Annotated in this window: 45 protein-coding genes and 1 pseudogene (1 of these 46 cut by a window edge); 29 read left to right on the forward strand and 17 right to left on the reverse strand. The window is 65.6% G+C overall.

Annotated elements, in window-relative coordinates:
* From RhoFasB10_RS06925 to RhoFasB10_RS06935, 3 genes are all read left to right on the forward strand, one after another.
* Positions 1-621 carry the 3' portion of an EamA family transporter gene (locus RhoFasB10_RS06925; protein ID WP_167675744.1) on the forward strand. The gene continues 312 nt to the left of window position 1, outside the view, so only the last 621 of its 933 coding nucleotides appear in the window; the start codon falls outside the window, past its left edge; the stop codon is at positions 619-621.
* A gap of 111 nt (positions 622-732) precedes the next feature.
* Positions 733-1,998 (forward strand): Mur ligase family protein, encoded by a 1,266-nt coding sequence (locus RhoFasB10_RS06930; protein ID WP_167675746.1) that lies wholly within the window; start codon positions 733-735, stop codon positions 1,996-1,998.
* Positions 1,991-2,698 carry a glutamine amidotransferase gene (locus RhoFasB10_RS06935; protein ID WP_167675748.1) on the forward strand — a complete coding sequence of 236 codons (708 nt, stop codon included), beginning with the start codon at positions 1,991-1,993 and terminating at the stop codon, positions 2,696-2,698. The genes RhoFasB10_RS06930 and RhoFasB10_RS06935 overlap by 8 nt, the downstream gene beginning before the upstream one ends.
* Positions 2,699-2,727: 29 nt before the next feature.
* Here the strand turns inward: RhoFasB10_RS06935 and RhoFasB10_RS06940 are convergent, their stop codons facing one another.
* The 4 genes from RhoFasB10_RS06940 to RhoFasB10_RS06955 form a co-directional block, all read right to left on the reverse strand.
* Positions 2,728-3,750 carry a type IV toxin-antitoxin system AbiEi family antitoxin domain-containing protein gene (locus tag RhoFasB10_RS06940; protein ID WP_167675750.1) on the reverse strand — a complete coding sequence of 341 codons (1,023 nt, stop codon included), beginning with the start codon at positions 3,748-3,750 and terminating at the stop codon, positions 2,728-2,730.
* Positions 3,751-3,881: 131 nt separating this feature from the next.
* Positions 3,882-4,490: a recombination mediator RecR gene (recR, locus tag RhoFasB10_RS06945; RefSeq protein WP_068423503.1), complete on the reverse strand. Its 609-nt coding sequence runs from the start codon at positions 4,488-4,490 to the stop codon at positions 3,882-3,884.
* A 10-nt stretch (positions 4,491-4,500) separates the two neighbouring features.
* Positions 4,501-4,839 carry a YbaB/EbfC family nucleoid-associated protein gene (locus RhoFasB10_RS06950; protein WP_068423505.1) on the reverse strand — a complete coding sequence of 113 codons (339 nt, stop codon included), beginning with the start codon at positions 4,837-4,839 and terminating at the stop codon, positions 4,501-4,503.
* Between the two features lie 71 nt (positions 4,840-4,910).
* The gene (locus RhoFasB10_RS06955) at positions 4,911-5,618 is read right to left on the reverse strand and encodes a siderophore-interacting protein (RefSeq protein WP_068423644.1); all 708 of its coding nucleotides are present in this window, start codon (positions 5,616-5,618) and stop codon (positions 4,911-4,913) included.
* Between the two features lie 89 nt (positions 5,619-5,707).
* Between RhoFasB10_RS06955 and RhoFasB10_RS06960 the strand changes: the two genes are divergently transcribed.
* The gene (locus RhoFasB10_RS06960; protein WP_167675752.1) at positions 5,708-6,355 is read left to right on the forward strand and encodes an HTH domain-containing protein; all 648 of its coding nucleotides are present in this window, start codon (positions 5,708-5,710) and stop codon (positions 6,353-6,355) included.
* Here RhoFasB10_RS06960 and RhoFasB10_RS06965 read toward each other — a convergent pair.
* Positions 6,352-6,786, reverse strand: coding sequence for an SRPBCC family protein (locus tag RhoFasB10_RS06965; RefSeq protein ID WP_068423646.1), 435 nt, complete (start codon positions 6,784-6,786; stop codon positions 6,352-6,354). The genes RhoFasB10_RS06960 and RhoFasB10_RS06965 overlap by 4 nt on opposite strands.
* Positions 6,787-7,070: 284 nt before the next feature.
* On the opposite strand from RhoFasB10_RS06965, the gene RhoFasB10_RS06970 reads away from it, so the two are divergent.
* Positions 7,071-8,498, forward strand: coding sequence for an FAD-binding oxidoreductase (locus tag RhoFasB10_RS06970; protein ID WP_068423508.1), 1,428 nt, complete (start codon positions 7,071-7,073; stop codon positions 8,496-8,498).
* Entirely contained in the window at positions 8,495-9,811 is a 1,317-nt protein-coding gene (locus RhoFasB10_RS06975; protein ID WP_068423510.1) for a class I SAM-dependent methyltransferase, read from the forward strand. The genes RhoFasB10_RS06970 and RhoFasB10_RS06975 overlap by 4 nt, the downstream gene beginning before the upstream one ends.
* 47 nt (positions 9,812-9,858) lie before the next feature.
* On the opposite strand, the gene RhoFasB10_RS06980 is transcribed toward RhoFasB10_RS06975, so the two are convergent.
* Positions 9,859-10,638: an alpha/beta fold hydrolase gene (locus tag RhoFasB10_RS06980; RefSeq protein WP_167675754.1), complete on the reverse strand. Its 780-nt coding sequence runs from the start codon at positions 10,636-10,638 to the stop codon at positions 9,859-9,861.
* Between the two features lie 29 nt (positions 10,639-10,667).
* Positions 10,668-11,606 (reverse strand): oxygenase MpaB family protein, encoded by a 939-nt coding sequence (locus tag RhoFasB10_RS06985; RefSeq protein WP_167675756.1) that lies wholly within the window; start codon positions 11,604-11,606, stop codon positions 10,668-10,670.
* Positions 11,607-11,653: 47 nt separating this feature from the next.
* Between RhoFasB10_RS06985 and RhoFasB10_RS06990 the strand changes: the two genes are divergently transcribed.
* Genes RhoFasB10_RS06990 through RhoFasB10_RS07000 form a run of 3 tightly spaced genes read left to right on the forward strand, consistent with a single transcriptional unit; the run spans position 11,654 to position 14,942 of the window.
* A complete protein-coding gene (locus RhoFasB10_RS06990; RefSeq protein ID WP_206030585.1) occupies positions 11,654-12,235 on the forward strand; it encodes a TetR/AcrR family transcriptional regulator in 582 nt (193 codons plus the stop codon).
* A 34-nt stretch (positions 12,236-12,269) separates the two neighbouring features.
* Positions 12,270-12,530 (forward strand): acyl-CoA-binding protein, encoded by a 261-nt coding sequence (locus tag RhoFasB10_RS06995; protein ID WP_068423517.1) that lies wholly within the window; start codon positions 12,270-12,272, stop codon positions 12,528-12,530.
* Between the two features lie 36 nt (positions 12,531-12,566).
* Positions 12,567-14,942: an FdhF/YdeP family oxidoreductase gene (locus RhoFasB10_RS07000; protein WP_167675760.1), complete on the forward strand. Its 2,376-nt coding sequence runs from the start codon at positions 12,567-12,569 to the stop codon at positions 14,940-14,942.
* A gap of 60 nt (positions 14,943-15,002) precedes the next feature.
* Here RhoFasB10_RS07000 and RhoFasB10_RS07005 read toward each other — a convergent pair whose 3' ends face one another.
* A complete protein-coding gene (locus RhoFasB10_RS07005) occupies positions 15,003-15,821 on the reverse strand; it encodes an oxygenase MpaB family protein (RefSeq protein ID WP_167675763.1) in 819 nt (272 codons plus the stop codon).
* Between the two features lie 83 nt (positions 15,822-15,904).
* On the opposite strand from RhoFasB10_RS07005, the gene RhoFasB10_RS07010 reads away from it, so the two are divergent.
* Positions 15,905-16,516, forward strand: a complete 612-nt coding sequence (locus RhoFasB10_RS07010) for a TetR/AcrR family transcriptional regulator (RefSeq protein ID WP_167675765.1) — start codon at positions 15,905-15,907, stop codon at positions 16,514-16,516.
* Here RhoFasB10_RS07010 and RhoFasB10_RS07015 read toward each other — a convergent pair.
* Positions 16,513-17,181 (reverse strand): GntR family transcriptional regulator, encoded by a 669-nt coding sequence (locus RhoFasB10_RS07015; protein WP_068423522.1) that lies wholly within the window; start codon positions 17,179-17,181, stop codon positions 16,513-16,515. The genes RhoFasB10_RS07010 and RhoFasB10_RS07015 overlap by 4 nt on opposite strands.
* Positions 17,181-18,323, reverse strand: a complete 1,143-nt coding sequence (locus RhoFasB10_RS07020) for an acyl-CoA dehydrogenase family protein (RefSeq protein ID WP_068423523.1) — start codon at positions 18,321-18,323, stop codon at positions 17,181-17,183. Before RhoFasB10_RS07020 ends, RhoFasB10_RS07015 begins: the two co-directional genes overlap by 1 nt.
* A 138-nt stretch (positions 18,324-18,461) precedes the next feature.
* Here RhoFasB10_RS07020 and RhoFasB10_RS07025 point away from each other — a divergent pair, with 138 nt between their 5' ends.
* Both RhoFasB10_RS07025 and RhoFasB10_RS07030 read left to right on the forward strand, forming a co-directional pair.
* The gene (locus tag RhoFasB10_RS07025) at positions 18,462-19,958 is read left to right on the forward strand and encodes an aldehyde dehydrogenase family protein (protein ID WP_068423524.1); all 1,497 of its coding nucleotides are present in this window, start codon (positions 18,462-18,464) and stop codon (positions 19,956-19,958) included.
* 4 nt (positions 19,959-19,962) lie between these two features.
* Positions 19,963-20,889 carry an oxygenase MpaB family protein gene (locus tag RhoFasB10_RS07030; protein WP_068423525.1) on the forward strand — a complete coding sequence of 309 codons (927 nt, stop codon included), beginning with the start codon at positions 19,963-19,965 and terminating at the stop codon, positions 20,887-20,889.
* On the opposite strand, the gene RhoFasB10_RS07035 is transcribed toward RhoFasB10_RS07030, so the two are convergent.
* The gene (locus RhoFasB10_RS07035; protein WP_084423632.1) at positions 20,836-21,900 is read right to left on the reverse strand and encodes an alpha/beta fold hydrolase; all 1,065 of its coding nucleotides are present in this window, start codon (positions 21,898-21,900) and stop codon (positions 20,836-20,838) included. The two genes, RhoFasB10_RS07030 and RhoFasB10_RS07035, sit on opposite strands and share 54 nt — an antisense overlap.
* Before the next feature lie 101 nt (positions 21,901-22,001).
* Here RhoFasB10_RS07035 and RhoFasB10_RS07040 point away from each other — a divergent pair, with 101 nt between their 5' ends.
* Positions 22,002-22,949, forward strand: coding sequence for a DUF808 domain-containing protein (locus RhoFasB10_RS07040; protein WP_068423657.1), 948 nt, complete (start codon positions 22,002-22,004; stop codon positions 22,947-22,949).
* Positions 22,950-22,966: 17 nt separating this feature from the next.
* Here RhoFasB10_RS07040 and RhoFasB10_RS07045 read toward each other — a convergent pair whose 3' ends face one another.
* From RhoFasB10_RS07045 to RhoFasB10_RS07055, 3 genes are read right to left on the reverse strand one after another with little or no spacing between them, the layout of a single operon-like run.
* Positions 22,967-24,058: an NAD(P)-dependent alcohol dehydrogenase gene (locus RhoFasB10_RS07045; RefSeq protein WP_207890797.1), complete on the reverse strand. Its 1,092-nt coding sequence runs from the start codon at positions 24,056-24,058 to the stop codon at positions 22,967-22,969.
* A 2-nt stretch (positions 24,059-24,060) separates the two neighbouring features.
* Positions 24,061-24,510, reverse strand: coding sequence for a DUF4334 domain-containing protein (locus RhoFasB10_RS07050; protein WP_114330415.1), 450 nt, complete (start codon positions 24,508-24,510; stop codon positions 24,061-24,063).
* Positions 24,511-24,513: 3 nt separating this feature from the next.
* A complete protein-coding gene (locus RhoFasB10_RS07055; protein WP_167675767.1) occupies positions 24,514-25,701 on the reverse strand; it encodes a TetR/AcrR family transcriptional regulator in 1,188 nt (395 codons plus the stop codon).
* A 141-nt stretch (positions 25,702-25,842) separates the two neighbouring features.
* Between RhoFasB10_RS07055 and RhoFasB10_RS07060 the strand changes: the two genes are divergently transcribed.
* The 15 genes from RhoFasB10_RS07060 (at position 25,843) to RhoFasB10_RS07130 (ending at position 39,840) form a co-directional block, all read left to right on the forward strand.
* Positions 25,843-26,652, forward strand: a complete 810-nt coding sequence (locus RhoFasB10_RS07060; protein WP_206030587.1) for an enoyl-CoA hydratase — start codon at positions 25,843-25,845, stop codon at positions 26,650-26,652.
* Between the two features lie 103 nt (positions 26,653-26,755).
* Positions 26,756-28,306 carry a fatty-acid--CoA ligase FadD5 gene (fadD5, locus tag RhoFasB10_RS07065; protein WP_167675769.1) on the forward strand — a complete coding sequence of 517 codons (1,551 nt, stop codon included), beginning with the start codon at positions 26,756-26,758 and terminating at the stop codon, positions 28,304-28,306.
* Between the two features lie 3 nt (positions 28,307-28,309).
* Positions 28,310-29,119, forward strand: coding sequence for an ABC transporter permease (locus tag RhoFasB10_RS07070; protein WP_114330412.1), 810 nt, complete (start codon positions 28,310-28,312; stop codon positions 29,117-29,119).
* Entirely contained in the window at positions 29,119-29,967 is an 849-nt protein-coding gene (locus RhoFasB10_RS07075) for an ABC transporter permease (protein ID WP_167675771.1), read from the forward strand. The genes RhoFasB10_RS07070 and RhoFasB10_RS07075 overlap by 1 nt, the downstream gene beginning before the upstream one ends.
* Positions 29,964-31,112: an MCE family protein gene (locus RhoFasB10_RS07080; RefSeq protein WP_346764361.1), complete on the forward strand. Its 1,149-nt coding sequence runs from the start codon at positions 29,964-29,966 to the stop codon at positions 31,110-31,112. Before RhoFasB10_RS07075 ends, RhoFasB10_RS07080 begins: the two co-directional genes overlap by 4 nt.
* Positions 31,109-32,125 (forward strand): MCE family protein, encoded by a 1,017-nt coding sequence (locus tag RhoFasB10_RS07085; protein ID WP_167675773.1) that lies wholly within the window; start codon positions 31,109-31,111, stop codon positions 32,123-32,125. The genes RhoFasB10_RS07080 and RhoFasB10_RS07085 overlap by 4 nt, the downstream gene beginning before the upstream one ends.
* Complete coding sequence (locus RhoFasB10_RS07090) at positions 32,122-33,090, forward strand: MCE family protein (protein WP_167675775.1); 969 nt, start codon at positions 32,122-32,124, stop codon at positions 33,088-33,090. The genes RhoFasB10_RS07085 and RhoFasB10_RS07090 overlap by 4 nt, the downstream gene beginning before the upstream one ends.
* Entirely contained in the window at positions 33,087-34,145 is a 1,059-nt protein-coding gene (locus tag RhoFasB10_RS07095) for an MCE family protein (protein WP_167675777.1), read from the forward strand. Before RhoFasB10_RS07090 ends, RhoFasB10_RS07095 begins: the two co-directional genes overlap by 4 nt.
* A complete protein-coding gene (locus tag RhoFasB10_RS07100) occupies positions 34,142-35,161 on the forward strand; it encodes an MCE family protein (protein ID WP_068423543.1) in 1,020 nt (339 codons plus the stop codon). Before RhoFasB10_RS07095 ends, RhoFasB10_RS07100 begins: the two co-directional genes overlap by 4 nt.
* Positions 35,158-36,363, forward strand: a complete 1,206-nt coding sequence (locus tag RhoFasB10_RS07105) for an MCE family protein (RefSeq protein WP_068423545.1) — start codon at positions 35,158-35,160, stop codon at positions 36,361-36,363. The genes RhoFasB10_RS07100 and RhoFasB10_RS07105 overlap by 4 nt, the downstream gene beginning before the upstream one ends.
* Complete coding sequence (locus RhoFasB10_RS07110) at positions 36,360-36,830, forward strand: hypothetical protein (protein ID WP_167675779.1); 471 nt, start codon at positions 36,360-36,362, stop codon at positions 36,828-36,830. The genes RhoFasB10_RS07105 and RhoFasB10_RS07110 overlap by 4 nt, the downstream gene beginning before the upstream one ends.
* 277 nt (positions 36,831-37,107) lie before the next feature.
* Positions 37,108-37,422, forward strand: a complete 315-nt coding sequence (gene mihF, locus RhoFasB10_RS07115) for an integration host factor, actinobacterial type (protein ID WP_068423548.1) — start codon at positions 37,108-37,110, stop codon at positions 37,420-37,422.
* A 50-nt stretch (positions 37,423-37,472) separates the two neighbouring features.
* Entirely contained in the window at positions 37,473-37,955 is a 483-nt protein-coding gene (locus RhoFasB10_RS07120) for a cation:proton antiporter regulatory subunit (protein WP_114330405.1), read from the forward strand.
* 19 nt (positions 37,956-37,974) lie between these two features.
* The gene (locus tag RhoFasB10_RS07125; protein WP_167675781.1) at positions 37,975-39,147 is read left to right on the forward strand and encodes a cation:proton antiporter; all 1,173 of its coding nucleotides are present in this window, start codon (positions 37,975-37,977) and stop codon (positions 39,145-39,147) included.
* Positions 39,148-39,159: 12 nt separating this feature from the next.
* Complete coding sequence (locus tag RhoFasB10_RS07130; protein WP_068423554.1) at positions 39,160-39,840, forward strand: GntR family transcriptional regulator; 681 nt, start codon at positions 39,160-39,162, stop codon at positions 39,838-39,840.
* A 51-nt stretch (positions 39,841-39,891) separates the two neighbouring features.
* Here RhoFasB10_RS07130 and RhoFasB10_RS07135 read toward each other — a convergent pair whose 3' ends face one another.
* A complete protein-coding gene (locus tag RhoFasB10_RS07135; protein ID WP_068423556.1) occupies positions 39,892-42,030 on the reverse strand; it encodes a 3-hydroxyacyl-CoA dehydrogenase NAD-binding domain-containing protein in 2,139 nt (712 codons plus the stop codon).
* Positions 42,031-42,040: 10 nt separating this feature from the next.
* On the reverse strand, positions 42,041-43,252 hold the full coding sequence (locus tag RhoFasB10_RS07140) for an acetyl-CoA C-acetyltransferase (protein WP_068423558.1): 1,212 nt from the start codon (positions 43,250-43,252) through the stop codon (positions 42,041-42,043).
* Between the two features lie 211 nt (positions 43,253-43,463).
* On the opposite strand from RhoFasB10_RS07140, the gene RhoFasB10_RS07145 reads away from it, so the two are divergent.
* A complete protein-coding gene (locus tag RhoFasB10_RS07145) occupies positions 43,464-43,706 on the forward strand; it encodes a hypothetical protein (RefSeq protein WP_068423559.1) in 243 nt (80 codons plus the stop codon).
* A 158-nt stretch (positions 43,707-43,864) separates the two neighbouring features.
* Here RhoFasB10_RS07145 and RhoFasB10_RS07150 read toward each other — a convergent pair.
* Positions 43,865-44,733 (reverse strand): annotated as a pseudogene (locus RhoFasB10_RS07150) (DNA polymerase III subunit gamma/tau); the annotation flags it as partial.

The following is a 44,733-nucleotide window of genomic DNA, read 5'->3' on the forward strand; positions in this document are numbered from 1 at the left end:
GCCCTTCTCCTGCGCGAACGCATCACCAGGCGCCAGATTCTCGGCATCTCCGTCGCGATAGCGGGGATGGCGCTCATCGGCTACGACCGCGCCCAGGCCGCGACACTGCTTCCCGTCCTGCTGACGCTGCTCGCCGGCCTCAGCTGGGCCTTCGGCAACCTCGGTAACAAGCTGGCTGCCTCGACCTGGTCGGGTCACTCCACCCCCGGGCAAGCGATGCGGCTCATGCTGTGGATGTGCGTTGTACCGCCCGTCCCGATGCTGGCGTTGTCGGCGATCACCGAGGGGCCCACGACGGGCTGGGTCGCGCTTGCGGACGCGTTCAGCCCCGAGGCATGGCAGGCCCTGGCCGGGGTCGGCTACATCGCCGTGTTCGGAACGCTGGCAGGTTCGGGACTGTGGACAATCCTGATCAGCCGCTATCAGGCGGGCGTCGTCGCACCGTTTTCGCTGTTGGTGCCCGTCGTCGGGATCGCGGGTGCCTGGCTGTTCCTGAGCGAGGAACCGAGCCCGTTGTCGTTGATCGGCGGCGCTGTCGTGATCGCCGGATGTCTGGGGGGAATGCAGAAGGCGACACGGCCGGAGGCTCTTCCGACCAGACGCGCGACGGCCTCCACCTGACTGCGATCGTTTATCCCACCGGCGTGATCTTCCCCTCGTCATCGGCCTGATTCCCCGGCCGAGCCACCTTCCGACGAGAGCTGCCGGACAGGTCTGTGCCAGACTCGGCGCATGGTTCGAACGGGTGAGCGCAAGGCCGCGATAGGCGCGCGCGGCCGGCTGGCTTTGAAGGCCGCGGAGGCCGCCACATGGGCGTCGCGCAAGGCAGGCCGCGGCAAAGGGTCGATGATCGGCGGGCTGGTCGCCTTGAAGCTCGATCCCGACATTCTGACGGGGCTCGGCTCCGGGCGTCGCACAGTGGTCGTCACCGGCACGAACGGCAAATCGACGACGACGCGTATGACCGCAGCCGCGCTCTCCACGCTCGGTGAGGTCGCAACGCAGGCCGACGGCGCAAACATGGACGCCGGGATCGTCGCGGCGCTGCACGCGCACATCGACGCGCCGCTCGCGGCTCTCGAGGTCGACGAGCTCCACGTTCCGCACGTGTGCGACGCCGTCTCCCCCGCTGCCGTCGTGCTGCTGAACCTCAGCCGCGACCAGCTCGACCGCGTCGGCGAGATCAACATGATCGAGCGGAAGCTGCGGGCAGGGCTCGCCCGTCATCCGGAGTCCGTCGTGATCGCCAACTGCGACGACGTCCTGGTGACGTCCGCGGCATTCGACGCTCCCAACGTGGTGTGGGTGGCCGCGGGCGGCGGCTGGGCAGGCGACTCGGTCAGTTGCCCGCGCACCGGCGAGCCGATCATCTGGGACGGCGAGCACTGGTACTCGACAGGAAGCGATTTCGCCAGGCCGACTCCCGACTGGTGGCTCGACGACGACAATCTCTACGGGCCCGACGGCCTGAAGATTCCAATGTCGTTGGCACTACCCGGAAAAGCCAACCGAGGCAACGCAGCTCAGGCCGTCGCCGCAGCCGTCACGCTGGGAGCGACTCCGGAGGATGCCGTTCGCGCGGCGTCCACGGTGAACGAAGTTGCCGGACGCTATTCGACGGTGCAGTACGGATCTCATTCCGTCCGAATGCTTCTCGCGAAGAACCCCGCTGGCTGGCAGGAAGCGCTGTCGATGATCGATCCGACGGTCGACGGCCTCGTCATCGCCGTCAACGGGCAGGTACCCGACGGCGAGGACCTGTCGTGGCTGTGGGACGTTCGCTTCGAACATTTCGAGAACGTCGCAGTCGTCGCATCCGGTGAACGGGCCACCGATCTCGGTGTCCGACTGTTGTACGCCGGATCCAAGCACACGACCGTCGCAGATCCGTTGAAGGCCATCGCATCCTGTCCGCCCGGGCGCGTCGAGGTGCTCGCCAATTACACCGCGTTCCGTGATCTCGGGCGCGCACTCGCACGCGAGGTGAACGATGTCTGAGTCCACCGTCCGCATCGGACTCGTACTGCCCGACGTCATGGGCACCTACGGCGACAACGGAAACGCGCTCGTGCTGAAACAACGTTTGCGCATGCGCGACATCGACGCCGAGGTCGTGCACATCACGCTGAACGATCCCGTTCCGGAATCGCTCGACCTGTACACCCTCGGCGGAGCCGAGGATTCGGCGCAACGGCTCGCGACCCGACATCTGACGAAATACCCCGGACTGCAGAACGCAGCGGCGCGCGGCGTTCCGGTACTGGCGATCTGCGCGGCCATCCAGGTCCTGGGTCACTGGTACGAGACGTCCGCAGGCGAACGCGTCGACGGCATCTCGCTGTTCGACGTGACGACGTCGCCGCAGGACGTGCGCTCCATCGGTGAGGTCATCTCCGAGCCGACTCTCGACGGCCTCACCGACAAGCTGACCGGATTCGAGAACCACCGCGGCGGAACGACTTTGGGTCCCGACGCCGGTGCGCTGGCCAAGGTCGTGAGCGGAATCGGCAACGGCGTCGGCGACGGGCGTGAAGGCGTCGTACAGGGGTCGGTGATCGGCACGTACATGCACGGTCCGTTGCTCGCCCGGAATCCGCAGCTGGCGGACTACTTGCTGGAGAAGGCGACGGGGTCGACCTTGGCTCCCCTGGAGCTGGAGGAAGTCACGCAGCTTCGGAGAGAGCGGTTGAGGCGCTGACGCGCACGTGCACGAAAATACAGACCCCGCTATGTATTTTCGTGCACATGAGCGCACCGCTCACAGGGAAACGACGTGTCGTCCCATCCCTCCCTGACCAGCACCGCCCGCACCTCGGAATACACCCCGCACGGATCCTTCGTCACCTCGTCCCACCCGTAGACGAGACGAGGTAGGCCTCCGAGTTCTGCGGCATTGTCGCGTCGTCGATCCCGGAACCGACGCTGCTTCGCCGAATGGAATGCCTGACCGTCCAGCCGGACGATGAGTCCCACCTCCTCGTACAGGACGTCCTCGAAAAGCGTCCGCCCGTCGACGTGATGTGGCGCCTGGCGCGCGCTCGAAGGCAACCCGTGCGCCTGCTCGACGTCGATTACGTATCGGTGCTCCAGAGCAGAATGCACTCCATCGGCCAGCAGCGCCAACGTGTCGAGAAGCGCCTTCCGGTATCGACGGGGACGCCTGAGCTCCACCTTCTTTCGCATCGCATCCACCGAGACTGCACCCGACGACATCGCCGACACCATTCGCACCATTGCATCTCGGGCGCTGGCAGAGTCGACCGCAAGGTCCAGCACCGTGTCCGGCTTGCTCGTCCTCCACGGATCGGTCTCCACCCCGATGTGCGACCACGCGCGCGACCGGTGAATCACGACGCCGGGGTGAATCTCGTTGTTCGACTGCGCCGTGAACCGCAGCTTCGCGTGTCGCAAGACCGCACCCTGACTTGTCGCCGATGTCCCGAACGGGACCGTCACGTGTACAGGTCCGTACCGAGGTCGCAGCATTCCCCATTCTTCGGCCGCCGTGTCATGACTGAGCAGCGCCCGTGGCCCGGCGTACAGGAGAGCCGCCGAACACATCATCGAGCGTGTGAGCGGCCCGTTGGTAGTCGATATGACGCCGCGAAAAACTCGAAGCCATTGGCCGCTTTCCACCGCGTGGCGGATCGACTCACGGTTGACACCCTGTTCGTACAGCTGGGTAGTCGTGAGGATGCCGTTCTGGGCGTCGAGTAGTTCTTGCCATCGACCGCTGGGTTTCGTTACCATGCGCAGCACAATGCGCTGATGCTCCGACAGCGAAAGCCGAAAACCATGAGTTATCCACAGGGTGGGGACAACTCATGTGCATGAAAATACACAGCGGACTATGTATTTCTATGCACATGCGGCGAAGCCGCCTACAACGCTCGACGACCCGTCAAAGCGCGCCCCAAGGTGAGCTCGTCCGCGAACTCCAGATCCCCACCCATCGGCAGCCCCGAGGCCAGACGGGTGATCGCAAGTCCCGGGAAGTCCCGCATCATGCGCACCAGATACGTCGCCGTCGCCTCACCCTCGGTGTTCGGGTCGGTGGCGATGATGACTTCGGCGACGTCGACGCCGTCGTCCTGATTCCCGACGCGCATCAACAACTCTCGAATGCGCAACTGGTCCGGCCCGACGCCGTTCAACGGGTCGAGTGCGCCGCCGAGCACGTGGTATCGACCCTTGAACTCACGTGTACGTTCCACTGCCTGAACGTCTTTCGGCTCCTCTACGACGCAGATGATGCTGCGATCGCGTCGCGGATCGGCACAGATGCGGCACAGTTCCTTGTCGGACACCGTGCCGCAGACCGTGCAGAACTGAACGCCGTCACGTACACGTTGCAGGGCCTTGATGAGCCGCTCCACCTCGGGTGGTTCGACACCCAACAAGTGAAAAGCTATGCGCTGCGCGCTTTTCGGGCCGACGCCCGGCATCTTGCCGAGCTCGTCGATCAGATCCTGAACAGGACCTTCGTACACGTGTCCGTCCTCAGAAGCCGGGAAGGCCGAGCGAACCGCCGCCGAGACCACCCGCGAGAGGGCCGAGCTTCTCCGCCGCAACCGACTGCGCAGCGTTCGACGCGTCGGCCACGGCTCCGATGATCAGATCCTGTAGCGTTTCGACGTCGTCGGGATCGACGACCTTCGGATCGATCGTGAGCCCGACGAGTTCGCCGGTGCCCTTCACGGTCGCCCGCACGAGACCCCCGCCGGCCTGTCCGGACACCTCCGCCTGTGAGATCTCCGCCTGCGCGGCCATCAACTGCTGCTGCATCTGCTGCGCCTGCTGCATGATCGACGCGATGTCTGGCTGCTCACCGGGTTGCACTGAAGAATCCTCTCGTCGCACTGTCGCGTTCAGCCTAGTAGGGATCCGGTCCAGCACACCCGCTGCCGCCCCTAGCCGCGGCGACCACGCCTGTCGTCCGACCAGTACCCGAAGATCCTCGTATCGTCCGCGGACAGCCCCGCGTCCTGGCAGACCGCCCGAATGGCGTCCATCCGTGAACGCTCGCCGGCCGCCCAGACGGTGGTGGTCGAGTCCATGTCGGAGCGCCTGGCTGCGGTCACCAGCGGGTCGAACCCCATACCGACGTGGAAGCTGACGACGCCGACGCCATCGACGACGGGTAGTTCCGCGACAGCGGCGGGGTCGGGCGTGTCCAACCACACCGTTCCGGTGGCCGACGCGGGCCACTGTTGCAGTATCGCGCGCACTGCCGGCACGGACGCCTCGTCGGCGAACAGCAGGACGCGTCGACCACTCTCGAAGTTCGGAAGACCTCTGCCTCTGGGCCCGCCGATGGGCGTCGAGGAACCGACCTCGATCGATCCGAGCCAGCGCTGCATGATCGTGTTCTCGAGGCTGGGGCTGAATTCGATGTCCAGGATGCCGCGGTCGGCGTCGAATTGCCGCACCGTGATGTCGAGGGACGGAACGCCGGGGAACTGCAGCCACTCCGTGATGCTGAGCGCGTCCCAGTCGGCGGCATGACGAGTCGGCGTCACCATCGACGTCATGCGCAGCACCCCTGGCCGCGGCCGACTGACAGCAAGCGTCCGCAGAGCCGGCTCGTAGAAGCCTGGTCCCGATTCTGGAACCGTCATGACCCACCTCCCGGAAGTCATCACTACTTGAGTAAGGCTAAACTTCGGCGACGCCCTCGCACCAGCCGGGTTACTCGTATGCTTTGTGTATGCAGGCCGAGATCCGACCCGCCGCCGGACGCCGACGCCGGGTGACCCCGGAGACGATCACGGCGGCAGGCATCGAACTGACGCTGCCGAAGGTGACCGTCAAGACGCTCGCCGAGAAGCTCGGGGTCAGCATCGTCGCGATCTACAACAACATCGACGGCATCGACGCCGTGAAGGATCTCGTCGCGGAAGAGATCCTGCGGCGGTGGGATTTTCCCGCACCCGCGGACGGCGAATCGCTGCACGACGCTCTGATGCGCCTCGCCATCGATCTACGTCGGCTCGTTCACGGGCATCCCGGTATCGCGCACTACCTGGTGAACATCGGCGCCGGGTCGCACCATGCACTCGCGAAGATCGACGCGGTGCAGCAGCGGTACGCGACCCAGTACGACCTGAGCCCCACGCAGGCGGTGTGGGCGGTCGCGACGGTGGCGGAACACGCCATCGCGCTGGCCGAACTCGTCCACACCCCGGACAGGCGGCAGAACCAGCCTGCGATGGTGGCCAGAGACGACCTGAGCGTGATTCCGCTGGGCGTGGATGCGGAGAGTCGAAGTCTGGACTCGGACTTCGAGTGGTCGATGCGGGCCGCCGTCGTCGGCACGGTCGCTGTGATCGGCGACCCGCGGTTCGACGAGCGTTAGCGGGTTTCCTTCTCCAGGTTGGCCAGCGTCTGCGCCTGGATCTTCTTCAGACCGAGCGGCGCGAACGTCTTCTCGAAGAAGCCGCCGATGCCGCCTGCGCCCTTCCATTCGGTCGTCGTCGTGACCTCGCTGCCCGATCCCGACGGCGCGACGGTCCAGGTGGTCACCATCGACGAGTTCGCGTCGCGCTCGGTGATGGTCGAACCGTCGACGCTGACCGTGGCCTTGACGTTCCGCGAACGCTTCGACGTGGCCTGCAGGGTCCACTGAGCAACCGTGCCTGCGCCCTGACCGCCCTCGAGGACGGTGTAGTCGAGGTACTGCTCGGGCAGAATACGAGGTCGAACCGTCTCGTAGTCGGTGAGCGCTGCCAACACCTGATCGGGCGACTGAGCGAGGGTGATGGAACTGCTGGCGCTTACCTGTGCCACGGGCGAATCTCCTTGTGCGTACCGAGCGAACATGTCCGTTTTCCATCCTGCCTTCAGGAGGGGTCGCTCGGCTACGAACGGATACGGCGATGTGAGATGGTTCACGGCACACTTTCTCAGCGCGACAAAAAAGATGTAGAACGCAACCATTTGTCGCTTTTGCACCGTTATCCAGCGCGAACGGAGCAACATTTCAGTGAAATTTGCCCGCGCGCGCAGCAATCGCGGTGGCTCCGAGCGACCCGTGGCGATAGCGTCTTCCTGTGGCTTCAGCGAGAGGGTTCATGAGACGAAGGCCCGAACCGAGGGAAACCGGTTTCGCGGCACATCGGGCGGGGGTCGAGCAGCTACTCGGAAGCTACCGCGCCATTCCTTCCCATGCGACGGTTCGGCTGGCGAAGAAGACGTCGAACCTCTTCCGTACGCGGGCCGTCGCGAACGCGCCCGGCCTCGACGTGTCCGGCCTTTCGCGCGTCATCTCGGTCAACCCTCAGGACAACACCGCAGATGTCGCGGGCATGTGCACCTACGAGGACCTCGTCGACGCGACGCTTCCCTACGGCCTGGCTCCTCTCGTCGTCCCCCAGCTCAAGACGATCACCCTGGGCGGTGCGGTCACCGGCCTCGGCATCGAGAGCACGTCGTTTCGCAGCGGCCTGCCCCACGAATCCGTCCTCGAGATGGACATCCTGACCGGCAGCGGCGAGATCCTCACTGCAACACCAGAAGGCGAGAACTCCGAGCTGTACTGGGGCTTTCCCAACTCGTACGGCACGCTCGGCTATGCCACCAGACTGAAGATTCGCCTCGAACCCGTCCTGCCGTACGTCGCGCTGAGGCACGTGCGTTTCGACGACCTCGAGACGATGCAGGCCACGATGGACCGCATCGCCACCGAGCGTGAGTACGACGGCATCGCAGTCCACTATCTCGACGGCGTCGTCTTCTCCGCGACCGAGAGCTACCTGACGCTCGGCGTGCAGACTGCCGAACCCGGCCCGGTCAGCGATTACCACGCCGGCTCGAAGATCTACTACCGCTCGATTCAACACACGGGCAGCACGCCCAAGTCCGATCGACTCACCATCCACGACTACCTGTGGCGGTGGGACACCGACTGGTTCTGGTGCTCGCGTGCGTTCGGAACGCAGAATCCGAGGATTCGACGTTTCTGGCCGACGAAGTACCGCCGTTCCAGCTTCTACTGGAAGCTCATCGGACTCGACCAGAAGTACGACATCGCCGACCGCCTCGAGGCACGCAAGGGCAACCCACCGCGCGAACGCGTCGTACAGGACATCGAAGTGCCGATCGAGAACACCGCCGCGTTCGTGCACTGGTTCCTGGACGAAATCCCGATCGAGCCGTTGTGGTTGTGCCCGTTACGACTTCGCGAACCCGCCGCACCCGGCGCCGACGCAGCCCGGCCGTGGCCCCTGTACCCCCTCGAACCGAAGCGGACCTACGTCAACGTCGGCTTCTGGTCCTCGGTTCCGATCGTCCCAGGCGAGCCCGAAGGTGCGGCGAACCGCGCGATCGAGAAGAAGGTGACCGAGTTCGGCGGGCACAAATCTCTCTACTCGGAGGCGTTCTACACCGAGGACGAGTTCGCCGCGCTCTACGGCGGCGCGAAATTCAAGGAACTCAAGAAGCGTTACGACCCCACATCACGTCTGTTGGACATGTATTCGAAGGCGGTGCAAAGAAAATGACGACATTCAAAGAGCCCGGTACCCGCGACGCAGCGAGAGCGCACAAGCTCACCATTTCCGAAATTCTCGAACTTCTTTCCGACGGCAACATCCCTCTCCGGTTCACCGCATACGACGGCAGCGCCGCGGGCCCGGAGGATGCTGCGCTCGGCCTCGACCTGAAGAGCCCGCGAGGAACGACGTATCTCGCGACAGCCCCTGGCGATCTCGGTATGGCTCGCGCCTACGTCTCGGGCGACCTGGAGGCGATCGGCGTACATCCGGGCGACCCGTACGACCTCCTGCGCATGATGGGCGACGAACTGCATTTTCGACGCCCGAGCGCACTGACCCTCGCGTCGATCACTCGCTCTCTCGGCTGGGACCTGTTGCGTCCCATCGCACCTCCCCCGCAGGAAGTCGTACCGCGGTGGCGTCGGATCGCAGAAGGGTTGCGTCACTCCAAGACTCGTGACGCCGATTCCATCTCGCATCACTACGACGTGTCGAACACCTTCTACGAGTACGTGCTCGGGCCCTCCATGACGTACACGTGCGCGGCGTACACCTCCTCCGGCGACAGCCTCGAACAGGCGCAGGAGAACAAGTACCGCCTCGTGTTCGACAAGCTCGGACTGAAGGAGGGCGATCGTCTGCTCGACATCGGTTGCGGCTGGGGCGGAATGGTGCGCTACGCCGCCCGCCGTGGCGTCAAGACGATCGGTGCGACCCTGTCGAAGGAACAGGCCGCGTGGGCGCAGAAGGCGATCGCCGACGAGGGTCTGTCCGACCTCGCCGAGGTGCGCTTCTCCGACTACCGCGACATCCCCGAGACCGAGTTCGACGCGGTGTCGTCGATCGGGCTGACCGAGCACATCGGAGTGCACAACTACCCGTCGTACTTCGAGTCGATCAAGTCCAAGCTTCGCGTCGGTGGCCGGGTGCTCAACCACTGCATCACGCGACCGGACAACCGAAGCCACGCTCGCGCAGGCGCTTTCATCGATCGCTACGTCTTCCCGGACGGCGAGCTCACCGGCTCGGGCCGCATCATCACCGAGATGCAGGACGTCGGCCTCGAGGTGCGGCACGAGGAGAACCTACGTGAGCACTACGCGCTGACGCTGAAGGCGTGGTGCCAGAACCTCGTCGACAACTGGGACGCCTGTGTCGCGGAAGCCGGCGTCGGAACGGCACGCGTGTGGGGCCTGTACATGGCCGGATCGCGACTTGGTTTCGAGCGCAACGTCGTTCAGCTGCACCAGGTTCTGGGCGTCAAGCTCGGCCCGAAGGGCGAGGCGGATGTGCCGCTGCGCCCGTGGTGGGAGGGGTAGGCGACTTCGTCGCATGTGCATAGAAATACATAGAGGGTTACGTATTTCTATGCACATGCCCGAAGTATGAGGGCCGATGTCTGCTCCGGCTGATCCCAGTGCGGGAAATGCCCGCACTTGTCGAACCAGTGCAGCTCGGCGTCGGGGAACCGCTCCATCGCGACCTTCGCCTCGCTGGGCAACGTCACTTTGTCCTGACGCCCCCAGCCGATGACCACCTTGCCCTGCAGCGAACCCCGCGGCGCACCTTCCTGACGTGGCCCGTGAATCAAAGCCTTGCGCGCGGCGGACAGCGAGGGCGACGCCTCGTCGGAGAACCCGCGTAGCTCACGCAGTACGAGCTCCTGCGGCAACTTCCACGGTGCCGCCGAGAACTGCGCCAGCGCAAGCGTTCTCGTCACGGCATTGCCGGTCACGAAAGGCAGCAACGGCTGAATCCGACTGACCAGCGCCACCGACGCGGTGATCGACGCACCGAACACCTTCACCTGCGTGTCGTTCCAGAAACCACCGGAATCCAGCGATACGACGGTGCCGCGGTGGCCGCGTCGGGCAAGCTCGAGCACCATCCGGGCCCCCATGGAACTGCCGACGACATCCGCGTCGGACAGTCCTTCGGCGTCGAGGAATTCACGCAGCGCGTCGGTCAGCGTCGCGATGGTGACCTCGGGCAGCGGCGGCGTCCGACCGAATCCCGGAAGATCGACGGCGATCACCTGCCGTTCCGCACTCAGCGCGGGCACGATCGGGTCCCAGTTTCGAAAACTGGATCCCAGGCCATGGACGAGCACCAAAGGTTTGCCGGATCCTGTTCTCACGTTGTGCATGTGACGTCAGGTACCCGATACCGGGTGAGCTACACCCGCGGGTTGTAATGCTTGGGGTCGTCGCGTTCCGACAGCGGCGGCAGATTGCGAGCAGGCGTTTCCGGCAACGGACTGTCCGACGCCACCCGCCCGGTCGCCCGGTCCCATCCGGCCCGGCCGCGCGGATGCATGCGGTACCGACGCGGCACGAACGCGAACGCCGCGTTCACCGCCTTCCCGACGAGCCGGTGTATCCGCTCGTCACGCTGAGTCCAGCTGTAGCCCAACAGATCTCGCACCGGTTGGTCGTACATCCCGACGGTCAACCAGACGAATCCGCGGGCGATGGGAATGCGCAGCACCGACCACACCGGCCCCGGAATCCACGACGCGAACGGCGGGGGCCCGAGACGCGACAGATCAAGCACGTCACGCGTCGCCTTGTTGTCCTCGAGCACGTCGCAGCACATGTGCTTCCAGTAGACCTGGAAGTCCTCCCACGTCTCGGGCACCGGCCGCATGCTCATTCCGTAGAGGCGATACCACTGGATGTGTTCGGTGAAGAGTTGCCGTTTCTGCTCGTCGCTGACGCCGCCCATGAAGTGATCCGCGGTGATGATCGTGCCCATGAAGAAGGTCGCGTGCGCCCAGTAGAAGGTGTCGGGGTCGAGCGCGTGGTAGCGCCTGCCTTGCGCGTCGACCCCCTTGATCTCGGCGTGGTAGCCGCGCACCTGAAGCGCCGTCCGTTCGGCGCGGTCGCCGTCGAACACCACGCCGCCGATCGGATAGAGCGAGCGGAACAGCCGCTCCCACCGCTCGTCGAAGAAGCTCGAGTGCTGCTCGACGCCCGCGCCCAGCCCGGGATGCATGTTCTGCATCGACCCGGCCCACACGCCTTGCAGCATGCCGCGCCAATCGCCGAAGTACTTCCACGTCAGCGAGTCGGGGCCGAGTGGCACCGGTCGCTCCTCACCGGACTGACTACGCATGTTGTCAGACTAGGATCTGACAACATGCGTAGTCAATGGTCGCGGCGATGAGCATCGACGACCGCCGCCGACACCGATTCACGACGCTTCTCGACGTCGGAACGTCCCTGCTCGGCGCTCCCGAAGGCCCGTCGGTCAGCGTGCGGGCCGTCTGCCGGGCCGCGAAGCTCACCGAGCGGTACTTCTACGAGAGCTTCACCGACCGCGACCAGTTCGTCCGCGCCGTCTACGCCCAGGTGGGCGAACGGGCACGCGCGGCGATCGAATCAGCCGTCGAACACGCGCAGGGCGACGCGCGAGCCGAAGCACCCGTCCGAGCCTTCGTCGAACTCGTGCTGGACGACCCGGCCGTCGGACGTGTCCTGCTCCTGGCCCCACTTTCCGAGCCTGCGCTCGGCGGCAGCGGCGCCGCGCTCGTGCCGGGGTTCGTAGAGCTGGTACGCGCGCAACTCACCGATCGAGACGCCGACGACGCGCAGCTCGTCGCGGTGGGCGTCGTCGGCGCCCTGACGGCGTTGTTCGCGGGCTATCTCGACGGGACCGTCACCGTGCCACGCGAGAAGTTCGTCGCCCACTGTGTGGAACTCGTGTCCGAAGCGGGCCGGAAAACCGGCTCCTTCATGCCATGATCGAGGCCCGCCGACACCCGAGGAGTCACTCACCATGTCCGATCTCGATGCGTCGTTCCAGCAGGCCCAGATCGACGTCAAGACGCTCACGACCAAGCCGAGCAACGACGACCTGCTGAATCTTTATTCGTTGTACAAACAAGGTTCGAACGGCGACGTCACGGGTAAGCGCCCGGGAAGACTGGACATGGTGAACCGCGCCAAGTACGACGCCTGGGCGAAGCTGGAGGGCACCGACCAGGAGTCGGCGAAGCAGTCCTACGTCGACCTGGTCGACCGCCTCCTCGGACGGTAGCTTCTCGGCGCGGATCCCGACTGCGAGAGGATCCACATGCGCGCCGGCAAACACGACGTACGCGACTACGACGAGGCCGATCTCGACATCGAGAAGCCCAAGACCCATGCCGCCGGAGCGACCGCGGTCGCTGTGTCGATGAAACGCGCGCTGGGCCACATGGGCCCGGTGCGCACGGCGAAGACCCTCCTCGACCTCAATCAGGCCGAGGGCTTCGACTGCATGAGCTGCGCATGGCCGGATCCCGACCCCGGCCATCGCCACGTCGCGGAGTTCTGCGAGAACGGCGCGAAGGCGGTCGCCGAGGAAGGGACGACGACACGCGCGACGCCGGATTTCTTCGCCGCGCACAGCATCGCCGATCTCGATTCGCGCAGCGAACACTGGCTCGGCCAGCAGGGTCGCATCACGCACCCGATGGTGAAGCTGCCCGGTGCGCGCTACTACGAACCGATCGAGTGGGACGACGCGTTCCGCCTCATCGGCGACCAGCTGAAGTCTCTCGCCGATCCGACCGAAGCAATCTTCTACACGTCGGGGCGCGCGTCGAACGAGTCGGCGTTCGTGTACCAGCTGTTCGCCCGAGCCTTCGGCACGAACAATCTGCCCGACTGCTCCAACATGTGCCACGAGTCGACGTCCATCGCGTTGCAGGAGTCGATCGGCATCGGCAAGGCGAGCGTGACGCTCGAGGACGTCTACGCGGCCGAGCTGATCGTCATCGCCGGCCAGAACCCCGGCACCAACCACCCGCGTATGCTCTCGGCACTCGAGAAGGCCAAGCAGAACGGCGCGAAGATTCTGTCGATCAATCCGCTTCGCGAGGCGGGACTCGTCAACTTCAAGAATCCACAGACACCACGCGGCATGGTGGGGCCCGGCACCGACATCTCCGACATGCACCTGCCGATCAAGGTCAACGGTGACCTCGCGCTGTTCCAAGCATTCGGCTCACTGCTCGTCGAATGGGACTGCATCGACCGCGACTTCATCGATCGGCACACGAACGGCTACGAGGAATGGAAGGCGCACGTCACCGCCGTCGACTGGGACGTCGTCACGTCGTCGACCGGGTTGACGCGCGAGCAGATCACCGACGCCGCGAAGATGCTGCGTGACTCCAAGGCCACCGTGTTCTGCTGGGCCATGGGCCTGACACAGCACCGCAATGCCGTCGCGACGATCAAGGAAGTCACCAATCTTGCGTTCGCACAGGGCAATATCGGCAAGAAGGGGGCCGGTCTGTTTCCCGTGCGCGGCCATTCCAACGTGCAGGGTGACCGCACGATGGGCATCTGGGAGCGCGTCCCGCAGCACTTCCTGGACTCGATCCAGAAGGAGTTCGGCTTCGACCCACCGCGCGAGCACGGACACGACACCGTCGACTCGATCCGTGCGATGCGCGACGGCAAGGCACAGTTCTTCCTCGGGCTCGGAGGCAACTTCGTGCAGGCGACGCCGGACACCGACGTCACCGCCCAGGCCATGCGCAATCTCGCGATGACCGTTCACATCTCGACCAAGATCAACCGGTCCCATCTCGTCACCGGCGACACCGCGCTGATCCTTCCGACCCTCGGCCGGACCGAGAAAGACGTACAAGCCACTGGGCCGCAATGGATTTCGGTGGAGGACTCGACCTGCTCGGTCCATTCGTCGCGCGGACCGCTGAAGCCCGCGAGCGAGCACCTGCGCTCCGAGGTCGCGATTCTCACCGGCATCGCCGAGGCCGCCATCGGTGATCGGTACGGCATCGACTGGAAAGGCATGCGCGACGACTACCGCCTCATCCGCGAGCACATCTCACGCGTCGTACCCGGGTGTGCGGGGTACGAAGTGAATGTTCGACGCCCGGGCGGTTTCATCCTTCCCCATCCCCCGCGCGATTCGCGGACGTTCGAAACCGAGTCCGGCAAGGGAGAATTCGTCGCGTCGCCGATCGAGGTGCTGCACGTACCCGACGGCCACCTGCTGCTGCAGACACTGCGCAGCCACGACCAGTTCAACACGACGATCTACGGGCTGAGCGACCGGTACCGCGGCATCGAGGGTGGCCGACGCGTCGTCTTCCTGCATCGCGACGACATCGCAGCACTCGGGTTCCAGGACGGCGACTTCGTCGATCTGGTCACGCGCTGGGAGGACGACGACATCGAGCGGTGCGCGTCGAACTTCCGGATCGTCGAGTACGACACCCCGCGCGGATGCGCGGCGGCGTACTACCCGGAGACCAATCCGCTCGTGCCACTGGACTCGACGGCGATGGAAAGCAACTGTCCGACGTCGAAGTCCGTCGTGATCCAGGTCGTTCGGGCGGGAACAGCGTGCGAGCCCGTCGGTCACGGCCACCAGGACGACACGGGGTCCGACTGGTCGCACAAGACGCACCCGCAGCCGCATCATCTGAGTTAGGCGCCGTGCGCGCGAATGTATACCCCTCTATACATTCGCGCGCACGTGGCGCGTAGCGCCCTATACCAACTTCCGCCCCGACCGCATTCGCCGTCGCACGTCCCAGAGCAGGGCGTTGAACGGAAACTGGCGCACGGCGACGGGAGTCATCCGGTTTCCCAGGGCCAGGACTCGCAGCAGGAGCGCGAACCGCCGCTCCTTCACCGGGTCCCACGGCAGCTCCATCTCGTCGCGAAATCGTTGCGGCAGAAAGCCTGTGGTGACGAAACGCATGAACGGTCCGATCAACGGATGCAGCACGGCAGGCTTGACGAAGGTAGCGGACGCGATGCCGTACAGATACCGCCGAACCGTCGCGTCGATGTGCACGTCGTCGAGTGCGGCGTCCCAGTACTTGTCGAACGCGGCACGATCCGCAGGCCACATGTCCTCCGGCATCTGCAGCGTCGATCCCAGAACATGACTGCGGCTGTACATTTCGTCGATGAAGCCCGGCTCGGGCGCGTCGTACAGCGCGAGATAGACGTCCTCGAATCCCCGATACAGGCACGCTGCGACCCACAGCTGGAGCTTCGGATCGAACGCGTTGTATTTCACCGGACTGTCGGCGGTCGACCTCACCGCAGCGTGAGATCTGTCGGTGGCTCTCCGATAGGCCGTCTTCACGTCGTCGTCGGCCATACCGGCAACCGCGAGATACGACAGCGTCGTTCGAGTGCGTTTCATCGGATGCCGGTTGATCTGACCGCTTTCGACGCGGCTCTCGACGACGCCGTAGCCGACGCTGGGATGAGCCAACTGCATGATCACGTTGGCGCCTCCGGCGAGCAGGCCGACGCCCGTCATGGACTTGCGGAGTAGTTCGTTGTCGGCAGTCATCGCTCTCCCCAATGGCGGAATCTGCATACGGGTGTGTTCAGATGACGCTAGGCGCACACGACACGGGGTGTCAAGATGTGCACATGTCCCCGACACCGCGAACCTACGGCGGAGTCGACGGGTCGGCGCGCGTCGCCGAGCGTCGGCGCGTGCTGATCGAGGCGGGCCTCGACCTGCTCGGAACGACCGAGCCCGAACTCAGCGTCCGCGGCGTCTGCCGTACCGCGGGAGTGGCGTCGCGGTACTTCTACGAGAGCTTCGCGGACAAGAACGCCTTGATGGACGCCGTCTACGACCGAGTCGTCGGCGAACTGACGACAGCCACTCTCGCCGCCGTCGCCGCGTCACCGATGTCCGAAGAAGAACGAGTCCATGCGGCCGTGGCGACCGTTGTCCGCATGGTCGCCGAGGATCCCCGACGCGGCCGCCTCCTCTTCTCGGCCACACTGAGCAACGACGTTCTCGCCGCCAAGCGAGCCGAGTCGACTCGCATGTTCGCCGGCCTTCTCGCAGCACAGGCGTCGGAGTTCTACGGCACCACAGGCGATCGAAGCCTGGACCTGACGACGCAGTACGTCGTCGGCGGCTTCGCCCAGGTGCTCACGGCATGGCTCGGCGGTGAACTGGACCTCGACGAGGACGCCGTCGTCGCACAGTGTTCGGACCTGCTGCTCGCGGCGGCACCCGAGCGCTAGCCCCACACCCCCACGCGTTCGAGGTGCGCGATCAGACGCTCTGCGCCATCCACGAACTGTCGACGCATCAGCTCACCGACCGATTCGAGGTCCCGCCGGGTAAATGCCGCGATCAACGCCTCGTGGCTGCGCACCGCTTCCTCACCCCAGGAACGGTCCGACGCGTACAGCCGGGCCGGGGTGTAGCGAATCGCACCGAACAGGAACCACGCGAGCTTCACGCCACCCGCGACCTTGTTGACCGTTCGATGGAACTCGAATTCGCAGCGCTCGACCGACTCCGCGTCGGCACGCCCGACGGCATCTCGCAGACAGCCGTTCAACCCCGTCAGCTGCACTATCTGCTCGGCGGTGATCACCCGCGCCGCACGACGCGCCAGCTTGCTCGCGATCGTGCCCTGCAGCCAGAAGATGTCCTCGATGTCGTCCCGGGACAGCTCGCCGACGCGATAGCCGCGGTGCGGAACCTGCTCGACCAGCCCTTCGCCCCGCAGACACACCAGCGCTTCGCGGACGGGTGTCGCGCTGACGCCCAGTTCGACCGCCGTCTCGTCGATCCGCACGAACGAACCGGGTCGGATGGCTCCGGACATGATCTGCCCCCGGAGGTGGCCGGCAACCTCTTCCGACAGTTGGGGTCTACGTCGCAGAGCGGGTGCGGACATCAGAGCCCGTAGGTCTTTCCGATGATGTCGCGCTGAATTTCGTTGGTACCGCCGTAAATCGACGACACCAGCGTCGTTCGCACGTGCTTCTCCATGTCGAACTCCGTTGCGTAGCCGTACCCGCCCATCATCTGCATGCCCTCGAGCGCAACCTTCTTCGCCGTCTCGGTCAGTTTCAACTTCGCCATCGACGCCTCCCGCGGAAACAGCTTCTGCGGGTTCTCGTCCACGAGTCGAGCGACGTGGTAGACCAGCAGCCGACCGCACTCGATCTCCGTCGCGAGATCCGCAATCCGATGCCGTAGAGCCTGGAACGTGCCGACGGGTCGTCCGAACTGCTTCCGCTGCGTGATGAACTCGAGAGTGTCGTCGAACGCCCGCTGTGCGGTACCGAGCATCATCGCCGCCAGGATCAGACGCTCGATGTTCAGACCTGTCATCAGCTGCGACCACCCCTGGCCCTCGACGCCGACGACCGCGTCCGCGGGCAACGCACAGTCGGTGAAGTACAGATCGTTGACTTCCTTCCCGCCCATCGTCTCGATCCCCACGATGGACAGGCCGTCCGCGTCGGCGGGCACATCGAACATCGTGAGCCCCTCATGCTTCCCGCCTCCACGCCCCGTTCGCGCGACGAGCAGAATCCGATCCGCGAAATGCGCGTTCGAACACCATGTCTTCTGTCCGTCGATCACCCAACCGTCGCCCGTCTTCTCCGCACGACAACTCAGATTCCCGACGTCCGATCCCGCCTCCGGTTCCGACATCGAGATCGAGTAGCTGCGACCCGCCACGATGCCGCCGAGCACGGTCTCCTTCTGCGACGCGGTGCCGAACTTCTCGTACGCGGCGCCGGTGATCAGGGTCGGTCCGATGCCCCCGATCGGGGCCATGGCCTTGGCTGCCTGCTCGAGCAGGATGCACATGTCGACGGTGCTGCCGTCGGCGCCCCCGTACTCTTCCGGGATCGTTGCACCGAGCCAGCCGAGCGCGGCCATCTTCTCGTACAGCGCCTGGTTGTGGGTGTGCTTGCCGTGGTCGGTGAGGGCATCGCGCTGACCTCGCGTCCCTGCCTCCTTGGCGCAGAAATCTGCGACGGCGCGAGCGAACGACTGCTGTTCCTGCGTGAAATCCGTGCTCATCTTGGCTCCTGAAGAAGGACGATTGGGGGTTGTCTCAGGCCGGATACGGCGCATAGTGTGAGCTCGACAACAGTAAATCACATCAAATATATGTGATGTGACAAGCAGATCGCCCCCAGCCCGCGGAGGAAATCGCCCATGACGGACCAGGCCGAACGCACCCCGACTCGTACGTTCGACAGCCTCGACCCACGAACGTCGAACGTCCTCGCCAGCTACCCGGTAGCTGGAGTGAACGAGGTGGACGACGCCGTCGACCGGGCTCGTTCCGCCGCGCGATGGTGGGACGTCCAAGGCTTCACGGGACGCAAGCGTTGGCTTCTCGAATACAAGAAAGCCATCGCCAAGGACGCACAGAGCCTCGCCGACGTCATCGCCGCCGAAACCGGCAAGCCCGACGAGGACTCGCTTCTCGAAGTGATGATGGGCGTCGAACACATCGACTGGGCAGCCCGCAACGCCGAGACGACGTTGAAGCAGCGCAAGGTCTCGTCCGGACTGATCAGTGCGAACCAGCAGGCGTACGTCGGCTACCGACCGTTCGGGGTCGTCGGCGTGATCGGGCCGTGGAACTATCCGCTCTACACCCCGATGGGCTCCATCGCGTACGCCCTCGCCGCAGGCAACGCCGTCGTGTTCAAGCCCAGCGAATTGACGCCGGGTGTCGGCGAATGGCTTGCGCAGAAATGGAATTCGTTGGCCGCGCCGCATCCCGTGTTCCAGACCGTCACCGGCGACGGATCCACCGGCACCGCGCTCTGCCGGTCGGCGGTGAACAAGATCGCGTTCACCGGATCCACCGCCACCGCCAAGAAGGTCATGGCCACCTGCGCCGAATCACTCACCCCTCTCGTCGCCGAGTGCGGCGGCAAGGACGCGATGATCGTCGACGCCGACGCGAACCTCGATGCGGCAGTGGAGTTCGCGACGTTCGGCGCGATGGGCAACGCAGGACAGACGTGCGCGGGCGTCGAACGCATCTACGTCGCGGCGCCCGTCTACGAGAAGTTCGTCGACAAGCTCGCCGCGTCGGTCACCGCGCTGAAACCGGGTGGAGCGTCGACGTCGTCGTACGGTCCGATGACGCTCGGCAAGCAGAGCGACATCGTGCGCGCACAGATCCAGGACGCACTGTCGAAGGGCGGACACGCCGTCGTCGGTGGCCTCGATTCGCTGCACGGGCCGTACATCGATCCGGTCGTTCTCACCGACGTTCCCGAAACGTCCACGGCGATCACCGAAGAGACGTTCGGACCGACTGTCGTCGTCAACAAGGTCCGCGACCTCGACGAGGGCATCGACCGCGCGAACGCGTCGTCCTACGGCCTCGGGGCGTCGGTGTTCACGAAGGACCCCGCCGCCGGCCGTCGGGCAGCCGAGAGGCTCGATTGTGGTGTCGTGACGGTCAATTCGGTCCTCGGCTTCGCCGGAATACCTGCACTTCCCTTCGGAGGAACCGGGGATTCCGGTTTCGGCCGTATTCACGGGGCCGACGGTCTTCGCGAGTTCAGCACCGTGAAATCGCTTGCCGTCCAGAAGTTCGCTGCTCCGCTGAACCTGCTGACCATGCAGCGCAAGGCGCGTGATCTGAAGATCTCGGCGCTCATGCTGAAACTTCGCCACGGACGGGGATGACCCCATGGACCTCACGCCGGCGCGGGGCCGCTACGGCTGGCTTCGACGTATCGAACAACTCGACCCTGTCGACGACTGCCACACCATCCATCGCATCACCGCGGGATACGAATTCCCGTGGGACTACCAACGAGCGCTCGAATTCGCCCTGTTCCGAACGTATTGCGTGCCGACCATCTCCGCGCTGCTCGAGAAGACCGGCGAGTTCGCGAACCGGCCCCAGAAGCGGTACGACGACACCTCGCTGTTGATGGGAGAGATGGTCGAGCACGGGTACGATTCCGCGCGCGGTCGCGAGGCACTGCGCATGGTCAACCGCATGCACGGGCAGTACCACATCGACAACGACGACATGCTGTACGTGCTCACCACCTTCATCTACGAGCCGATCGAATGGATCGACACGTACGGGTGGCGTCGGCTGCATCCCACGGAGCGGCTCGCGACGTTCCACTTCTACCGCAACGTCGGAATGCGCATGGGGATCAAGAACATTCCCGAGTCGTACACCGATTTCGCACGGTTCAAGCTCGACTACGAGGAACGCACCTTCCGTTACACCGACGACAACCACAAGGTCGGCACCTACACACTCGACCTGTTCTGCTCCTGGTTCCCGGCGCTTCTTCGCCCTGCTGTCGAACAGGGCGTCTTCGCGCTGATGGACGACCGGATGGCGAGCGCGTTCGGTTTCCCGGCCGGCTCACCCGTCGTCAAGCGCGCAGCCGTCGCTAGCCTGCGCGCCAAGGCCCGCGCCGAACGCTTCCTCCCGACTCGCAAGAGGCCCCGCACCACCGACGATCCGAAGAACAAGACCTATCCCGGCTACCCGGGGAACTACACCCCGAAGGATCTCGGCGCCATCACGTGTCCCTACTCAAGCGAACGCGCGGTCCACCCACGCGTCGAGAGCGCCGCGGAACTCCGATGACTGCGGCAGCGGTGCGTACATGTCGAAGCCCGTCGTCGGCAACGGACCCAGTTCGGCAAGCATGTGCGAGGCGTTCGTGAAACGCGCGTAGTCGACGTCGGTCCCCTGCAGCGCGTCGAACAGCACGTCCGTCTGCCCGCAGGACACGTTGAGATCCTTGTCCGAGCACGTCAGAAGAACATCGGTGCCCGACGGCAACCTACCGGCCAGCACGGCCGGGTCCAACGCGTCGGCCTCGGTCAGGAACGTGGCGCTCTCCTCGTCGAATCCGATCGGCGCGAGCACCTCGTCGTCCGGGTACGGCAGCGGCTCACCCGCCCGCAACGCCGCGATGGTCTCGTCGAGACGGCCTCGCCACACGTCCGCGTCGGCAGGCGTGGCCTGACCCGACGAGACCGCAAGGTCGAAGTTGCGGTTCAACTGCGCATGCAACAGATCGAAATAGCGAATGGACAGCGGCGCGAGCAGACCGAGCTTGCCGACGGCCACTCCGCGGTCGGCCAGCGCCAACGCCGTCAACCCGCCCTCGCTGTGTCCGAGCACCGCGAAGTCGTCGCCGCTGATTCCGGTGCGCTCGGACAACACTGCGGCCGCTGCCTCGGCCGCGTCGACTTGGTCCGTGAAGCCGGGGGGATCCGCTGGGTCGAGTCCGTCGGTTCCGGTGCGGCCTGCCCCGATCTTGTCGAACCGCAGCGTCGTGATGCCTCGTTGCGCCAACGCGTCGGCAATGTAGGCGATGGTGCTCGGCGAGATGTTCGCGGCCTGCACGTTCCCGTTGCGGTCTATCGGTCCACTACCCGGGAGAAGCAGTGCGGCGCCTCGTGTTTCGCCGACCGAGGGTCGCAGACTGCCGTAGTAGGTGATGCCGTCGGACACGAATTCGACCTCGGTGTCGACGGCAGTGTCGGGCGACCACGGCACGTCGATCGGCGCAGCGGTCGCGGTGGCACCTCCCGCGCAGAGCATCAGAGAAGCGGTCAATCCGACGAGTACACGCGTGGTCACCGACATGGAAGGCATGCTAACAACCTTTCTTGACGAAGTCTTTACCCACAATGTGGGCGGGTATCGTTCGGTGGTATCGCTTCGCACTCTTCACAGGAGGCTCCACGATGGCCGGTGGACTCGTTGCACTGCTGGACGACGTAGCCGCGCTCGCGCGTCTGGCTGCGGCCTCGATCGACGACGTCGGCGCTGCGACCGGACGAGCGACCGCGAAAGCTGCCGGTGTCGTGATCGACGACGCGGCCGTGACGCCCCAGTACGTCCGCGGTCTCGCCGCCGAGCGCGAGTTGCCGATCATCAAGAAGATCGCCATCGGTTCGCTGCGGAACAAGCTGCTGATCATCCTGCCGATCGCGTTGATACTGAGCCAGTTCCTTCCGTGGCTCCTGACGCCGATCCTGATGCTCGGTGGCTGTTACCTCGCCTACGAAGCGGTGCACAAGATCTGGGGTGCACTGTTCGGGCACGGTGACCACCACGCCGAGGACGACGGACCTCGCGACGAGGACAGCGTCGTCTCCGGTGCCGTCCGCACCGACCTCATCCTCTCGGCCGAGATCATGGTCATCGCACTCGACACCATTGCCTCCGAAGGCTTCTGGAGCCGATTGATCATTCTCGCCGTCGTCGCGGTCGTCATCACCGTCGTCGTCTACGGTGTCGTCGGGCTCATCGTGAAGATGGACGACATCGGCTTGCGTCTGGCCGAGAAGTCGTCCGGATTCGTCGAGAAGTTCGGACGCGGCCTCGTCAAGGCCATGCCGAAGGTCATGTCGTTCCTCGGCGTCGTCGGCACCGCGGCCATGCTGTGGGTCGGCGGGCACATCCTGCTCGTCGGGATCGACGAACTCGGCTTCCACCCGCTGTACGAGCTCGTTCATCACGGCGAGGACGCTGTCCACGACATCGCCGGCATCGGACCGGTGCTCGCGTGGATCGTCAACACTCTCGCCTCGGCGCTGCTGGGCCTGATCGTCGGAACGATCGTCGTCGTCGCGCAGCTGGGCGTCTCACGCCTTCTTGCGCGCCGCAGATCCGCCGAGAGCGCGCACTAGGTTCGCACGCGCAGCTCTCACTCCCACAGCAACACGGGCTTGACCGTTTTCCCGTCACGGTGGTCGTCGACGGCTGCGTCGATGTCTCGCCAGTGGTAGGACGACACCAGTCGGTCGACGGGTAGTCGGCCGTCTCGGAGCAGTGCAGTCAGAACCGGAACGAACTGTTCCGGTATCGAGTCCCCTTCGAGGCATCCGCGAACGGTCTTCCCTGTAATGACGGTGTCGAGCAGGTCGAGTCGTACCGTCCCTTTTCCGAGTCCGACGGTCACGAGCGTTCCCCCGATACCCAGTGCGGCGATCGCGTCGGCGACGACGTCGGCCACACCCGTGGTGTCCAACGCGTGTGTGACACCTCCGCCGGTGACGTCACGCAGCGCCTCGACCACGTCGACATCTGCCGGATCGAACACGTGGGTAGCACCGAGGTCGAGGGCCAGTGCACGTCGCGCACCGGATGTCTCGACGACGCAGATCGTCCCGACCCCTGTCGCAACCGCAGCGAGCACCGCTGCCATCCCTACCCCGCCCGCGCCGTGGACGACGAAGGAGTCCGAGGGTTCGGGGCGCAGCACGTTCATCACCGCGCCCGCTCCCGTCTGCACGCTGCAGCCGAGGGGCGCCGCCACGGCAAGGTCGACGTCTCGGTCGACGACGATCGTGTTGTCCTGCGTCGTCAGTGCCATCTCGGCGAACGACGACTGTCCGAAGAATCCGTCGGCAACGGGTCCGCCGCCGCTCGTCACCCGAGGCGAACCGTCTGCCCGCGTACCGAACTGGTTGAGGACGCCGCCGCGGTGGCAGTACGCGGGTCGTCCCTGTGCGCAGTTCGCACACGTGCCGCACCGGCGATACGTGAGAACGACGTGGTCGCCGGGTCGTATCCCTGTCACCCGACTACCGACGGTCTCGACCACTCCCGCACCTTCGTGCCCGAGCAGAACGGGACGCGTGCGCGAACCCGCCGCGCGTGCAACGAGATCGGTGTGGCATATGCCGGTCGCGCGCATTCGAACGAGAATCTCGTCGCTCCGTGGGTCGTCGATCTGCACGCTCTCGATCGAGAACGGCGACAGCGGGTCTCGCGAGACCAACGCCCTGGCAGTCACCATCAGCTGCGCTCGAGCACGAAGTAGAAGTGCTTGCCGCGAGACAGCACGAGGTCGGGCTTGCCGTTCATGATCCCCATCAGGGTGCGGTCGTCGACACGTTTGAAGTGGTCGAACACGGCCTTGCCGTCGTAGACCATCGTCGCGGTGACCTCGCCTCGAAACTCGATGTTCCAGAGCGACGCCTCGCCCGCACCGAGCTCGACGTTCGAGTACAGCGACCCGTCGTCGGCGCGGCAGATGAGAGGTTTCGCGTCGGTCAGCGAATGAAAAGTCTTGCCGTGCCATCTACTTGCGGGCAGCGCGGCACACAGCGCGTGGCCGGTTCGGAAGGCCGCGCCGGTCCACGACCCCAGGATGTCCTCCGCACGCACCGTGTCGAGCGTCGCCCAGACCTCGTCGAGTTCGTCCGTAGAAACGTCGGACTGCTCCAGTAGTTCCCGTACCCTCATCGTTCATTGCCTCCCCATCAGTACCGCCACCATCACCGTGTGCACCCGAGCCACCGTGGCATCCGAGCGATCGAATCGCACCGCGCGACCGACGTCGAACACGACGCCCAGCGCAGCATGCACGAGGAATCGGGACGCGACGACCGACAGCTCCGGCCGCGCATCTCGCAGCAGCTGCGCCCATCGTTCGATATTCTGCCGCTGCACGTTTCGTAGTCCCGAGCGCTGTTCCGCGGGCAGATTGCCGATCTCGGCGAAGTAGACCGCGACGAGTTCGCTCTGCCCGAACGTCAGTTCCGTGTACAACCGGCACAGCGTGGCGATGGCCGTGACCGGATCGGTCGAGCGTGCGAGCGACGTCTGCAGCGTGTCCGTCAACTTTTCGTTGGCGCGATGGAACGCCGCCGCGAGCAGCTCGGCCTTGCTGGGAAAGTATCGGTACACGCTCGATGCGTTGATGCCGACGGCCGCGCCGATGTCCTCGATACTCACGTCGTGGAAACCGTGCTCGTAGAACAGCAGAATCGACTCGTGCAGCAACAGTTCGCGTTTCGAATCCGGCGTCGCCACGTCACGAGACGCGGAGTCCGCCGAGCCCGGAGGCAGATCAGCCTGCAGAACCGACCATGCCGCGTCGAGGATCATCGTCTCGATCTGTTTGGCGGACAACGCAGTACGATGCGCGGTGATACTTGCGACGACACTGATCGCGGCGGTGGCGAGCAACGCCGCGTCGGCGTCGGGCAACTCGGGACGCAGCGTCTTCAACGGATCTTCGACGCGCCCATGCAGCGTGTACAGGGCGTCGCGTAGCGCCACTTTGTCGTCGCCGACGAGGTAGCGGCCTTCCCAGCGATACAACCCACCGGTGCGCCTGTTGTCGATGGTGGTGCGGATGACCGCCGTGAGCACAGCGTTCATGCGCGCTTCCGCGTCGGGTCCGTCGACGACAGTGGGGTCCGTCGCGGCCAGCAACAGGTCCGCGAGCCGCATGACGGTGTGCACGAACAAGGCGTATTTGGTGGGAAAGTGCCGATACAGTGCCGGCCCGGAGATTCCGACCGTCGCGGCGATGTCGTCGATCCCGACGGGATGGTAGCCACGCTCGCTGAACGCCTCCGCCGCAGCCGAGAGAATCTGCGCTTTGCGGTTTCTCGGCCGTCGACGACGCGGCGCCTCGGTGTCCGTCATCCGCTTCCATTCCCGTCCTCGTGTGCTACCCCGGTCGATCCTCATCCTAGTGGTCGATTTCGTCAACCCTTGACAGGCAGCAGAATTAACGCGTTAAGTTAGCGGCAATTCGCACGGCCGACCTCATGGCAGGAGCATTCGATGGCCACTGGTCTGCACTCGGTGTCGGACGCGGGAGTCCTGACTCTGCGCATCGACCGACAGGACCGCATGAACGCACTCGACGGACCCACCGCCGCTGCGCTCGTCGACGCCCTGTCTGCCGTCACCCCCGACGGTGACGTCCGCGTCGTGGTCCTCACGGGCACCGGACACGCATTCAGCACGGGCGCGGACATCGCCGAGATGGCCGCGTCGACTCCGACGTCTCCAGACGACATACGGCGCGCTGCGGAGGACACGATGGCGACGGCGACGGCGCTCGTCCGCGCGGTCATCGACGCCCCTGTTCCGGTGATTGCGCAGGTGAACGGCGTCGCGGCGGGCATCGGAGCATCACTGGCACTCGCGTCGGATCTCGTCTTCGCGGCCGAGGAGGCATCGTTTCTGCTGGCATTCACCACGGTCGCGCTGATGCCCGACGGCGCCGGCAGCCTCCTCGTTCCGGCGGCGATCGGTCGCGTCCGTGCGGCGGCGATGGCGCTGTTGGCGGAGCCGATGACGGCGCCCGACGCAGCCGCGGCGGGACTGATCAACAAGGTCCTGCCCGCGAACGAACTCGAGAACCACGTGCAGAAGATCGCCCGACGCCTGGCCCGCGGGCCACGGCGTGCACTCGAGCTCACCAAGCGCGCCTTGACGGCGTCGACGCTCGCTCTTCTCGACGACGCACTGGAACGCGAACGTGAGGGCCAGATCGAACTGTTGACCGCCCCGGAATTCCGCGAAGGCATCGCTGCCGTGCTCGAGCATCGCCGACCCGATTTCGAACGCGAATCACCGCAAACTTAGAGGCACCGCACGGTGCAGAAATACCGTTGTCAATTTGCCCTCGGCCCATCCCGGCCAGAGGTACGCTCGTCACCACATCCACCCTCGACGGAGAGGAAGCGCGATGGCCGCCCATTCGGACGAACCCCATCGATCCATTCGCATCAACTGGAACAATCAGGTCCGACGCCACGCGCTCATGCAGCCCGACGCCGTCGCACTCCGGTTCCAAGGAGCATCGATCACCTGGTCCACCCTGGGTGACCGCGTCGCTCGGTTCGCTCGGGTGTTGGCCGACAACGACATCGAGTACGGCGATCGCGTCTTGATCCTCATGCTCAACCGCCCCGAGTATCTGGAGACGGTTCTCGCCGTCAATGCTCTGGGCGCTCTCGCGGTGCCGGTCAATTTCCGCATGACACCGCCCGAGGTCGCCTTCCTCGCACAGAACAGCGGCGCGAAGGTTCTCGTCACCGACGACACGTTGTCGCCGCTGGCCGATGCCGTTCTTGCACAAGTCGATTCGCTGAACACGAAGATCACCACGGGCACGGAGTACGAGACGCTGCTGTCCGACGCCACGCCCGCCGAACCCGTCGACGTACCCGACGACGCACCCGCCCTGATCATGTACACCTCGGGTACGACAGGTCGCCCCAAAGGTGCCGTGTTGACCCACTCGAACATGCAGGCACAGGCGCTCACATGTATTCGGGCACTCCGAATGCACGGCGTCGACGAGGTCGGATTCTGCGCGTCACCGATGTTCCACATCGCCGCGCTCGGCAGCCTGGCACCGAGCCTGCAACTCGGTGTTCCGACCGTGATCTATCCCGTGGGCGCGTTCGACCCGTCGGCTCTTCTCGATGTGCTCGCCGCCGAGGGCGTCACGACGCTGTTCCTCGTGCCAGTGCAGTGGCAGGCCATGTGCGCCGAGCAGTCGCGCAACCCCAGATCGCTGAAACTGCGGGTCATTTCGTGGGGAGCCGCGCCTGCATCGGACACGATCCTGAAGGCCATGGCAGCGACCTTCCCCGACGCACTCAACGTGGCGGTGTTCGGGCAGACCGAGATGTCACCCATCACCTGCGTCCTCGACGGCGAGGACGCCTTACGCAAGCTGGGCTCGGTGGGCCGCGTGATCCCGACCATCGCTGCCCGTGTGGTCGACGACGACATGAACGACGTCGAACCAGGGTCCGTCGGCGAAATCGTCTATCGCGGGCCGACGTTGATGCGTGAGTACTGGCAGAACCCCGACGCCACCGCCGACGCGTTTCACGGCGGCTGGTTCCACTCGGGTGATCTCGTGCGTCAGGACGACGAAGGATTCGTGTTCGTCGTCGACCGCAAGAAGGACATGATCATCTCGGGCGGCGAGAACATCTATTGCGCCGAGGTCGAGAACGTTCTGTTCGGCCATCCGCGCATCCTGGAGGCGGCCGTCATCGGACGTCCCGACGACAAGTGGGGTGAGGTGCCGGTCGCGATCGTCGCGCTGAACGACGAAGGCCCCGACCTGGGCCTGGACGAGTTGTCGTCGTGGCTCGGCGACCACCTCGCGCGCTACAAGCATCCGAAGGAGCTCGTGACAGTCGATGCGTTGCCACGCAACGCGAGCGGCAAGGTCGTGAAAGTTGCGCTGCGCAACACGTATTCGCCGACGCCCGCATAACCGGTGAGTTTCGAACTCCCCGTCGCGCGGGGCCCGGGACGCGACCTGGCGAACCAGATCGGCGGCCTCGTCGCGTTCTCGGTCACGGCGATCCAGCGCACGATCACGACCGTCGTTCGAGGACGGCTGTCGCTCGAGGAAACGATTACGCAGGCTCTGTTCGTCGCGCGGGTCTGCACCGTGCCCGCGTTGCTGCTGATGCTGCCCATCGGCGTACTGATCGCGGTATCGGTCGGCTCGTTGGCCGGAAGGCTCGGCGCCGGAGCGTATTCCGGCGCCGTCGTCGCATTCGTCGTGGTCGGTCAAGCAGCAGCGCTGGTCTGCGCGTTGATGCTGGCGGGGGTCGCCGGGTCGGCCATCTGCGCCGACCTCGGATCCCGGACCATCCGCGAGGAGATCGCGGCGATGGAGGTGATGGGTCTCGACGTCGTCGAACGGCTGGTCGTACCGCGGTTGATCGCGTCGGCCGTCGTGTCACTCGCGATCTGCGCCATGGTCACGGCCGTCGGCGTCGGTGCCTGCTTCTTCTATCAGGTGTTCGTCGCCGATCAATCGGCAGGCGCGTTCCTCGCGACGTTCAGCGAGTACGGTCGCGTATCGGATTTCACGATGGCGATGATCAAGTCGGTCTGCTTCGCGGTGACGTCGACCCTCGTCGCGTCGTTCAAGGGTCTGCACGCCAAGGGTGGCCCGAGCGGCGTCGCCGATGCCGTCAACGAGGCCGTCGTGCTCGCGTTCGTCCTCGTCTTCGTCGTCAATACCGTGTTGTCCCAGCTCTATTCGGTCGCGGTTCCGGCAGTGGGGACGTACTGATGCCGTACGACGGTGTGGTCCGACTCCGCCGGCAGGGACATCGCGCCACCGGCGCACTCGTCGTTCTCGGTCAGCACGTCACGTTCTACACCGAGACCGTCGCCGCGATACCGTTCACGCTCCGCCGCTACTACCGACACGTCGCTCAGCACATCGGCGAAGTGAGTTTCGGGTACGCGTCGCTTCTCGCGGGCGGCGGAACGATCGGCATCGTGTTCGCCATGTCCGCCGTCGCGGCGATGATGGTCGGCGTCGAGACGTACCGCGGTCTCGACCTGATCGGCCTGACATCGTTGTCCGGCTTGCTGTCCGCCATCGCGAACACCCGAGAGCTGGCGCCGGTCATCGCCAGTATCGCGCTGGCGGCGAAGGTCGGAACAGGCTTCACCGCTCAGCTGGGTGCCATGCGGATCTCGGACGAGATCGACGCACTCGATTCGATGGCCGTCCGACCGATTCCCTTTCTCGCGACGACGCGCCTGCTCGCGGTCGTCGTGTGCATCGTTCCGATCTATCTGGTCGGGCTCATCGCGACGTTCGTCGCCACGCGCCTTGTCGTCGTGACGTTCGGCAGCAGTTCGGCCGGGACGTACGACTACTACTTCCATCTCGCGATGACGCCCGCCGACATGGTCGGTTCGGTCGTCAAGGCCGTGGTCTTCGCCATCGTGGTCGCACTCGTCCACTGCGCCTATGGTTTCCACGCGTCCGGCGGCCCGGAGGGCGTCGGGCGCGCAGCCGGGCGCGCATTGCGCACCTCCATTCTCGCCATCGGCATCACCGACGTGTTCCTGACGTTCGTGCTGTGGGGAATCGCGCCCACCGTGCCCGGGCTCGGTGTCTCGTGACCGCAGCGCTGCCGAGACGTCTCGGGCCGAGCCGCACCGGGCTTGCGATGCGGGGCGTCGCGGCTGCGGCGGCCCTGACGACCGCGGCGGTCGCGTCCGTCGCGTACGCCGACGGCGCGTTCGAGCGCGCACCGGAGGTCTACGCCGAAGTTCCGGCATCTGCCGGTCTGTTGATCGGAGAGATCGGTGTCGTGTACCGCGGTGTACAGGTCGGCAGAGTCGTCGCCATCGACAGCGGCACCGACCGTTCTCGCGTCACGATGCGCATCGACCCCGACGCGATCGACACAGTCCCGGCATCGGCGCTCGTCCGTATCGCGCCGCGAACCCTGTTCGGTGACGTCTACGTCGATCTCGTCGACACCGGCACGGCGTCACGGCCTCTCACCGGTGGCACGACCCTGAGCGTCGACACATCCGCCGAAGCAGTACAACTCGCCGACGTCTATCGCACCGTCACCAGCTTGCTGAACCGAGTGGAGCCGGCCAGGGCGCAGACTGCCCTCACCGCCATCGGTACGGCTCTCGACGGAAGGGGCCGGAGACTCGGCGAGACGATCGACCGCGTCGCGTCCATCGAGGCGCAGCTTCAGCCGCAGATCGACGCAGCGCTCGATCACACCACGTCGGTTCGGCACGTGGCCGAAGCTCTCGCCGATGCGACACCCGACGTACTGGCGACGATCGACGCAGCCACCGCGTTGTCGCAGACGACGCTGGACCGTGCCGACGGATTCGACGCTCTGTTGACCAATGCCGCCGGCCTGGCCGCGTCGGCCGATGCCGTGGCACGGGACAACACATCCACCACGATCACCGTGGTCCAGCGCGGTGCAACGGTTCTGGAGACGTTGTCGGACAACGCCGATGGGCTCGCGGCGACACTCGACATGCTCGAGCCGTTCGGCGCAGCCGGAGCCCGAATCTTCGCGAGCGGTCGATTCGACATCACCGCGGTGCCCGACTTCTCCGATCCCCTGCCGTACACGGCGGCCGACTGCCCTCGTTATCCCGGACTCGACAGCCGCGCGTGCGCACTCTCCACGGTGCAGGACGCAGCCGTCGGCGCTCCCCTCCCGTTGAACCCTGCCAGCACGATGCTGCTCGCACCGGTCCTGCAGGGCACCGAGGTGACGATTCGATGACCTCCGTTCGCACACCGCTGGTGCAGCTCGCCGCGTTCGCCGTGGCGGGTGTGGTGTCGGCGATCGTCGTCGTCGACACGCTCAGTGTTCCCGTGCCCGGCGACACCGTCTCGTACACAGCCGAATTCAGCGGAGTCGAAGGTCTACGGGACGGCAACGACGTCACACTGGCAGGAGTACGCGTCGGACGGGTCGACGACGTCGATTTCACGACCGCCGCGGACCGCAGCACCGCAGTCGTGCGTTTCTCGGTGCAGAAGGCAGTGGCGGTACCGCAGAACATCACCGCGGCCATTCGATACGGCGACATGCTGGGCGCCCGATATCTCGCACTCGACCCACCTACCGAACCGTCCGGCACCTTGCCGGACGGCGGCACCATCCCTCTCGAACGTACGACGCCCCCGGTGGACCTCACGGCTCTGGTGAACGGATTCGAGCCGTTGTTCGCCGCGGTCGATCCCGCCCAGGTCAACGCGCTGGCGCGTTCGGTCATCGACGCGTTCGAAGGTGAAGCGGGAACGATCGACTCCCTGCTGCGGCATGTCGCGTCGGTCACCCGGGGGTTGGCGAACAACGAGCAGGTACTGACCGACCTGATCACCGATCTGAGTTCCGTTGTCACGACGATGGATTCGCATCGTGACGACATCACCCGCGTGATCGGAGGCCTGACCGACATGAGCAGCACCGTCGCACAGCAGGGAGACCAGCTCGAGACGCTTCTCGACGACGGATCGGACGCAGTGCGGTCGCTGTCGGTCTTGACGACTCACGCTGTCGACCCTCTCGATGCTGCTCTGTCGGACGCGAACGCCACGACCGATTCGTGGATTCCGAACACCGCGAACTTCGACCGCACGATGACCCTGTTGCCGGAACTGGCGTCGGCGATCAATCATCTCGGCGACTACGGCGGCTGGCTCAACCTGTACACCTGCAACTTCATTCTGAAGGCCGGGGACGCCGAGGCGAACATCTTCGGGGAAACACACACGGAGATATGCCGATGACGACGGTGAGACTAGGGGTCACCGGCATCGCACTCGTAGCGCTGTTGTTGATCGCCGCTATCGCGATTCCGCACGGCTGGTACGTCTTTCGCACCACCGGTTACAGCGCTCAGTTCGAGAACGCGGGCGGTCTCACCGAATCGGACCCTGTCTACGTGGCGGGCGTTCCCGCCGGACGCGTCGACAGCGTCGACATCGCAGGTGACCACGTGGAGGTGCACTTCAGGCTCGACCGCGGCCGACCATTGGGTGATCGCACTCAGGCGGCGATCAAGCTGCGCACCATTCTCGGTAAGCGGTATCTCGAGATCATCCCCGACGGAACAGGTTCCATCGACACCATCCCGTTGGCGCGAACCATCGTGCCGTATTCGCTCGACGAGATCGGGACCGCCACCACGAACGCCGCCGACGAACTGGACGTCCCGGCCCTGGAGCAGATGGTGGCGACGCTGCGGGACGTCACCCCGACCGACACGACGATCGTCGCCGACGCGTTGACCGGGGTCAGCACCGCGTCGGCCATGTTGGCCAGGAACGACGAGCAGATCGCAGGGCTTCTCGATGCGTCGCAGTCCCTGTCGACGGCCGTGGCCGCGGAAAGCGATTCGCTCGCAGTGCTTCTCGGAAACGCACAGACCGTTCTCGGCATTCTGTCGGACCGTCGAGCGGCGGTGAGCCAGTTGGTGACGGACCTGCGTACGCTCACCGCGTCGGCCGAGGCGTTCCTGAACGACAACACCGCCGAACTCGACGATGTGCTGATCGACATGCGCTCCGTGACCGACACGCTCGAGCGCAACGGACAGAACATCGACGCCCTCATGTCCACACTGCCCGCGGGTCTCCGTGCGGTCACCGACGCCACCGGCAATGGCAACTGGGTCGACGTGTCCGCCCCCGCCGGCCCGGTACCGGACAATCTGCTGTGTGCGCTGGGTGTGATGACGGGGTGCACCGGATGAGGTACGTGGCTCTGTTCGTGCTCCTGGCCGTCGTGGCCTGCGGCGGCTGGTTCGTGATATCGACGGACGATTCCACCACCGTCACAGCCGATTTCGCCTACATCGACGGAATCTATCCCGGAAGCCCGGTACAGGTGCTCGGCGTTCCCGTCGGGACGGTCGACGCCGTCGAGCCGCAGGGCACGAGTGTGCGGGTCACCATGTCGGTGTCGGGCGTCGACATCCCGGCCGACGCGCGGGCCTACGTCATGAACCCGTCCGTCGTGAGCGACCGCTTCGTCGAACTGGGACCGGCATACCGAGGCGGACCGACGCTGGGCGACACCATCATTCCTGTCGAACGGAGCCACTCGCCCATCAACTGGGATCAGCTGATGGCGAGCGTCACGACACTCGCAGGCGCGCTCGGCCCCGACGGCGGCGACGTCGGGTCCGCGCTCGACATCGTCGCCGACGGAACGGCAGGCCTCGGTCCTGCGATCAACGACGCGATACGCGACATCTCTCAGGCGACCGCGGTCGTCGGAGGAAACAGCGATCAGATCGGTGCGCTCATCGAGAATCTGAACACTCTCGTCACCGCGCTTGCATCACGCGAGGGTGCCCTGACCTCTGTTACCGACTCGCTCGATCTGCTCGGACGCCAGCTCGCGTCCGAGGACATCGACATCGGCACGCCGATTGCCCAGTTGCGCAACATGTTCGACCGACTCGACGTCCTCCTCGCCGACCGCGGACAAGACCTTCGAGCGGTCCTCGCGAACACCCGCGACCTCACCGGCCGGTTCGCGGCGCACGAAGCGCAATTCGCCGAATTCCTCGACCTGCTGCCACTGACGATGCAGAACATCGGCAACACCATCGGCGACGACGAACGCGCCCGCATCCGCCTGAACATTTCCACCGATCTGGACCAGTTCGCCGCGGCGGCGCCGCTCTGCAGAGATCTCGCGTTGCCGATCTGCACCGGCGCCGGACTGACCAATCCGGTTCCGGTGCCCATCAGCACGTCAGATCCGCTCGGCCTCGCCCAGTTGATGACGGGAGGACGATGACGCGCCTCGTACTGCTCTGCTGCACTGCCCTTCTGCTGTCGGGCTGCAGCCTCGGGCTCGGTGAGCTTCCGATCGGCCGCTCCGCCGACGGCGACGACTACCTCGTGACGGCCGAATTCCCTCGCGCCGACCGCATCCGACTCGGGACCGAGGTGCGCGTCGAACAGCATCTCGTCGGACGCGTCCACGACCTGACGACGGACGGGCGCGGCGCCCAGGTCGGACTCAGCCTCGAGGCGTCGACTCCGCTGCCTGCCGACGTCACCGCGTCGCTGGAGCTTCCGTCCGCATTGGGTGAGCCGTACGTCCGCTTGGAGGTGCCTGCCGATCCGTCGTCCACGATCCTGGTCGACGGCGACGTCATCGCGAACACCGGAATCGGCCCGGAGCTCGAGAATTCGCTGGCCACACTGGGATTGGTGCTGAACGGCAGCGGCATCGACCAACTGCAGGGCATCGTGACCGAGATGAACGACGCGTTCGGCGGACGTGGCCCCGAGATCCGCGAACTGATGCACAGCGCCGACGCACTCCTCGCGAAGGCCGATGCGCAGCAAGCCGAATTCGATCGAGTGCTGATCGCTGCCGGTGCGGTGTCCGCCGCGCTCGCCGACAATCGCGCCACCCTCGATGCAGGTCTGGCCGTCGCCGCGCCGACGATGGACCTGCTCGTCCGTCAACGAGACCGGATATCGTCACTGATCGCCACGACGTCGTCGCTCGCGGAGAATGCACGAAAACTGCTCGGCGACAACACCGATCGATTGGCCTCGGGCGTCGACGATCTCGCGGTTCTTCTCGCATCGATCCAAGGATTCAACGACTCGGTCACGCCGACGCTCGACAACATGAACCAGTTCATCGAGGGGTTCGACGGCGCGGTACACGGCGACTACCTCGTTTTCGACGGTGCTCTGGACCTTCCGGAGACGGTCGGCGAACTGATGACGGGCGGACGCGTCGCCGATGTGCCGGCGACGCTCGAACAACTACTCGTTCCGGAGGGTCCTCGATGAGGCGTACGGTGCGAATTCAATTGGTGCTCTTCGCTGTCACCTCGGTCGTAGCGGTACTGGTCGGCACCCACTACGTGGTGGGGTCCCAACTCCTCCGGAGTTCGATCGCGGTGACCGCGACGATGCCCGACGCCATGAACCTCGGTGTCGGAGCGGGCGTGACGTACCGGGGTGTCGCGGTAGGCGAGATCACCGACATCACCGTCACCGACGCCGGCGTCGAGCTCGCGATCGGACTCGATCCGGACACGCGGGTTCCCGTCGGATCGACCGCGAAGGTGACCGACGCCAGTGCACTCGGCATCCGGACCCTCGACATCGTCCCGACGACGGACGCCGGACCGTACCTGGCCGACGGCGGCGCTCTCGTGGTGCGACCCGAGGACCAGCCGAGGGAGCTCGGCGACCTGCTCGTGGAGATGTCGAGTCTCGTCGAATCCATCGATCCCGACTCGATCACGACACTCGGCGAGACGTTCGGCGCCGCGCTCGACGGGACCGGTCCTGCACTGCGTCGACTGCTCGACGACGTCGACACTCTGTCCCGCATGCTCGAGGAACAGGCGCCTGCCCTGGCGAACATCGTGGACGCCGGACTTCCGATGCTCGACGCCGTCGCCTCCCGGGCGGACGGTCTGCCCGGATCCGCCGCGGCCGTGCGGGACATCACCGGACAACTGCGCGCCCAGGAGCCGTCGTTGATCTACCTCCTGGACCGGTCGCCGGACGCGCTGGCCAGGACGCAGGTGCTGCTCGACGACACGAGGGGGACCTTCGGCGCCCTGCTCACGAACCTCGTCTCCGTGACAGGCGTGCTCGCCGATCGCACACCCGCGACGACGGCACTGCTCGACGCGATGCCGACGACGCTCGGCAAGTTGACGTCCATCGTGCACGGCGACCGCGGGGACTTCACGCTCGTCGCCACCCAGGGGCCGGTCTGCTGGTACGACACCCCGCGCCGCAGCGTCGGCGACGAGTCACCACGCGAGCCGAACCTGAACCTCTACTGCCCACCCGGTCCCGACCTTGCGCAACGCGGCTCTGCGAACGCACCCCGACCGAACGACCTCGGCGCAGGCGACGCCACGCAGCCCGGCAACGTCACCGGCCCACCGATGGCCGACGACCCACTGCTGATCCCGACGGGCGTCGAGGCGCTCGACTATTGGAAGAGACTTCTGGAAGGAGTGTCCGAATGACGCTGCGAAGGATCGTCGCCGCGATGATCGCCACGACGCTCGTTGCGGCCGTCGCCGTGCTGGGCTACCTCGTCGTGCAGAACCGCACGATGGACGAGCTGCGGTCGACGGCCGTGGCGTCGGCGACGCAGTACACCGAGCAACTCGCCACGTACCACTACACGGATCCGACGGCGAATCTGGACGCGGTGACGTCGTCGTCGACCGCCGATTTCGCCAGTTCCTACCGGAACGTGTCCGACAAACTGACGGGGTTGCTCAGCCAAGGCCAAGGACAGGCCACAGGGCATGTGACCAGCGCTGGAGTCGTCGAACTGAGTTCCGAGCACGCCGTCGTCGCCCTCTTTCTCGACCAGTCGGTGCGCAATCTCACCGCGCCCGACGGCCGCACCGATTCGTCACGCATGCTGGTGAGGCTCGAGCGTGACGGAGACCGATGGCTGTTGGCCTCCGCGGAACCGCGATGACATGATGGCAGGCCCATCGGGCCGTGCACCCGGGTCGTGCCGCGGGCTGCACTCCCGGCTCGATCGGGTCGTTCCGCGGGCTGCACTCCCGGTCCAACTGCTGGTCGGGGCACACCCCGAAACGCAGAGCACGTAGCCTGACGGGGAAGGAACGGTGGCTCACGGGGAATGACACGCGTGTTGTTCCGATACATTGTCGGAGCCACCAGGCACGATGCAAGAAGGTCGTAGACCATGTCAGCGAGCGACGGGTCACCACTATCGAGGAGATAAGGCCATGGCTTTACCAGTATTGACACCGGAACAGCGCACTGCGGCTCTGGCCAAGGCGGCCGAGGCACGCACTGCCCGGTCGAAGCTGCTGGCCGCCGTCAAGTCCGGCGAGCTCAGCGTTGCTGACGTTCTCGCGAAGGCCGAGAACGACGAAATCGTCAAGAAGACCAAGGTGTCGGCCCTGATCAAGGCCCTGCCGGGTGTCGGTTCGGTGCGCGCCGCACAGCTGCTCGAGCAGCTGGCGATCGCAGACACCCGCCGCATCGGCGGCCTCGGCGCCAACCAGCGTGAAGCGCTGCTGGCTGCCGTCGCATCCTGATCGACACACGAGGAGGCGCAGGTCACATTCCGCGGGGTTAGCATTTGCCCATGAACGTCGAAGTGACTCTGCTGCCCGGGATCGGGGTGCGGAAAGATTTCGCCCTCGCATCCGGGCGCCGCATCGGGGTCATCACCCGTAAGGACGGCGCGAACGAACTCATCGTCTCGCGCAAGGATGACCCCGACGCAACACAGGCGTCCATCACCTTGAGCAATGAGGAAGCGGCGGCGCTGGGCAATCTGCTCGGCACGCCGCAACTCATTGCCCAGCTCGGGGAAGACCATCGAGACCTTCCCGGCATCAACACGCGGCAGCTACCCATTCGGGAAGGCTCGCGATTCGACGGCCGAACCCTCGGCGACACGATGATGCGCACCAAGACTGGTGTGTCGGTCGTCGCGGTCATGCGCGCAGGTCAAGTGCAGCCGTCGCCCACTCCTGATTTCACGCTCACCTCCGGAGATCTGCTCGTCGCCGTCGGTACCGCCGACGGACTCGACGCTGCATCCAGGCTTCTCGGCAAAGCCTGAGAGACGACGGGCTGAGCCGATGGCCGAGAGCGCGCTCGCCCTCACCGAACTCGGCGCGGTGTTCTTCGCGCTCGGCCTCCTCGCGCGACTCTCAGGCAAGATCGGCGTGTCTCCGATCCCGTTCTACCTGCTCGGTGGGCTGTGCTTCGGCAACGGCGGATTCGTCAACCTCGCGGGCATCGACGAGTTCAGCGAGATCGCCAGCGAGATCGGCGTCATCCTGCTGCTCCTGCTGCTCGGGCTCGAATACACCGCCACCGAACTCGTCACCGGTCTGCGCAGATCCTGGTTGGCCGGTCTCGTCGACCTGGTTCTCAATTTCGTGCCGGGGGCTGTCGCGGCCCTGCTGCTCGGGTGGGGAGGCGTCGGCGCGCTCGTGCTCGGTGGCGTCACGTACATCTCGTCGTCGGGAATCGTCGCGAAAGTACTGACCGACCTGGGCAGGCTCGGCAACCGCGAGACACCCGTCGTGCTGTCGATTCTCGTGTTCGAGGACCTCGCGATGGCCGTCTACCTGCCGATTCTGACTGCCGTCCTCAGCGGTGTCAGCTTCCTCGGTGGTCTCGAAGCGCTCGGCGTATCGCTGCTCGTCATCACGATCGTCCTGGTCGTCGCGCTGCGGTACGGCAGCATCGTCTCGGCGATCGTCGACAGTCCCGACCGTGAGGTCGTACTTCTCAAAGTCCTCGGGTCCGCGTTGCTCGTCGCGGGCATCGCGTCGGAACTGCAGGTGTCGGCCGCCGTCGGCGCGTTCCTGCTGGGAATCGCAATTTCAGGGTCGACGGCCGACAACGCGACCCGCGTCCTCGAGCCGCTGCGAGACCTGTTCGCCGCGATGTTCTTCGTCGTCTTCGGGCTGAGCACCGACCCGGCGACCGTTCCCCCGGTCCTGGGCTGGGCCATCCTGCTGGCCGCGGTGACGACGGCGACGAAGATGATCACCGGCGCGTGGGCGGCCGGGCGTCAGGGCATCGGGAGGCCTGGACGTCTTCGCGCGGGCGCGGCGCTGGTCGCCCGCGGTGAGTTCTCGATCGTCATCGCGGGCCTCGCGGTGTCCGCGGGAGCCGTCGAAGGCGAACTCGCCGCGCTGGCCACCGCATATGTGCTGCTCATGGCGGTTCTGGGTCCGGTTGCTGCGCGAGTCGTCGAGCCGGTCGCGCGGACCCTCGTTCGTTCCAAGCCTGCGATGTGATTGGCTAGCGCGATGGCCGAGAGACGTCGAACTGCGACTTCGGGCGTGTCCGCGCTGCGTCGACGACCGCAGCTGTCCGAGGACGTCGCCAACCATGTTCGGCATGTCGTCATGTCCGGCGAGATCCGGCCCGGTGACTTCATCCGGCTCGACGAGACAGCCGCGGAGCTGGGCGTGAGCGTCACGCCGGTGCGCGAGGCACTGCTGACGCTGCGAGGCGAAGGCATGGTCGAACTGGTACCGCATCGTGGCTACGTCGTGTCGCCGTTGACGCCCGACGACATCGTCGACATCTTCTGGTTGCAGGGCCAGATCGCTGTCGAACTGGTCCGACGTGCGGCTCCCCGGATCACACCCGATGTGATCGCCGAGCTGGAGAAATTCAACGCCGAGCTGTCCGACGCGGTCGAGAAGAGTCAGCCGAACGAGGTCGAGATCGCCGAGTTCGAATTTCACCGCGTGCTCAACCGGCTCGCGGAGGCCAGCAAGCTCGCGTGGTTCCTGAACAACGCGACGCGCTACACCCCGACCAGGCTGTACGCCGTCGACCTGGACTGGGGACGCGAAGCGGTCCGCAGTCACGAGCAACTGATCGCGGCGCTGAAGGCGTCCGACGTCGACGAGGCATGCCGGTTGATGCAGCAGCAGTTCACCGATTGTGCGGAGCGGTTGGTCGCGTACCGCGACTCGTGAGTGCGAATGTACAGCGGGCTGTACATTCGCACTCACGTGCGACGAAGTCGCCTACGACCGTAGGGAGTTCGGCGCCTGGAACCGCGGGCCGTACTTCGCCGCGAGCTCGTCCGCACGCTCGACGAATCCGGCCTGGCCACCCTTGTAGCCGACGATGTACTGGTGCACGCCACCGGTCCACGCCGGGTAGCCGATGCCGAAGATCGAGCCGATGTTGGCGTCGGCCGTCGTCGTCAGGACACCTTCGTCGAAGCACTTCTGCGTCTCGATGGCCTCGATGAACAGCATGCGCTCGATGAGGTCCTCGAACGGGATCTCCGCCGTGCCGGACTTGAACGCGTCACGCAGTCCGGGCCACAGGCCGGTGCGCTTGCCGTCGGCGTACTCGTAAAACCCGGCGCCCTTGGCCTTCGACGGCCGCTCGAACTCGTCGACCATCTTGTCGATGACGGCACCCGCAGGATCCTCGGGCGGCGTCTGACCTGCTGCGACGAGCGCGTCGTACGTCTCCTTGCGGATCTTCTGCATGAGCGTCAGCGTCAACTCGTCCGAGAGCTGCAGCGGCGCAGCCGGATAGCCGGCCTGCAGACCTGCCTGCTCGATGGTCGACGGCTCGACGCCCTCACCGAGCATCGCGATGGCCTCGTTGATGAACGTGCCGATAACGCGCGAGGTGAAGAATCCGCGGCTGTCGTTGACGACGATCGGCGTCTTCTTGATGGCCTGGACCAGGTCGAAGGCCTTCGCCAACGCCGCATCCGACGTCTTCTCGCCGCGAATGATCTCCACCAGCGGCATCTTGTCGACGGGCGAGAAGAAGTGGATACCGATGAAGTCTTCCTGGCGCTTCACACCCGTCGCGAGCGACGTGATCGGCAGCGTCGAGGTGTTGGATCCGAGCAACGCCGTCGGTTCGACGATGTCCTCGATCTCCTGGAACACCTTCTGCTTCAGTTCCTCGGACTCGAAGACAGCTTCGATGACGAGGTCGGCACCCGCGGTGTCCTGCGGATCGGCCGTCGGATGGATGCGCGCGAGCAGCGCGTCGGACTTCTCCTGCGTCGTCTTGCCACGCGAGAGGGCCTTGGCCTCGATGCCCTCGGAGTAGGCCTTGCCCTTCTGCGCGGCCTCGATGCTGACGTCCTTGAGCACGACGTCGATCCCGGCCTTGGCGCACACGTAGGCGATCCCGGCGCCCATCATGCCTGCGCCCAGCACGGCGACCTTGGAGAACGTCGTCTTCTCGATGCCGTCCGGACGGGACTTGCCCGAGTTGATGGCCTGCAGATCGAAGAAGAACGCCTGGATCATGTTCTTCGAGACCTGGCCGGTCACGAGCTCGGTGAAGTAGCGGGACTCGATGGTCGACGCGTTGTCGAAGTCCACCTGGGAGCCTTCGACGGCAGCCGCGAGGATCGCGCGCGGGGCGGGCATCGGCGCACCCTTGATCTGCTTGCGCAGGTTCGACGGGAACGCGGGCAGCACCGCGGCGAGCTTCGGGTTCGACGGCGTTCCACCCGGGATCTTGTAGCCCTTGACGTCCCACGGCGCGACGCCGCCCTCGGGGTTGGCCTTGATCCACGCCTTCGCTGCGGGGACCAACTCGTCGATGGTGTCGACGAGCTCGTGGACGAGCCCGATTTCCAATGCCTTCTCCGGACGGAACCGTGTGCCCTGCGCGAGGACGGTCATGAATCCGTTCTGGATGCCGAGCAGACGGGTGATGCGTGTGACGCCACCGCCGCCGGGAAGCAGGCCGAGCGACACCTCGGGCAGACCGAGCTGCACACCCGACACCTTCGCTGCGATGCGGTGATGCGTCGCGAGCGCGATCTCGAGACCGCCGCCGAGCGCGGCGCCGTTGATCGCCGAGACGACGGGCTTGCCGAGCTTCTCGAGCCGACGCAGCTGCGCCTTGATGCCCTGCACCTCGTCGAACACCTGCTGGGCGTCTTCGGGCTTCGCCTGGATCAGGTTGTTCAGGTCACCGCCGGCGAAGAACGTCTTCTTGGCGGACGTGATGACGACGCCGGTGATCGAGTCGACTTCCTTCTCCAGCCGATCGACGGTGGCTCCCATCGAATCCTTGTACAGCTGGTTCATCGTGTTGGCGCCCTGGTTGGGGTCGTCCATCGTGAGCACGACGATGCCGTCGGAGTCCTGTTCCCACTGAATCATGTTCTCGCTCATGGTATTTACCTCAGACTCGCTCGATGATGGTTGCGACGCCCATGCCGCCGCCGATGCACAGGGTGATGAGGGCGTACCGACCGCCGCGGCGCTCGAGCTCGTCGAGCACGGTTCCGGTGATCATGGCGCCCGTCGCGCCGAGCGGGTGGCCCATCGCGATGGCGCCACCGTTGACGTTGAGCTTTTCGTTCGGGATCTGCAGATCCTTCTGGAAGCGCAGAACGACGGACGCGAACGCCTCGTTCAGCTCGAACAGGTCGATGTCGTCGACGGTCAATCCCGCGGTCGCGAGAACCTTCTTCGACGCGGGGGTCGGGCCGGTCAGCATGATCGTCGTGTCGGCTCCGGACGTGGCGGTCGCGACGACGCGCGCACGCGGGACCATGTTCAGATCCTTGCCTGCCTGCTCGCTTCCGACGAGCACGAGTGCTGCCCCGTCGACGATGCCCGAGCTGTTACCGCCGGTGTGGACATGGTTGATCTTCTCGACCCAGTGATACTTCTGCAGCGCGACGTCGTCGAAGCCGCCCATCTGGGCGACGCCGGTGAACGCCGGGTTGAGCTTGCCGAGCGATTCGAGGGTCGTACCGGGACGCATGTGCTCGTCCTGATCGAGGATCAGCAGGCCGTTCTGGTCCTTGACCGGGACGACCGACTTGGCGAAGTAGCCACCCGACCATGCCGCAGCGGCGCGTTCCTGCGACTGCACGGCGTAGGCGTCGACGTCTTCGCGGCTGAACCCCTCGATCGTCGCGATCAGATCGGCACCGATGCCCTGCGGTACGAAGTACGTGTCGTAGTTGGTGGCCGGGTCCATCGCCCAGGCGCCGCCGTCACTACCCATCGGAACGCGGGACATCGACTCGACGCCACCGGCGATGACGACCTCGTCCCAGCCGGATCGCACCTTCTGAGCAGCCAGGTTGACCGCTTCGAGGCCCGACGCGCAGAAACGGTTGAGCTGGAATCCGCCGACGGTGTCCGGCATCTTCGCTTCGAGGACAGCGGTCCGCGCGATGTCGGCGCCCTGATCGCCGACGGGCGAGACGACTCCGAGGATGAGATCGGAGATGCGGTTCTCGTCGAGGTCCGGGAACCGGCGACGTAGTTCGTCGATCAGGCCGGTGACCAGCGAGATCGGCTTGACCGAATGCAGTGATCCGTTCTTCCCCTTACCGCGTGGGGTGCGGATGGCTTCGTAAATGAACGCCTCTGTGGACACAGCGTGCGCTTCCTTTCACCTGCTCGACTCGGCGGCACCGGGGCACCGCAGGACACGAGGAATACACCTCGGCTGCTACCACAGTAGAACGGGTTTCAAGCACTGATGAAGGACCGAAACGAGCGTTGTCCGTGACCGGTGCAATCGTTTGAGTTCGCGCGTGGGAGGGTAGACGACAGGTTCGACGCGGGGGGCATCGAGAAAGCAGGAGATGATGTCCATGGACACCCAGCAGCCGTTCGCGGTCGGCTCGCGCGTCAAGGTGCGCTACAGCGCCGATTCGAAGGCGCCGCGCGACCAGCGGCCCATGGAATCGGGTGTCGTCAAGGAGGACTTCGGCGACCTGTCCGCGGTCGCGGGTCTGAGGACGTGGGCCGTCGCGCATCGATACGCCGTCGCACTCGACGACGGTCGCCTCGTGTTCGTCGATCCCGACGACATCGAACCGGCGTGAATGCGCGTTCTCGTGTTGGGTCCGCGAGCATCCTTGTGCTGTGCTAGGACCCATTTCGGGGAGCCAGCACCCATATTGCAGAGCTAGCACCCCTGATCAGGTCCGAACAGGGGTGGTAGGTCGCCAGAAGGGGTGCCAGCTCTAGCGCCTGGGCATCACTACTCCTTCAGAGGTGTGGCACCCAGTTCGGCCTGCAGCAATTCCATCGCGACGGTCTCGGGGTCACGTCGGATCGTCGGGTCGGCGGGTTCGGCTGCGGCCTTGAGCAGCTCTTCCTCGTCCTCGGGTGTCTCCGGCGGCGGAGGCCCCGGCGGTTCGGGGTCGTCCGGGTAGTCCGGCGCCTCGGGCGGGGGAATGTCGTCGTAGTCGCCACCACCCGAACCGGACCGTGCATCATCGGACGCGGGCCTGCTCTGGCTCGGCCGCGAGAACTTGGTGGGCGCGGACTTCGGCGGCTCGGGTGCCGCTTTCGCAACGGGTGCTTCCTCCACCGGAACCGCAGCTCCGACGACGCACGTCACCGTCCAGTCGACGCCGAAGACGTCACGTAGCGCGTCGCGGATGACGTCGGCGTTGCGCGGCTCCTGCAGTCGCTTCGCGAGCGGCGCGGAGTCGTGGCCGAGCGTGATGGAATCCGCCTCGACCGCACGCACCGATGCACCGGACAGCATGACCTCGACGGTGCGGCTGCGTTCGCGCACCTTGGCTCGCACCTCGGACCACACCGCACGTACTGCGGCGGCGTCGGGAGCGGTCGACCCGACGGGGGCAGGCTCGGGCTCCGGTTCGGGTTCAGGCTCGGGCTCCGGTTCGTACGCCGGCTCCTGCGTCGACAGCGGTGGCGGAACGGGATCCGGTTGCGGCTGCGGCGTCGGCTCGGGTTCGGGCTGCGGTTCGGGCTCCGGCGTCGGCTCGGGTTGCGGAGTGGGTCGCGGCACGGGTGCCGGTTCCGGCGTCGGCTCCGGTTCGGGCGTCGGCTCCGGTTGGGGCGTCGGCTCCGGTTCGGGGACGGGCGCGGGCTCAGGGG

The sequence above is a fragment of the Rhodococcus sp. B10 genome (genome assembly GCF_011770055.1).
Classification (GTDB): Bacteria; Actinomycetota; Actinomycetes; order Mycobacteriales; family Mycobacteriaceae; genus Rhodococcoides; species Rhodococcoides kyotonensis_B.

Coding starts and splice junctions, on each gene's coding strand:
- RhoFasB10_RS06930 (WP_167675746.1), top strand. CDS start 733: ATGGTTCGAACGGGTGAGCGCAAGGCCGCGATAGGCGCGCGCGGCCGG.
- RhoFasB10_RS06935 (WP_167675748.1), top strand. CDS start 1,991: ATGTCTGAGTCCACCGTCCGCATCGGACTCGTACTGCCCGACGTCATG.
- RhoFasB10_RS06940 (WP_167675750.1), bottom strand. CDS start 3,750: ATGGTAACGAAACCCAGCGGTCGATGGCAAGAACTACTCGACGCCCAG.
- RhoFasB10_RS06955 (WP_068423644.1), bottom strand. CDS start 5,618: ATGACGGTTCCAGAATCGGGACCAGGCTTCTACGAGCCGGCTCTGCGG.
- RhoFasB10_RS06960 (WP_167675752.1), top strand. CDS start 5,708: ATGCAGGCCGAGATCCGACCCGCCGCCGGACGCCGACGCCGGGTGACC.
- RhoFasB10_RS06970 (WP_068423508.1), top strand. CDS start 7,071: ATGAGACGAAGGCCCGAACCGAGGGAAACCGGTTTCGCGGCACATCGG.
- RhoFasB10_RS06975 (WP_068423510.1), top strand. CDS start 8,495: ATGACGACATTCAAAGAGCCCGGTACCCGCGACGCAGCGAGAGCGCAC.
- RhoFasB10_RS06980 (WP_167675754.1), bottom strand. CDS start 10,638: ATGCACAACGTGAGAACAGGATCCGGCAAACCTTTGGTGCTCGTCCAT.
- RhoFasB10_RS06985 (WP_167675756.1), bottom strand. CDS start 11,606: ATGCGTAGTCAGTCCGGTGAGGAGCGACCGGTGCCACTCGGCCCCGAC.
- RhoFasB10_RS06990 (WP_206030585.1), top strand. CDS start 11,654: ATGAGCATCGACGACCGCCGCCGACACCGATTCACGACGCTTCTCGAC.
- RhoFasB10_RS06995 (WP_068423517.1), top strand. CDS start 12,270: ATGTCCGATCTCGATGCGTCGTTCCAGCAGGCCCAGATCGACGTCAAG.
- RhoFasB10_RS07000 (WP_167675760.1), top strand. CDS start 12,567: ATGCGCGCCGGCAAACACGACGTACGCGACTACGACGAGGCCGATCTC.
- RhoFasB10_RS07005 (WP_167675763.1), bottom strand. CDS start 15,821: ATGACTGCCGACAACGAACTACTCCGCAAGTCCATGACGGGCGTCGGC.
- RhoFasB10_RS07010 (WP_167675765.1), top strand. CDS start 15,905: ATGTCCCCGACACCGCGAACCTACGGCGGAGTCGACGGGTCGGCGCGC.
- RhoFasB10_RS07015 (WP_068423522.1), bottom strand. CDS start 17,181: ATGTCCGCACCCGCTCTGCGACGTAGACCCCAACTGTCGGAAGAGGTT.
- RhoFasB10_RS07020 (WP_068423523.1), bottom strand. CDS start 18,323: ATGAGCACGGATTTCACGCAGGAACAGCAGTCGTTCGCTCGCGCCGTC.
- RhoFasB10_RS07025 (WP_068423524.1), top strand. CDS start 18,462: ATGACGGACCAGGCCGAACGCACCCCGACTCGTACGTTCGACAGCCTC.
- RhoFasB10_RS07030 (WP_068423525.1), top strand. CDS start 19,963: ATGGACCTCACGCCGGCGCGGGGCCGCTACGGCTGGCTTCGACGTATC.
- RhoFasB10_RS07035 (WP_084423632.1), bottom strand. CDS start 21,900: ATGTCGGTGACCACGCGTGTACTCGTCGGATTGACCGCTTCTCTGATG.
- RhoFasB10_RS07040 (WP_068423657.1), top strand. CDS start 22,002: ATGGCCGGTGGACTCGTTGCACTGCTGGACGACGTAGCCGCGCTCGCG.
- RhoFasB10_RS07050 (WP_114330415.1), bottom strand. CDS start 24,510: ATGAGGGTACGGGAACTACTGGAGCAGTCCGACGTTTCTACGGACGAA.
- RhoFasB10_RS07055 (WP_167675767.1), bottom strand. CDS start 25,701: ATGACGGACACCGAGGCGCCGCGTCGTCGACGGCCGAGAAACCGCAAA.
- RhoFasB10_RS07060 (WP_206030587.1), top strand. CDS start 25,843: ATGGCCACTGGTCTGCACTCGGTGTCGGACGCGGGAGTCCTGACTCTG.
- fadD5 (WP_167675769.1), top strand. CDS start 26,756: ATGGCCGCCCATTCGGACGAACCCCATCGATCCATTCGCATCAACTGG.
- RhoFasB10_RS07075 (WP_167675771.1), top strand. CDS start 29,119: ATGCCGTACGACGGTGTGGTCCGACTCCGCCGGCAGGGACATCGCGCC.
- RhoFasB10_RS07085 (WP_167675773.1), top strand. CDS start 31,109: ATGACCTCCGTTCGCACACCGCTGGTGCAGCTCGCCGCGTTCGCCGTG.
- RhoFasB10_RS07090 (WP_167675775.1), top strand. CDS start 32,122: ATGACGACGGTGAGACTAGGGGTCACCGGCATCGCACTCGTAGCGCTG.
- RhoFasB10_RS07095 (WP_167675777.1), top strand. CDS start 33,087: ATGAGGTACGTGGCTCTGTTCGTGCTCCTGGCCGTCGTGGCCTGCGGC.
- RhoFasB10_RS07100 (WP_068423543.1), top strand. CDS start 34,142: ATGACGCGCCTCGTACTGCTCTGCTGCACTGCCCTTCTGCTGTCGGGC.
- RhoFasB10_RS07105 (WP_068423545.1), top strand. CDS start 35,158: ATGAGGCGTACGGTGCGAATTCAATTGGTGCTCTTCGCTGTCACCTCG.
- RhoFasB10_RS07110 (WP_167675779.1), top strand. CDS start 36,360: ATGACGCTGCGAAGGATCGTCGCCGCGATGATCGCCACGACGCTCGTT.
- mihF (WP_068423548.1), top strand. CDS start 37,108: ATGGCTTTACCAGTATTGACACCGGAACAGCGCACTGCGGCTCTGGCC.
- RhoFasB10_RS07120 (WP_114330405.1), top strand. CDS start 37,473: ATGAACGTCGAAGTGACTCTGCTGCCCGGGATCGGGGTGCGGAAAGAT.
- RhoFasB10_RS07125 (WP_167675781.1), top strand. CDS start 37,975: ATGGCCGAGAGCGCGCTCGCCCTCACCGAACTCGGCGCGGTGTTCTTC.
- RhoFasB10_RS07130 (WP_068423554.1), top strand. CDS start 39,160: ATGGCCGAGAGACGTCGAACTGCGACTTCGGGCGTGTCCGCGCTGCGT.
- RhoFasB10_RS07135 (WP_068423556.1), bottom strand. CDS start 42,030: ATGAGCGAGAACATGATTCAGTGGGAACAGGACTCCGACGGCATCGTC.
- RhoFasB10_RS07145 (WP_068423559.1), top strand. CDS start 43,464: ATGATGTCCATGGACACCCAGCAGCCGTTCGCGGTCGGCTCGCGCGTC.